Annotated in this window: 53 protein-coding genes (1 of these 53 running past the window's edge); 12 read left to right on the top strand and 41 right to left on the bottom strand. The window is 53.5% G+C overall.

Going from position 1 to position 57,671, the window contains the following annotated elements:
* Positions 1 to 95: 95 nt before the first annotated feature.
* The 8 genes from rimO to C8N40_RS02275 form a co-directional block, all read right to left on the bottom strand.
* Positions 96 to 1,409 (bottom strand): 30S ribosomal protein S12 methylthiotransferase RimO, encoded by a 1,314-nt coding sequence (rimO, locus tag C8N40_RS02310; protein WP_108210165.1) that lies wholly within the window; start codon positions 1,407 to 1,409, stop codon positions 96 to 98.
* Between the two features lie 166 nt (positions 1,410 to 1,575).
* Complete coding sequence (locus C8N40_RS02305; protein ID WP_108210164.1) at positions 1,576 to 3,705, bottom strand: Ig-like domain-containing protein; 2,130 nt, start codon at positions 3,703 to 3,705, stop codon at positions 1,576 to 1,578.
* A gap of 276 nt (positions 3,706 to 3,981) precedes the next feature.
* Positions 3,982 to 4,488, bottom strand: a complete 507-nt coding sequence (locus tag C8N40_RS02300) for a carboxypeptidase-like regulatory domain-containing protein (RefSeq protein WP_108210428.1) — start codon at positions 4,486 to 4,488, stop codon at positions 3,982 to 3,984.
* A gap of 8 nt (positions 4,489 to 4,496) precedes the next feature.
* Positions 4,497 to 5,456 (bottom strand): signal recognition particle-docking protein FtsY, encoded by a 960-nt coding sequence (gene ftsY, locus C8N40_RS02295; protein WP_108210163.1) that lies wholly within the window; start codon positions 5,454 to 5,456, stop codon positions 4,497 to 4,499.
* Positions 5,457 to 5,568: 112 nt separating this feature from the next.
* Positions 5,569 to 5,724, bottom strand: coding sequence for a DUF4295 domain-containing protein (locus tag C8N40_RS02290; protein WP_073851610.1), 156 nt, complete (start codon positions 5,722 to 5,724; stop codon positions 5,569 to 5,571).
* A 2-nt stretch (positions 5,725 to 5,726) separates the two neighbouring features.
* A complete protein-coding gene (gene rpmG, locus C8N40_RS02285) occupies positions 5,727 to 5,915 on the bottom strand; it encodes a 50S ribosomal protein L33 (protein WP_073851609.1) in 189 nt (62 codons plus the stop codon).
* 304 nt (positions 5,916 to 6,219) lie between these two features.
* Entirely contained in the window at positions 6,220 to 6,459 is a 240-nt protein-coding gene (gene rpmB / locus C8N40_RS02280; RefSeq protein WP_092101225.1) for a 50S ribosomal protein L28, read from the bottom strand.
* A gap of 133 nt (positions 6,460 to 6,592) precedes the next feature.
* A complete protein-coding gene (locus C8N40_RS02275; protein WP_175491047.1) occupies positions 6,593 to 6,760 on the bottom strand; it encodes a C1orf53 family protein in 168 nt (55 codons plus the stop codon).
* A 206-nt stretch (positions 6,761 to 6,966) separates the two neighbouring features.
* On the opposite strand from C8N40_RS02275, the gene rocD reads away from it, so the two are divergent.
* Entirely contained in the window at positions 6,967 to 8,208 is a 1,242-nt protein-coding gene (rocD, locus tag C8N40_RS02270; RefSeq protein ID WP_108210161.1) for an ornithine--oxo-acid transaminase, read from the top strand.
* Between the two features lie 281 nt (positions 8,209 to 8,489).
* Entirely contained in the window at positions 8,490 to 9,227 is a 738-nt protein-coding gene (locus tag C8N40_RS02265) for a hypothetical protein (RefSeq protein WP_108210160.1), read from the top strand.
* 909 nt (positions 9,228 to 10,136) lie between these two features.
* Here C8N40_RS02265 and C8N40_RS02260 read toward each other — a convergent pair.
* On the bottom strand, positions 10,137 to 11,093 hold the full coding sequence (locus C8N40_RS02260) for an asparagine synthetase A (RefSeq protein ID WP_108210159.1): 957 nt from the start codon (positions 11,091 to 11,093) through the stop codon (positions 10,137 to 10,139).
* Positions 11,094 to 11,256: 163 nt separating this feature from the next.
* Here C8N40_RS02260 and C8N40_RS02255 point away from each other — a divergent pair, with 163 nt between their 5' ends.
* Positions 11,257 to 11,715, top strand: a complete 459-nt coding sequence (locus C8N40_RS02255; protein WP_092101217.1) for an Lrp/AsnC ligand binding domain-containing protein — start codon at positions 11,257 to 11,259, stop codon at positions 11,713 to 11,715.
* A 167-nt stretch (positions 11,716 to 11,882) separates the two neighbouring features.
* Here C8N40_RS02255 and C8N40_RS02250 read toward each other — a convergent pair whose 3' ends face one another.
* The 3 genes from C8N40_RS02250 to C8N40_RS02240 form a co-directional block, all read right to left on the bottom strand.
* Complete coding sequence (locus tag C8N40_RS02250) at positions 11,883 to 13,139, bottom strand: pyridoxal phosphate-dependent aminotransferase (protein WP_170114001.1); 1,257 nt, start codon at positions 13,137 to 13,139, stop codon at positions 11,883 to 11,885.
* Between the two features lie 191 nt (positions 13,140 to 13,330).
* Positions 13,331 to 15,751, bottom strand: a complete 2,421-nt coding sequence (locus C8N40_RS02245) for a DUF5686 and carboxypeptidase-like regulatory domain-containing protein (RefSeq protein ID WP_108210157.1) — start codon at positions 15,749 to 15,751, stop codon at positions 13,331 to 13,333.
* 65 nt (positions 15,752 to 15,816) lie between these two features.
* Positions 15,817 to 16,713 carry a phosphatase PAP2 family protein gene (locus C8N40_RS02240; RefSeq protein WP_245904960.1) on the bottom strand — a complete coding sequence of 299 codons (897 nt, stop codon included), beginning with the start codon at positions 16,711 to 16,713 and terminating at the stop codon, positions 15,817 to 15,819.
* Between the two features lie 184 nt (positions 16,714 to 16,897).
* Here C8N40_RS02240 and C8N40_RS02235 point away from each other — a divergent pair, with 184 nt between their 5' ends.
* Entirely contained in the window at positions 16,898 to 18,415 is a 1,518-nt protein-coding gene (locus tag C8N40_RS02235; protein WP_108210156.1) for an NAD(P)H-hydrate dehydratase, read from the top strand.
* Here the strand turns inward: C8N40_RS02235 and C8N40_RS02230 are convergent.
* From C8N40_RS02230 to C8N40_RS02180, 11 genes are all read right to left on the bottom strand, one after another.
* Positions 18,396 to 19,298, bottom strand: a complete 903-nt coding sequence (locus tag C8N40_RS02230; RefSeq protein WP_108210155.1) for a UbiA family prenyltransferase — start codon at positions 19,296 to 19,298, stop codon at positions 18,396 to 18,398. The genes C8N40_RS02235 and C8N40_RS02230 overlap by 20 nt on opposite strands.
* Positions 19,299 to 19,451: 153 nt before the next feature.
* Entirely contained in the window at positions 19,452 to 20,033 is a 582-nt protein-coding gene (locus C8N40_RS02225) for an inorganic diphosphatase (RefSeq protein ID WP_092101208.1), read from the bottom strand.
* Positions 20,034 to 20,082: 49 nt separating this feature from the next.
* Positions 20,083 to 21,777 carry an alkaline phosphatase PafA gene (gene pafA, locus C8N40_RS02220; RefSeq protein WP_245904958.1) on the bottom strand — a complete coding sequence of 565 codons (1,695 nt, stop codon included), beginning with the start codon at positions 21,775 to 21,777 and terminating at the stop codon, positions 20,083 to 20,085.
* Positions 21,778 to 21,982: 205 nt separating this feature from the next.
* Positions 21,983 to 22,873 carry an ATP synthase F1 subunit gamma gene (atpG, locus tag C8N40_RS02215; protein WP_108210153.1) on the bottom strand — a complete coding sequence of 297 codons (891 nt, stop codon included), beginning with the start codon at positions 22,871 to 22,873 and terminating at the stop codon, positions 21,983 to 21,985.
* 71 nt (positions 22,874 to 22,944) lie between these two features.
* Positions 22,945 to 24,525 carry a F0F1 ATP synthase subunit alpha gene (gene atpA / locus C8N40_RS02210; protein ID WP_108210152.1) on the bottom strand — a complete coding sequence of 527 codons (1,581 nt, stop codon included), beginning with the start codon at positions 24,523 to 24,525 and terminating at the stop codon, positions 22,945 to 22,947.
* Between the two features lie 2 nt (positions 24,526 to 24,527).
* Positions 24,528 to 25,085 (bottom strand): ATP synthase F1 subunit delta, encoded by a 558-nt coding sequence (atpH, locus tag C8N40_RS02205; protein WP_108210151.1) that lies wholly within the window; start codon positions 25,083 to 25,085, stop codon positions 24,528 to 24,530.
* Positions 25,086 to 25,140: 55 nt separating this feature from the next.
* Positions 25,141 to 25,635 (bottom strand): F0F1 ATP synthase subunit B, encoded by a 495-nt coding sequence (locus tag C8N40_RS02200; RefSeq protein WP_108210150.1) that lies wholly within the window; start codon positions 25,633 to 25,635, stop codon positions 25,141 to 25,143.
* Positions 25,636 to 25,789: 154 nt separating this feature from the next.
* On the bottom strand, positions 25,790 to 26,047 hold the full coding sequence (gene atpE / locus C8N40_RS02195; RefSeq protein ID WP_092101198.1) for an ATP synthase F0 subunit C: 258 nt from the start codon (positions 26,045 to 26,047) through the stop codon (positions 25,790 to 25,792).
* A 37-nt stretch (positions 26,048 to 26,084) separates the two neighbouring features.
* On the bottom strand, positions 26,085 to 27,101 hold the full coding sequence (atpB, locus tag C8N40_RS02190; RefSeq protein WP_108210149.1) for a F0F1 ATP synthase subunit A: 1,017 nt from the start codon (positions 27,099 to 27,101) through the stop codon (positions 26,085 to 26,087).
* Positions 27,102 to 27,144: 43 nt separating this feature from the next.
* Entirely contained in the window at positions 27,145 to 27,528 is a 384-nt protein-coding gene (locus tag C8N40_RS02185) for a hypothetical protein (protein WP_092101194.1), read from the bottom strand.
* A 5-nt stretch (positions 27,529 to 27,533) separates the two neighbouring features.
* Positions 27,534 to 27,776, bottom strand: coding sequence for an AtpZ/AtpI family protein (locus C8N40_RS02180; protein ID WP_108210148.1), 243 nt, complete (start codon positions 27,774 to 27,776; stop codon positions 27,534 to 27,536).
* A gap of 301 nt (positions 27,777 to 28,077) precedes the next feature.
* On the opposite strand from C8N40_RS02180, the gene porW reads away from it, so the two are divergent.
* Genes porW through uvrC form a run of 3 tightly spaced genes read left to right on the top strand, consistent with a single transcriptional unit; the run spans position 28,078 to position 35,059 of the window.
* Positions 28,078 to 30,909: a type IX secretion system periplasmic lipoprotein PorW/SprE gene (porW, locus tag C8N40_RS02175; protein ID WP_108210426.1), complete on the top strand. Its 2,832-nt coding sequence runs from the start codon at positions 28,078 to 28,080 to the stop codon at positions 30,907 to 30,909.
* A 4-nt stretch (positions 30,910 to 30,913) separates the two neighbouring features.
* Positions 30,914 to 33,223, top strand: a complete 2,310-nt coding sequence (locus C8N40_RS02170; RefSeq protein ID WP_108210147.1) for a penicillin-binding protein 1A — start codon at positions 30,914 to 30,916, stop codon at positions 33,221 to 33,223.
* 12 nt (positions 33,224 to 33,235) lie between these two features.
* Positions 33,236 to 35,059 (top strand): excinuclease ABC subunit UvrC, encoded by a 1,824-nt coding sequence (gene uvrC / locus C8N40_RS02165; RefSeq protein ID WP_108210146.1) that lies wholly within the window; start codon positions 33,236 to 33,238, stop codon positions 35,057 to 35,059.
* Between the two features lie 347 nt (positions 35,060 to 35,406).
* Here uvrC and porN read toward each other — a convergent pair whose 3' ends face one another.
* The 10 genes from porN to C8N40_RS02115 all read right to left on the bottom strand — a co-directional run bounded on the left by porN (position 35,407) and on the right by C8N40_RS02115 (position 45,413).
* Positions 35,407 to 36,267: a type IX secretion system ring subunit PorN/GldN gene (gene porN, locus C8N40_RS02160; protein WP_108210145.1), complete on the bottom strand. Its 861-nt coding sequence runs from the start codon at positions 36,265 to 36,267 to the stop codon at positions 35,407 to 35,409.
* Positions 36,268 to 36,289: 22 nt separating this feature from the next.
* Positions 36,290 to 37,888, bottom strand: coding sequence for a type IX secretion system motor protein PorM/GldM (porM, locus tag C8N40_RS02155; RefSeq protein WP_108210144.1), 1,599 nt, complete (start codon positions 37,886 to 37,888; stop codon positions 36,290 to 36,292).
* A 52-nt stretch (positions 37,889 to 37,940) separates the two neighbouring features.
* Positions 37,941 to 38,741, bottom strand: a complete 801-nt coding sequence (gene porL / locus C8N40_RS02150) for a type IX secretion system motor protein PorL/GldL (protein ID WP_092101181.1) — start codon at positions 38,739 to 38,741, stop codon at positions 37,941 to 37,943.
* An 80-nt stretch (positions 38,742 to 38,821) separates the two neighbouring features.
* Complete coding sequence (porK, locus tag C8N40_RS02145; protein ID WP_092101179.1) at positions 38,822 to 39,838, bottom strand: T9SS ring complex lipoprotein PorK/GldK; 1,017 nt, start codon at positions 39,836 to 39,838, stop codon at positions 38,822 to 38,824.
* A gap of 226 nt (positions 39,839 to 40,064) precedes the next feature.
* Complete coding sequence (locus C8N40_RS02140) at positions 40,065 to 41,027, bottom strand: PorP/SprF family type IX secretion system membrane protein (protein ID WP_108210143.1); 963 nt, start codon at positions 41,025 to 41,027, stop codon at positions 40,065 to 40,067.
* A gap of 159 nt (positions 41,028 to 41,186) precedes the next feature.
* Positions 41,187 to 41,990 (bottom strand): uroporphyrinogen-III synthase, encoded by an 804-nt coding sequence (locus tag C8N40_RS02135; RefSeq protein WP_108210142.1) that lies wholly within the window; start codon positions 41,988 to 41,990, stop codon positions 41,187 to 41,189.
* Between the two features lie 51 nt (positions 41,991 to 42,041).
* On the bottom strand, positions 42,042 to 43,220 hold the full coding sequence (locus C8N40_RS02130) for a DUF4271 domain-containing protein (RefSeq protein ID WP_245904956.1): 1,179 nt from the start codon (positions 43,218 to 43,220) through the stop codon (positions 42,042 to 42,044).
* A gap of 70 nt (positions 43,221 to 43,290) precedes the next feature.
* Entirely contained in the window at positions 43,291 to 43,698 is a 408-nt protein-coding gene (locus C8N40_RS22555; RefSeq protein ID WP_170114000.1) for a hypothetical protein, read from the bottom strand.
* Positions 43,682 to 44,416 (bottom strand): lipoyl(octanoyl) transferase LipB, encoded by a 735-nt coding sequence (lipB, locus tag C8N40_RS02120; RefSeq protein WP_108210140.1) that lies wholly within the window; start codon positions 44,414 to 44,416, stop codon positions 43,682 to 43,684. The genes C8N40_RS22555 and lipB overlap by 17 nt, the downstream gene beginning before the upstream one ends.
* Position 44,417: 1 nt before the next feature.
* Positions 44,418 to 45,413 carry a bifunctional phosphoglucose/phosphomannose isomerase gene (locus tag C8N40_RS02115; RefSeq protein WP_108210139.1) on the bottom strand — a complete coding sequence of 332 codons (996 nt, stop codon included), beginning with the start codon at positions 45,411 to 45,413 and terminating at the stop codon, positions 44,418 to 44,420.
* 54 nt (positions 45,414 to 45,467) lie between these two features.
* Between C8N40_RS02115 and C8N40_RS02110 the strand changes: the two genes are divergently transcribed.
* The gene (locus tag C8N40_RS02110; RefSeq protein WP_108210138.1) at positions 45,468 to 45,830 is read left to right on the top strand and encodes a YraN family protein; all 363 of its coding nucleotides are present in this window, start codon (positions 45,468 to 45,470) and stop codon (positions 45,828 to 45,830) included.
* 776 nt (positions 45,831 to 46,606) lie between these two features.
* Here the strand turns inward: C8N40_RS02110 and C8N40_RS02105 are convergent.
* Positions 46,607 to 47,503 (bottom strand): toxin-antitoxin system YwqK family antitoxin, encoded by an 897-nt coding sequence (locus C8N40_RS02105; protein ID WP_245904955.1) that lies wholly within the window; start codon positions 47,501 to 47,503, stop codon positions 46,607 to 46,609.
* A gap of 282 nt (positions 47,504 to 47,785) precedes the next feature.
* Positions 47,786 to 49,606 (bottom strand): molecular chaperone HtpG, encoded by a 1,821-nt coding sequence (gene htpG, locus C8N40_RS02100; protein WP_108210136.1) that lies wholly within the window; start codon positions 49,604 to 49,606, stop codon positions 47,786 to 47,788.
* 456 nt (positions 49,607 to 50,062) lie between these two features.
* On the opposite strand from htpG, the gene C8N40_RS02095 reads away from it, so the two are divergent.
* From C8N40_RS02095 to C8N40_RS02085, 3 genes are all read left to right on the top strand, one after another.
* Complete coding sequence (locus C8N40_RS02095; RefSeq protein ID WP_108210135.1) at positions 50,063 to 50,386, top strand: hypothetical protein; 324 nt, start codon at positions 50,063 to 50,065, stop codon at positions 50,384 to 50,386.
* A gap of 177 nt (positions 50,387 to 50,563) precedes the next feature.
* Positions 50,564 to 52,957: a TonB-dependent receptor gene (locus C8N40_RS02090; protein ID WP_170113999.1), complete on the top strand. Its 2,394-nt coding sequence runs from the start codon at positions 50,564 to 50,566 to the stop codon at positions 52,955 to 52,957.
* Between the two features lie 56 nt (positions 52,958 to 53,013).
* Positions 53,014 to 53,547, top strand: a complete 534-nt coding sequence (locus tag C8N40_RS02085) for a hypothetical protein (protein ID WP_108210133.1) — start codon at positions 53,014 to 53,016, stop codon at positions 53,545 to 53,547.
* 80 nt (positions 53,548 to 53,627) lie between these two features.
* Here the strand turns inward: C8N40_RS02085 and C8N40_RS02080 are convergent, their stop codons facing one another.
* Positions 53,628 to 54,257 (bottom strand): YdeI/OmpD-associated family protein, encoded by a 630-nt coding sequence (locus C8N40_RS02080; RefSeq protein ID WP_108210132.1) that lies wholly within the window; start codon positions 54,255 to 54,257, stop codon positions 53,628 to 53,630.
* A 146-nt stretch (positions 54,258 to 54,403) separates the two neighbouring features.
* Here C8N40_RS02080 and C8N40_RS02075 point away from each other — a divergent pair, with 146 nt between their 5' ends.
* Positions 54,404 to 54,739, top strand: coding sequence for a DUF4286 family protein (locus C8N40_RS02075; protein WP_108210131.1), 336 nt, complete (start codon positions 54,404 to 54,406; stop codon positions 54,737 to 54,739).
* A 270-nt stretch (positions 54,740 to 55,009) separates the two neighbouring features.
* Here C8N40_RS02075 and C8N40_RS02070 read toward each other — a convergent pair whose 3' ends face one another.
* The 5 genes from C8N40_RS02070 to C8N40_RS02050 all read right to left on the bottom strand — a co-directional run.
* Positions 55,010 to 55,330 (bottom strand): antibiotic biosynthesis monooxygenase family protein, encoded by a 321-nt coding sequence (locus C8N40_RS02070; RefSeq protein ID WP_108210130.1) that lies wholly within the window; start codon positions 55,328 to 55,330, stop codon positions 55,010 to 55,012.
* A gap of 47 nt (positions 55,331 to 55,377) precedes the next feature.
* Positions 55,378 to 55,848, bottom strand: coding sequence for a GNAT family N-acetyltransferase (locus C8N40_RS02065; protein WP_108210129.1), 471 nt, complete (start codon positions 55,846 to 55,848; stop codon positions 55,378 to 55,380).
* 99 nt (positions 55,849 to 55,947) lie between these two features.
* Entirely contained in the window at positions 55,948 to 56,703 is a 756-nt protein-coding gene (locus tag C8N40_RS02060) for an acyl-[acyl-carrier-protein] thioesterase (protein ID WP_108210425.1), read from the bottom strand.
* A 123-nt stretch (positions 56,704 to 56,826) separates the two neighbouring features.
* Positions 56,827 to 57,249, bottom strand: coding sequence for a hypothetical protein (locus tag C8N40_RS02055; protein WP_108210128.1), 423 nt, complete (start codon positions 57,247 to 57,249; stop codon positions 56,827 to 56,829).
* A 125-nt stretch (positions 57,250 to 57,374) separates the two neighbouring features.
* Positions 57,375 to 57,671, bottom strand: partial view of a hypothetical protein gene (locus C8N40_RS02050; protein ID WP_108210127.1) — the 3' portion only. It continues 162 nt past the right edge of the window; only the last 297 of its 459 coding nucleotides appear in the window; its start codon lies off the right edge, out of view — the gene reads right to left on this strand; it ends in the stop codon at positions 57,375 to 57,377.

The following is a 57,671-nucleotide window of genomic DNA, read 5'->3' as shown; positions in this document are numbered from 1 at the left end:
CATTTATGCTAGAAACAAACGGCCCAGCAAGTATACCTGCTGGGCCGTTTGTTTCTCAGGTATTCGTGTTATTTGATGCGAGCTATGCGTGTCGCTTACCCTACCACCTCTCCATACAAATCAAAATCCGAGGCATCGGTGATCTTCACGTTGGCGAAGTCGCCTAGGCGTACGTAGTTGCTGTCGGCTGGCACCAGCACTTCGTTGTCTACCTCCGGGGAGTCGTACTGGGTACGGCCCACGAAGTAGCCGCTCTCTTTGCGGTCGAAGAGCACTTTGTAAGTGTTGCCGATTTTCTCCTCGTTTAGCTCCACCGAAATGCCCTGCTGCAATTCCATGATGGCGTCGGCGCGCTCCTGCTTCACCTCGTCCGGCACGTTGTCCTCCAACGTATAGGAGTGCGTGTTGTCCTCGTGTGAGTAAGTAAAGATGCCTAGTCTGTCGAAGCGTGTCTCTTCCACCCAGTCATACAGCTCCTGGAAGTCCTGCTCCGTTTCGCCCGGGTGTCCGGCAATCAGGGTAGTTCTTAAAGCAATATCTGGCACGCGCTGACGAATCTGGTCTACGAGCTCGATGGTGCGGCGCTTGCTGATGCCACGGCGCATGGTCTTGAGCATGTTGTCGGAGATGTGCTGCAGCGGCATATCCAGGTACTTGCAGATGTTCTCACGCTCGTTCATCACGTCAAACACCTCCATCGGGAACTGCGACGGGTAAGCATACTGCATCCTGATCCACTCGATGCCCTCTACATCCGAGAGGTTTCTTAGCAAATCGGCCAGCTTGCGCTCGCCATAGTGCTGCAGGCCGTAATAGGTCAGGTCCTGGGCGATAAGCACAAGTTCTTTCGTTCCCATACCTGCCAGGCGCTTTGCCTCGCGCACCAGGTCCTCTATCGGACGGTCTACGTGCTTACCGCGCATCAGCGGGATGGCGCAGAAAGAGCAAGGGCGGTTACAGCCTTCGGCAATCTTGAAGTAAGCAAAATGAGAAGGTGTGGTCAGCAGGCGCTCCCCGATAAGCTCGTGCTTGTAGTCAGCCTCCAGCGTCTTAAGCAGGCGCGGCAGTTCCAGCGTACCGAAGTAGGCATCCACCTGCGGAATCTCCTCCTCCAGCGAATCCTTGTAGCGCTGCGAGAGGCAGCCGGTCACGTATAGCTTATCAATCTGTCCGGCCTCTTTGGCCTCGGCGTAGCGCAGAATGGTATCGATAGACTCCTGCTTGGCATTGTCGATAAAGCCGCAGGTGTTCACGATGATGATGTTCGAATCGTCCTTGTCAGACTCGTGCGCCACCTCAAATTCGTTGGCACGCAGCTGCCCCATCAGTACTTCGGAGTCCACCAGGTTTTTAGAGCAACCCAGGGTAACTACGTTAACCTTATCCTTCTTTAAACTTCTTACTTTCACGTGTGTATGTATTAGCGCAATAATCCTCAGTAACTGAGAACCACCGCAAACCGGTATTAGTTCGATTAGTAAAATGTGCTACAAAAGTACAATATGTTTGGTTAATAAAAGAACAGCCTGCTCTACAGCAGGCTGTTCTTTTCTAAAAAGCCGTATGGGTTGGCTGTTAATCCTTTACCACCCGTCTGGTTATCACGCCATCATTCAGGACCAACTGTAGCAGGTAGATACCTTTAGGTCTTGCGCTTAGGTCTATCATGTGTTTAAAATCGCCTTGCATTTTGCCAAAATGCCGCTCGTACACTTGCTGCCCCTTTGTGTCGAAGAGGCGCAGCGTCAAAGACGTTGCTTTTGGCAATGGCAGCGCTACCCGTATCTCTGCCTGGGTAGGGTTAGGATACAGTATGAGTTGAGAAGCCAGCTTGCTCTCCGGAAGCCCCGTACAGGTGGTAACGGTTATCGTCTGCGTTGTCGACACCTTGCAGCCTCCATCAAAGTTATAAGTATACGTAATGGTGTGTGTGCCGACTCCCGCCACTGTTGCATCAAATCTGGTGCTGTCTACTCCGATGCCACTGTACGTCCCACCCACTGGTTGGCCTTTTGACAAATCAAAATCGTGTATGATACTGCATACATCCTCAAAAGGCAGTAAGGTTAGCACAGGCTCCGGTGTGACTGTGATAGTTTTGGTTGCGGAGGCAAAGCAGCTATTAGGGGGCATGCTGTACGTCAGCGTATGAACTCCTGCACCAGCCATGGAAGGGTTAAACTCTCCGCTTGCCGTCACTCCCGCCCCAGCCCACACGCCACCTGCAGGGGCATACCCTGCCAGCGTAAAAGCAGGGGCGCCAGCGCAAACAGTTTCATCTGGTCCTGCCTCCGCCAATTGTTCCGGGGTGATAGTGGCTGTAACGGCAGTTCTTGGGCTTTCGCAGCCGCCTTTTGCTACAAGAGAAACGTAGTAAGTGGTGGTGGCTTTAAGCGGGGGCGTGGTGAAGGAGGCGCCTTTAGCAATGTAATCACCGCCAGTGGCAGAAGTATACCAGTAGTAAGCATATTCTGTCCAGGCACCGGAGGCTTGCAGGGTGACGCTACTGCCTACACAGCCCGTAGCTGCCACTACTGTAGGCGCAGCAGGCGGGCCCGCTGATACATTTAAGGTTTGCGCCGCACTGACACCGCACTGGTTAAAAGCAGCCACTGACACCATTCCTGCATTTACTCCTACTATTGCTGTAATACTACTCGTTCCCTGTCCTGAGGTTATAGACCAGTCGTGTGGCACTGTCCACGTATAGCCTGTTGCACTGGCCTCCGGAGCTATACTGTACGTTACCTCCATGCCAGGGCATACTTCTGTTTTGGAGGCAACAATAGCCGCTGGCTGGCTGGGCACCGTGTTATCAACGCTTACATATAAGGTTGTAACTGCACTTGTGCCGCACGCAGTCGTAACGGTAACAGCAATGTTGCCAGACTGCGCGCCTGCTTTTACTTTTATACTTGGTGATCCCGGCCCCTCCAGGAAGGACCACCCTACGGGCAGCTTCCAGTCGTAAGCGATAGCTCCTGGTTGAGCCGGGATAGCGTATGTTAGCCCGGTCTCACCTACACATGGCGCAGTATTACCAACCATCGCCCCGGGTATAGGCACTGTTATCAGTTCGATGCTCTTGGCACTTGCTTCACTTGCTGTGTAAGGGGACGTAGCAATAACCATTATTTTGTACCCGGCCCCAGCTTCAACACCGCTTGGAATCGTGGTTTTAATAGGGCTTGCCGCTCCCTGTCCTATTAAAGTAGGCGCTACGAAAGAGCCATTTTTGTCTGAAAGCAGCGCCTGGAAGGTGTTGCCTGTCTGGAATGTGCCTGTAGTTGTAAAGGGAATGTCTAACGTAGTGCCAGAGCATGTGCTGTAGCTGGCGGGAAGCGTACCAACCGTTATAGTAGGAGTAGCAGCCATGGAAACGGAGCGTAACTGGGCACTAAAGAGATTACTTCCCCTTTCATTGTCACCTGCACGGGACATATTACCGCCAAAGTCTGCTACGTTGGATCTTCCTACTGATGTAGCGGCTATACTTTTTGCGTAATTCGCACCTAATGCGCTGACGCTGGCTGCTCCTACCACATGCCCCTTTGCACCAGTGTAGCTACTGCCTTGGGCATCAACCGCAAGCTGGCTGCTCTCTGTATAATTGCCACCGGCCTGTGTTACCCACTGCCATTCCTGGCTGCGGGCGGAGATAGATAGAAGAAGAAGTAGAAGAAAAACGAGTAGATGTTTTGCCATAAGTTTGTTTTAGGGTACACACGGAGTAGCCAAGCACATGCTGCGCTCTGATGGGGTGCGCCATACTTCAGGCGCGTCTTTTAATAGATAATTTGAAGAAGGTAGGGATAGGTATTCCTTTTATTGCGGTACAAATTAGCACGGATCTCGTTATGAGCCAAATGTATGTATCAGAAAGGCTACTATGGCTTAAAAGGCACTATGCTGGCAGAGCAACGCTGTTGATGGTAGTAAACAGCAGTAGCAAGTAAAGGAGGGATAACGTTGCAGCGAAGCTTAATAACTTGCTTGATAATTTATCAGAAACTCTACCTGTGTTACCTGCCCCTGCTGCACCTCCACCGGGTTGATGTTCATTTCCCCGTCGTAGATACTGGCAAACAGGCCTTTTTCCTCCTTCGAGAAAAGGCTGTACCTGCCGGGCTTCAGGCTAACAGCAAAGTTACCGTTAGCATCTGTAACAACCTGAGTCACTAAATTAGTTTGAATGTTGGTGTGAAAAACACCTTCTGTGGTGTTGGCCTGGCTGGCGTTGGTGAGCTCGTAGATGTACAAGGTTCGCTGCACACCGCGGCCTTTGCTGGGTGGGGCGTCCGGAGAGGGCATCTGGTTGCCTGACACCCACAGCACCTGTCCACTGATTCCCTGCTGTATAGGGGCTTGCTGGCCCTGAGCGTCTTTTGCCTGTTCCTGGTTTTCCATCGGCTCTTGTGTGTTTTGATGGTGTTGGTTGGCGCCATTGCACTGCGAGAGCAGCAGCGCCAGCAACAGGAACTTAGCCATGGCCATACTTATTTGCGGGAGAAGAACGACTCTACGAATTGCTGCTTGTCGAACAGCTGCAGATCCTCAATTTTCTCGCCCACCCCGATATATTTTACCGGAATCTTAAACTCATCCGAGATGCCAATCACCACGCCGCCTTTGGCTGTACCGTCTAGTTTCGTAATGGCAAGCGCCGTTACGTCAGTAGCCTTGGTGAACTCACGGGCCTGCAGCAGGGCGTTTTGCCCTGTGCTTCCGTCCAGCACCAGCAGCACCTCATGCGGCGTGTCCGGTGTTATCTTCTGCATCACGCGCTTGATCTTGGAGAGCTCGTTCATCAGGCCCACCTTGTTGTGCAGTCGGCCGGCTGTGTCGATGATGACCACATCGGCGTTCAGCTCCACGCCTTTTTTCACGGCGTCGTAGGCCACGGAGGCAGGGTCGGTGTTCATGCCGTGCGAGATAACCGGCACACCCACGCGCTCGCCCCATACTATGAGTTGGTCCACGGCGGCGGCACGGAAAGTATCGGCAGCGCCCAGCACTACCTTTTTCCCGGCTTTATGGAACTGAGAAGCCAGCTTGCCGATGGTGGTGGTTTTGCCCACGCCGTTCACGCCCACGACCATGATCACGTAGGGTTTGATGTCTTTCGGCAGGTCGAAGTTGGCACCGTCGCCGGCGCGGTTCTCCTCCAGCAGGGCCGCAATCTCCTCGCGCAGGATTATGTCCAGCTCATCGGTGCTCACGTACTTGTCGCGGGCTACGCGCTTCTCGATGCGGTCGATGATCTTCACTGTCGTGTCCACTCCTACGTCGGCATGCACCAGGATTTCCTCCAGCTCGTCGAGCACTTCCACGTCTACCGTGGACTTGCCCATGACAGCTTTGCTCAGCTGCCCAAAAAAGCTGCTTTTGGTTTTTTCAAGGCCTTTATCCAGCGATTCTTTTTTCTTCTCTTTGCTGAAAAAGTCAAAAATTCCCATGCCGGTTTATATGTAGGGTGAATGCTATCTCAGTGATACGGTAATATACTAAAAAAGTCCCAACAGTGGGACTTCTTCATGTAATCTATCTATCGATGTAGAGTAGGCTGTATTATTTCTTCGAAAGGAACTCCTGAACTTTGTCAACAGGCACCATCTCTTCTTTAAAGCCGTAAGCACCAGTTTTTGGAGACTTCACAGCTTTGATCACTTTTGCCCAGTCTTTACCTGTAGCGGTCTTTAGGGTTGCAACTACCTTCTTAGCCATGGTTATTTAATTTCTTTATGTACAGTTACTTTTTTCAACACAGGGTTGTACTTCTTCAGCTCAAGACGCTCAGGAGTATTCTTTCTGTTTTTGGTAGTGATGTACCTTGAAGTTCCAGGCATGCCAGTAGCCTTGTGCTCTGTACACTCCATAATCACCTGGATTCTATTACCTTTTGCTTTTTTAGCCATCTCGACAGTAATTTTTTATTTAGGACTGCAAATATAAAAGCTTAAATCTCTAATTACAAACAATGTATAAATTTTCTTGTGAAACCACCGCCGGGCGTTCACACTATTTACACTTGCCACATGCTGCGCCTCTTGCTATTACAGGAAACGGCAAAGGTTAAAAAAACAGCAACGGAGCGAATGCATCACTGCTTCTCTCCGTTGCCGATGTTTATCGTAAAGTACCAGATGGCTTTCTCCGGAAATGCCTGCTACTGCGGTTCAGCTAAGCTGCCAGCGGCTTGCAGCCGGAAGTGGGCCACTACTAGTACAGGATGTAACCTTGCTCAGCAGCTTTTTTCAGCACTGCAGAGATACCGTTCTTGTTGATGGTTCTCAGTGCAGAAGTAGAAACTTTAAGCGTCACCCATGCATCCTCCTCCGGGATGTAGAAACGCTTCTTCTGTAGGTTTGGATAAAACTTACGCTTCGTCTTGTTGTTAGCGTGCGAAACCTTATTACCTACCTGTGGTCTTTTACCTGTTAAGTCGCAAACTCGTGCCATCTTGTATTCTTTTCTGGTTTATTCAATAGGGGTGCAAATATCTATAAAAAGATACAGAATATCAAACCTGTAGCCAAAATTTTACTTTGCCTGTATAAAATCTGCATCGCAGGCGCCGCTCCGGTAACAGGATTTATACTTTCTTCTGCTTGGCGGCCACCTCTTTCCGGAAGCCGTAGGGGCAGTGCCTGCAGGCGTTTCTGCAACAGTAGCCGCGCTTCTGCAGGTACTTTGCCGTGAGCACCATCAGCCCCTGCTCGTTAAAGTAAAAGTCCTCTCCTTCTGTTAATTTCTGCGCCAAAGCCCTTCCTCGTTTCCCGCAAAGCTCGGAAATAAAGTACATGCCTCCAAAAACTGTCCGTTTCCTTTCCTATGGCTGGGCAGCGGCGGGCCTAGTTTTGAAGTGGGCCGTAATTGTGTAAATTTGACAACAACTACACCCATTTCTTTGTAATATAGAGGAGCGGCTACACTGCCTTTACCCAAGAGATCTGATAATTGAAAACTATGAACACGCAAACCTTTACCTCCAGCCAGCAGGCCATCGACACCGAAGAAAAGTATGGCGCCCATAACTATCACCCGCTGCCCGTGGTGCTGAACCGCGGCGAGGGGGTGCACCTGTGGGATGTGGAAGGAAAACGCTACTATGATTTCCTGTCGGCCTACAGCGCCGTGAACCAGGGGCACTGCCACCCCAAAATTGTGGGGGCGCTTTCCGAGCAGGCGCAGCAGCTTACGCTTACCTCCCGCGCTTTTTACAACGACAAGCTGGGCCTGGCCGAGCAGTACGTATGCGAACTATTCGGCTACGACAAGTCGCTGTTCATGAACTCCGGGGCCGAGGCTGTAGAGACTGCCATCAAGCTGGCCCGCAAGTGGGGCTACCTTAAAAAAGGCATTGCCCCGCACAACGCCGAGATCATCGTGGTAGAGCGCAACTTCCATGGCCGCACCACCGGCATCATCTCCTTCTCCACCGACCCCGACTCCACTAAGGGTTTCGGGCCTTACATGCCGGGCTACAAGGTGATCCCGTACAACGACATGGAGGCGCTGGAGCGGGCCCTGAAAGAGAACCCGAATGTGTGTGCCTTCCTGGTTGAGCCGATTCAGGGAGAGGCTGGCGTGGTAGTGCCCGATGAGGGTTATTTATCCAAGGCCCATGCGCTGTGTCAGGAGTATAACGCACTGCTGATGACCGATGAGATACAGACAGGTATCGGGCGCACAGGCAAGCTGCTGGCCAGCTACTACGACGATGTGAAAGCCGATGTGCTTATACTTGGCAAGGCCCTCTCGGGTGGTGTGCTGCCGGTTTCCTGCGTACTGGCCAACGACGATATCATGCTGTGCATCCAGCCGGGCGAGCACGGCTCAACCTTCGGGGGCAACCCGCTGGCCGCCATGGTCGCCATCGCCGCCCTGGAGGTAATCAAAGATGAAAGCCTGACGGAGAACGCCTACAAGCTGGGGGAGCTGTTCCGGGAGCGCATGCAGCGCCTGATAGAGAAGCGCCCTGAGCTGGTGACACTGGTACGCGGCCGCGGCCTGCTCAACGCCATCATCATCAACCCGACACCAGATGGCCGCACCGCCTGGGACGTATGCGTGGAGCTGAAGGAGAAAGGCCTGCTAGCCAAGCCGACGCACGGCGATATCATCCGCTTTGCGCCACCGCTGGTGATGACGGAGGAGCAACTGCACGAGTGCTGCGACATCATCGAGGACGTTATCCTGAATTTCTAACGTATACATCTGCGAAAAGCAGGAAAGGCAGGAGCTACGGCTTCTGCCTTTTTTATTGGTCCCTGTCTCATTTCAAGACATAAAAGTGTCCGCGCGCGAGCACCTGGAGGGTCTTATGAGTTTGGCTTATCAGCCTATACTTGCCCGATTTATACTTTCGCCTGCCCCATAATTCCGGTAGCCATACTTTTAGCTTCATTCTCAGCTTCTTTGGCAGCAGCTGGCACTATATATGCTATGGCTATACTTATCATTTCTACCACCTCTTTACCTATAAAACTATGAAAAAAGGATTACGAACCGCTGTACTGGCCGGCTTGCTGGCACTACAGGCCTGCTCCATGCCGCACATGGCTGTGGAGCCCACCTTTAAAGAGCAGGCGCAGGAACTGCCTGTAGAAGGCCGCAAAACCTTTAAGCCGAACGGTAGCTTCGCCATCGGCAATTACACGGTAGGCAACGTGCACCGCGGGTGGCGGAACAGCGGCGGCTTCAACCTCTTCGGCTACGAAAATGTTAAATCTAAGCAGCAACACGAGTTTAGCCTGAGGAGCGCCCAGGGCACGGAGTGGTATGTGTTTGGAGCCAGCCGCCTGCACGAGAAGAACTTGAAGTCTAACAACGGCATCAGCATTCGGCTTTCGCCCAACCTGGAGTACTACGCCAGCTACTTCACCTCCCCGGAGAGCGGACAGTGGCACCTGCTCACTGCCGATCCGGGCCATTACCAGGACCGCCAGCGCTTTGAGGGGGAGCTTTCCAACGGCAGCACTATTTACGCGGTAGTGCCCGTGTATAAGTTTGAGGGTAAAAGTATGCCGCTGCCCGATATGGTGGGGTACGAGTTCAAGGCCGGCGACCAGGTGCTGGGGGCGGTGCAAGTGCTAAACAATGGCAAAGTATGGCTGCAGCCTGACCTCTCAGACGATACGCGCATGGTGCTGGCCAGCGCCATGGCCTCGCTGCTGCTCTACGAGAAGCTCCACGACGCCAGCACCTCGCTTGAACCAAACCTTTAGCAAGCTACCGCTTCACGCAACTTAAGGCAAGCTATACTTCCAAACCACCGTTCATCCTCTAGCTCCCACAAACGACTCGTTTCATCTCTGGCTTTGGTGCCCTCCCAGGCCGGGAGGCCTCGCCTTGGGGCTAGGTGCCCTCGATAAGGGCATCGCGCTGCTTTCGCTTCCTTTGCTCCTAACGTCGCAATGCCTCGCTTGCGCTCGTCACCGGAACCTCTCGAGGCGCTCTTTATACGAGGGCCCCTACCCCCACCCAAAGGCTGGGAACAGAATCGATAGCCCACATTTGCTGTCATCTCGACCTCTGGGAGAGATCTGGTTAGAGTCCCCGCTAGATCTCTTACAGCTTACGCTGGCTCTCTTCGGCTCCCGCCTCAAGAGTGTTCGAGATGACAAGAGTGTAGCAAGTATAAACTGTCCCCTTGAGGACAAGTGAGAACGAGAGTTCGAAACTTGCGAGCAAAGCTCAATAGGGGTGTAATCATTTGCTGAGTCCCATACTTTGTAGGGACAGGTCGCGACCTGTCCGCAGGAGAACTGTCGCTATAAAACTTATACTTTGCAAGCAGTAAAAGTAAGCTCCCCTCCTTGGCTAAGGAAGGGTAGGGGTGGTTGGGCCCGGTGCTGCAGAAACGCGGACAAGGATGTCCGCGGCAGAAGAAGTCCGGACAAAGAAGTCCGGAACAGCAGTGGTTGTACCCGGCACTCCACCAGCATACTTCATTATAACCCTTTCTCACTTGCTTTTCTCCCTCACCAGCTCCAAAGCAAAAAGGCCTGCAGCATTTCAGCAGCAGGCCTTCACATCAGCTTAAACCAATCTGTTATCTTATAATTCGCAGGATTATCTGCATTATCGCTATTGTCATCCATATCCTATTCATTTAAGCATGCGATTAGCGGGTGCTAGAAAATGGCTTTGGTAAAAGGTTTGCGCGAGAAAACAGTTACCTCGTTCACATCTTTCAGACGGCAGATAAAACGGGTCATGCGCTCCACGCCAAAACCTCCACCAGCCGTTCTCGGGATAGCACCTTCTTTAGCTACCTCCAGGTAGTGCGCAAAGGCTTCCTCATCGGTGCCTACTTCGGCCATACGCTTGCGGATTTGGTGGTACTCATACTCGCGCTCTGCCCCTGAGAGTCCTTCTCCGAAGCCTTCTGGCCAGATTACGTCGTAGTTCAGGTATGTGCCCGGCTTCTTCGGATCCTCTTTGTCGTAGAACTCACGCTTGTGGTTCAGCAGCCAGAACGGCTCGGTTGCCTCCTCGGATTTGATGCGCTCGTAATCTGGGCCTAGCTCTGCCTCCAGCTTCTCGGTACGGTGCACCTGCCACTTCTCGTACTGCGGCAGCAGCTCACCACGCAGCTCCAGTATCGTCTCCGGTAGCTCCTCGTTCAGGCGGCGGAACACGAAGTTTACCAGCTCCTCCATAAACTCCATCACGAAAAAGCGGTCCTTGCCCTTAAACTCGAAGTCGATCTGCGTAAACTCAAACAGGTGGCGCCCGGTGGCGGCGCGGTCAGAGAACTCCAGGCGCACGTTCGGCGACACGATGTAGAGGCTGCTCAGTTCGGGGTTCATCAGGGCCAGCTGCTTGTGGAAAATCATCGACTTGGTGAGGCTCCAGCGCTGGTCGGCATAGCCGATGGTGGCGTCTACCACGCCATGGTTCAGCGGGTCGGTGATGGGGGAGAGCATGAGCGGCATGAGCTGCGTCAGCCCCTTTTTGTACATGAAGTCGTGGGTGGCCCGCACGATGCCCTGCTGCACCTTCAGGATTTTGGGAAGTTGCACGCGGCTCAGGTGCCGCACGGTAGCATCGAGCACCTCTGGTTCTGTTAATGTTAATGTTTCTGACATTTTTTTGATTTTTTGTTAATGAAATCAGCATTTATACATCACAAATGTAAAAACAGTTGTTCTTATTTAAAAATTTAACAAATATAATTTTATTTATTTATCAAATTTTCAATAATAACCTTTATCTTTGAAAATATGTTAAAAGAGGTAGGTAAAAGAGCGTATGCATTACGAAATTGATAAACTGGATAAACAGATTTTGCGCCTGCTGATGCAGGACGTGACCCGTCCCTACACTGATATCGCCAAGGAACTGAACGTTTCGGGGGGCACCATCCACGTGCGCATGAAGAAGCTGACGGAGATGGGTGTGGTGAAAGGGGCACAGTTGCTGATAAACCCAGCGGCCGTGGGCTTTGATATCTGCGCCTTTATCGGGGTTTTCCTGGAGAAGGGTTCGGAGTACAAGGAGACAGTAAAGAAGTTGAAGGAGATACCCGAAGTGGTGGAGCTGCACTACACCACGGGCGCCTACAGCATGTTTGCCAAAATCGTCTGCCGCGACACCAACCACCTGCGTGAGGTACTGAACGAGAAGCTACAGCCCATAGAAGGCGTGCAGCGCACCGAAACCCTGATATCGCTGGAAGAAAGTATAAACCGCCAGATTCAGATTGAGTAACGCCTAAAAAAAGAGACGCAGTCGTTGCTGCGTCTCTTCAAGTATACATTCGGTTTTATTTGTCCCAGAGGGCCAAGCCATACCTCCCACTCGCCAGAGGCAAGCGAGGGCAAACAAGCTACTTTTTCAGAATCAGGATAATCTTCTAAGTCCTGTGAATCACTGGTCTACTTCAGCTGCTGCAGGGCTTCACGCAGCCTGCCAACCGAGGCTTTGATATCCTCCAGCGAGGCGCCTCCCACTGACAGCCTGAACCAGTTCAGGTCTTTGCCGGAACCGAAGGCCGAGAACGGCACCACGGCCAGCTTGGCCTCGTGCAGCACATAGAACGTGATGTCCTGGCTTGTCTCCAGCACTTTGCCGTCCGGGGTGGTTTTACCTGCCAGGTCTATCTTGGCTGAAAGGTAAATCGCCCCCATCGGCTCGATAGCATCCACCGCAAAGCCCTCTGCTTTCAGCTCCTGGAACCCGTTATACAAGGTGTCCAGGCTCTCCCGTACTTTCGGCTTAAACTCGTTCATGAAGCTGTCTACCGCCTCCGGGTTCTGCAGGAACTCGGCCGTAGCCATCTGCTCTGCCTTAGGCGCCCAGGCACCCACGTGACCCAGGATGGATTTCATCTTGTCCATCACCACCGTCGGGCCGAAAGCATAGCCTACACGCACGCCAGTGGCCGCAAAGCACTTGGAGGTACCGTCGATGTAAACGGTGTAGTCGCGCATCTCCGGGCGCAGGCTCACCGGGTCGTAGTGCTCGGCGTTGCCAAAGGTCAGCATCCAGTAAATCTGGTCGTAGAGCAGGTAGAGCGGCTTCTCGCCTTCCCTGCGGCTGCGGTTCTCCTCCAGCACCAGGTCGCAAATCTCCTCCAGGTCTTTTTTGGAGAACATCGTGCCGGTCGGGTTCAGCGGCGAGCACACGGCCAGCATGGTAGCGCCTTTCAGGTGCGGCCTTACGTCCTCAGCGGTCGGCATAAAGTTGTTCTCCGGCCGTGTTTTCACCTCTACCGGCGTCGCGCCAGACAAATGGCAGTAGTGGTTGTTGTTCCAGGAGGGAGTAGGGTATACCACCTTATCCCCTGGGTCTACCAGAGCCAGGTAGGTGGCGTAAATGAGCGGACGTGAGCCGCCGGCTACCAGGATGTCGTTCTCAGGGTACGTTAGCCCCAGGCGCTCCTGCGTGAAATTGACCACCGCCTTACGCAGCACCGCCACGCCGTTAGCAGGCGGATAATTGGTGTGCCCTTGCTCATAAGCTTTGGTGATGCCCTTGCGCAGCTCCTCCGGAATCGGGTAGATGCTGGGGTTAAAGTCGCCGATGGTGAGGTTACAGATAGGCTCGCCTTTGGCTATCATTGCGTTCACCTCGCCGGCTACTCGAATAATCTCGGAGCCGATTAGGTTTTGCGCCATTTTAGAAACTGTCATGCTGTTGAATTCTGAGTGGGAAAAAGGTGCGACAAAGTTATGGATTTATAGGTTAGCATGCGTTATACTTTATGATTTTGTTTACCATCACTATACTTTACAAACACAATCATACTTTTACATGCCTATTATTAAGTAATTGGCAATCACCGCTCCGATTTATACTTTATACTTCCGTAGGTCAACATCGCCTAAAACAGCAGGCTCACGGTAAGCTTTATACGGAGGTTGTCGCGCGAGTTTGGCAGGGCGTATGGGCCGTAGCGGTAAAAGGCACCCAAGCCCACCCCGCTGATGGGCGAGCTGATGATATTGTCCAGCATCAGCCCCGATTCAAAGTACCCTTTGCGCATACTTCTGAAAGCAACCTCCGGCAGCTCTTGCAGCGGCTCCTCCATACCTCCAAAACCAACGTTTGTGACAGCCACCAGGTCCGGGGCGAAGAAGCGGGTGTTGAGCAGGCGCTTGCCAAAGTTCTGGGAGAAGAAAAGGGCCGCATACCGGTCGGTGAAGAACTCGTAAGGGTACATCGTCTCAAAGCCCTCGCTGGTGTAGAGCTTGTAGTCGCGGTTGTTGCTGCCGTAGCCGTTGTAGCGCGTTACCAGCGGGGCATTGCCCTCCACCCAGCCGCCCGAAAGTATAATCCGGCTCTCGCCGAAGGTGCGGTGGCGCAGCAGCGTTTTCAGCCGCAGGTCATACTTGTTGTAGCTGTAGTCTCCGTCCAGAAAACCATCCAGGCCACGGGTGTACTGCAGCCACAGCACCGGCTTGCCCTCTCCCGCCATAGGCACCAGGCGGTTAAACTGCTCCATGTATTTCTCGCCGGGGGCAAAGCGTAGGCCCACCACTGCCTCAGTGAGGTTAAATACCGGCACAGGCTGCCCCTCCGGCTGCAGCAAGGTTGGCCGCCGCTCCTCCTGCCTAAGCTGGGCACTGGCCTGCAGGTAACGCTGCACGCGGCCCTGCAAACCTATACTTTGGTGGGTGGTGTAATCCATGTCGGTGAGGAGGGCCCGCCGCAGGTTGCCCAGCAGCCCGTAGCCTTCCTCAAAAGCAAGCCGCCGCCCGCCGGTTTCCAGCACATCCTTAAAGTAGGCGCCGCTTAGCTGCAACTCCAGCGGCTGGTAAAGTATAACCGAGGCATCGGCGCCATACTTGGCCTTGCGGTCTTTGAAGGCATAACCCCAGTAGCCGCCCACTTTAAACCGCTCCGACAGCCGGTCGTTGGTATAGGCCCCCATCCCCAGGCGCATTCCCTCAAAAGCGCTTACCCGTAGCAGGCGCCGCAGGTCCAGGCTGATGATACCGATGGGAATCTGCCGGGCCATGAGGTACTCCATCGTCCGGATGGTGCGGTCCAGCTTGCGCTCGCGGCCCACACTGTCGAGGCGCTCGTAGGTGCGCTGCTCCAGTTGCGTGAGCGAGTCGGGGCGGTAGGTTTGGAAAAAGCTGTCGGGTTGGCGGTCGGCATCCGGCTGCTGTTGCAGGGCCACCACGCCAAACTCAGAGCGGCGCAGGTTAGGGTTCAGGTGGATGTTGGTGATGTAGGTGCGCATGTGCGCGTAAGGCTGGTGCCCGTTCAGGTTGAGTTGCGGAATAGTCAGTTCCACATCCAGCTCCGTGGGAAACCACTGTTGCTGCGGCCCCACCCGCTCGAAGCGCTGCTGCAATTGGATGTTGCGTTTCTCGTCATCCCCCGCCGAACCGGCCAGCACGTTTTGCACGGCCCAGCCATTGCCGTTGATGTAAAGCAGCCCTTCCAGCCCTTCGAAGTTTTTGCCCTGCTGCGGTTCAAAAGAGATGATAAAGATGCTGTCCTGTCCCTGCACCACCGTCTCCTGCAGCACAAAGTTATACTTGCGGGTGCTGCCCGGGCTTAGGGGGCTCAGGTAGCGCTTGCCAAAGAACACCGGCAGGTCGTCGTACACGGAAAACTCACGGGCCTCGGCGGCCACCAGGCCAAAGCTCGGCTGCTGCAGCCCCGACACCCGCGTGGCCAGGATGGTTTCCTTGGTGAGGTCGGGCTGCAGAAAGGCGTAATCGGTGACGCTCTCCAGCAGGAAGAGGTGCTGTTTGCCCAGTAGGTTGCGCATTTTCAGGTAAGCCGAGTCGCGTTTGGAGAGTTGCAGGGTGTCGCGCAGCTCCCGCTCCTCTACGGCGCTGGCGGAAAGTATAAATTTGTTGTAAGAGCGGTACGTATAGCCCTCCAGGTTTTGCAGGCGGTGCCGCGCCCGGTTTTGCGTGGCCAGCCGGATGATGCGGTGCGCCGGGTTTTCGCCGGTGCCCAGCACCACCACTTCCTGCAGCCGTGCCGAGGTAGGCTGCAGCTGCACATTTATACTTTCCACAGAGTCTGGGTAGATGGTACTGGGCAGGTAACCCACATAGCTGAAGCGCAGGCTGCGGATGGGTTGCTGGTGGCGCAGGCTATACTCTCCCTCCAGGTTGGTGGTGGTGCCGGTCTCGCCCCCGTTGGCCACAATGCTGACAAAAGGCAGTCGCTCGCCGGTGGCGGCATCGCGCACCACGCCCTGCACCTGCCGCACCTGGGCGATGGCGACGCCGGAGAGCAGACAGAAGTATGATAGGATAAGGCAGCGGACGTATGGCATCGGGTAAAGTTAAAAAGAAAAGGCGCTCCTTTCTGCAGCGCCTTTCTCTCTTCGTAAAGTATAGGTTAAAAGGTTACACTCAGCCCCACACCCGGGCTTCCGTTGGGCAGCACCGTGGGCACTACCATCGTGTTCAATCCTTTGTCTTTGGCGAATTTGTCGTGCAGCCAGTACACCGTGTTCACTGAAAGTATACCGACGCCGGCACCGGCCAGCACATCCGCCATCCAATGCTCGTTGTTGAGCATGCGCATCACGCCTGTGCCGGTGGCAATGGCATAGCTGCCCACGCTCACCCAAGGGCTCTTGTGCCGGAACTCTTTGTCTACCACCGTGGCAATGGTAAAGGCGTAGGCCGTGTGCCCCGACGGGAAGGCGTGGTTGTCGTTGTTGGGCCGGTCGATGTTGGTGAGTTTCTTCGTGGGCCACACCAGGGCGGAGGTCAGCGCGCCGGAGGCAATCAGTAGTTTTGTCTGCCGCCCTACCTCGTGGCGGTTCTGGGAGGAGAAGGCATTGAAGCCGTACAGGTAGGCCAGCGGCACGAAGAAAACATAGTCGTCCACCTTCGTGGCAAAATCCGGGGCGTGCCTATTACGCGCATCGCGGGCATCAAAGCTGCTGAAGAGCCCCCGGTCCTGTATGGTATAGATTCCTAATCCGATAAGGGCGGCAGCCGGAATCACGGCGCGCTTCAGGTAGCGTTTGTTCTCCCCCTCCCGCAGCTGCGACTCCGTGAAGGGATTTTTCTGGCCCGGGTAAATGGTGTCGCCCTCAGCCGTGATGATAGCCTTGTTGCGCAGGTCGAAGCCTGGCTGTCGTATTGTATCTGCCGTTACGGAAAGGCCCGTATCCGAAAATGCCTTGCTACTATCCTGGTTTATACCTGGCTGCTGCGCCAGTACAGGGTTCGCCAGCACCATCAAACTCAGCAGAGAAGAGATTAGTTTGTACTTCAGTCTCAATTTTATACTTTGGTTTAGGGTTGAGCAGTAGCTTATAAACTGGTTTTTACTCTTTTTTGTGCCCTGACGGTTGCATTTTTATCGCGCTTGTTTCTGCGGATGCATTGCCCGTCCTCACCTGCTGCACCCGCAACCGTACCATCACAATAAAGTATATTTAGGCATACTAACCCTGCTGTTCCACATGAAAATCCTCACCGCTGCCCAAACCCGCGAAGCCGACGCTTATACTATCCGTGAAGAAGGGATCTCCTCCACCGACCTGATGGAACGGGCAGCGAAAGCCTTTACCGGCTGGTTTGAAAATAAGTTTCAGCCGGGTGCGGAGGTACACATTTTCTGCGGCCCCGGCAACAACGGCGGCGACGGGCTGGCCGTGGCGCGCCTGCTCCACGAGCGAATGTATAAAGTACAACCCTATGTGGTGGGGGATACATCTAAGGCTTCGGATGATTTTAAGGTAAACCTGAAGCGCCTGCCTGAGGAATTGCAGCCCATCCACGTGGAACAGGAGAGCATGATACCTGAACTTCGTGAAGATGTATTGGTGGTAGATGCCCTCTTCGGCACTGGCCTGAACCGTCCCGTTACCGGCTTATATGGTAAGGTGATTGACCAACTGAACAACAGCCGCGCCACCATCACCGCCATCGATATCCCCTCCGGCCTCTTCTCCGACAGCCAGACACCTGAGGAGGGGGCCATCATCCGGGCAACGTATACCGTTAGCTTTGAGCTCCCCAAACTGGCGTTTCTGCTGCCCCAGCACGAACCCTTTGTAGGCGCGTGGCAAGTGGTGCCCATCGGGTTGAGCCAGCCGTTTATCGCTGAGGTAAAATCAAACTTATACTGCACCCGGCAGGAAGATGTGCAGCGAATGCTAAAACCCCGGAAGAAATTCTCCCATAAGGGCACCTATGGCCATGCGCTGCTGCTTTGCGGTAGCTTCGGCAAAATGGGCGCCGCCGTGCTGGCGGCCCGTGCCTGCCTCCGCAGCGGCACCGGCCTGCTCACGGTGCAGGTGCCACAGGCGGGCTATCCTATCCTGCAAACGGCCGTCGCCGAGGCCATGACGCTCACCGACAAAAACCGCAGGCACCTTTCGGAATTGCCGCCGGAACTGGATAAGTATAGCGTTATTGGGATTGGCCCGGGCATTGGTACCGAACGCGTTACCAAAACCGCTATCGGGCAACTGCTGGCGACTTCTTCCCTTCCTCTGGTTATCGATGCGGATGCCATTAACCTGGTTGCCGGCAGTGAGAAGTTGAAAGGACAGCTCTACAAGAAAAAGCTTGTTTTCACACCGCACCCCAAGGAGTTTGAGCGGCTGGTGGGCAAGGTGAAGAACGACTACGACCGGTTGCAGCACCTGCGCGAGTTCTGCCTGGAGTATGGCTGCTATGTGGTGCTGAAAGGGGGCCATACGGCCATCGGGACGCCGGAGGGGAAAATATACTTTAACACCACCGGCAACCCCGGCCTGGCCACTGGCGGCACCGGCGATGTGCTGACGGGCATTATTACGGCTTTGGTGGGGCAGCAGTATACGTTGGAGGAGGCGTGCCGGCTGGGGGTGTTTATACATGGCCTGGCCGCCGACCTGGCGCTGCAAACGGTGGGTGAGATAGGCATGACCGCCTCGGACGTGATAGACCACCTGCCCAAGGCTTTCTTGCACCTTAGCCAGCCACTGCCATAGCCAGCACCACCAGCCCCGCATGCAGCAGCATGGCCCCATCGGCCATTATGGCAAAGTAGGCGCGCGGCCTGTTCTCCGCAGAGCGCCATACGATTACGGCCGCTCCCAGGGCACTTGCCAGCAGGGCCCAAAGTATAAACCCGTGCTCCCCACTTGCCAGCACCACCAGCATATACAGCCCCAGCAGCCCCAGCGAGAGTAGCTTGGTGTTTCGAACACCTATCCAGCCCGGGAAAGTGAGCGTGTTCATGTTGCGGTCATAAGAAAAATCGCGGATATCGAAGAGGAGGGCGAGGGCAAGTATAAACAAGAAGCGGCGCAGGAAAAGCCACAGGGTTTCCGGTTGCCATACGTCCATGCCAGCGTCCAGTAGCGGGAACATGGCCGTCACCACTGCCCATACATAGGCTATCAGGAACACTTTGAGCAGCGGCACACTGCGCAGCGGCCTCACGCGCTTTCGTTTATAAAGTACCGGCACCGAGTATCCCACCGAAATTACGGCCAGGTGCAGCAGAAACCACCAATTTATCCGCAGACCAAACCAAAAGTATACTCCTGCTGCCATGGCTATACTTAACAGCCCCAGCACCGCCAGTTCCCGCTTGTGCCGTTGCCCCCACACCGGGTCGTGCCTGTTTATAAGTTGGGTTGGCCTTCGGACGATACTCTGCACACTGCTGAGGTTGTAGGTAAACAGCGTAGCCAGAAACACAAACACTACCATCGCCCAGGACACCGGCAGCCCGGCCAGCAGGTACGTCTCTGCGGTCAGCGCCAGGCCACAGCAAGAGATGAAGACACTGCTGTACAGCAGCCCCTCCAGCCACCAGCGCGGGTGGCGCTCCGCCTCTCTTATACTAATGTCTCTGTTCAGGCTCATTTACTCTGCAAGTACGCAACAAAACCTCCGCCAATCAAACGCGGCTGCCTGCAGTTCTGGGTGTGGGCACCATACTTAGAGCTGCCACTGCCAAAAAATAAAAGCCCGGCTCGGGTTACCCCGGGCCAGGCTTAAACAGGAAAAGTAAAGTTTTTAAAGCGTTTGCTCTTTCTTCGAAGGCTCGCCAAATGTAGTGTTGTAAAGGTCGATGCTCTCCTGGATAATTCTGTAAGCATGCTCGCGGCCCAGGAACTGTTCCACGATTACCTCCTTGTTCTCCAGCTTCTTGTAGTCTTCGAAGAAACGGCGCATCTCCAGCAGCGTATGTGGCGGCAGTTCAGAAATATCGTTGATGTGGCGCACCGACATGTCGTTGTAGGCCACGGCAATGATTTTATCGTCCTCCTCGTTGTTGTCTATCATCTGCATCACGCCAATCACTTTAGCGTCTATCAGGCACATCGGCTGCACGTCAATAGAGCAGATCACCAGTATATCCAGCGGGTCTTTGTCGTCGCAGTAGGTTTGTGGGATAAAGCCATAATTGGCAGGGTAGTTTACCGATGAGAAAAGCACACGGTCCAGCTTCAGCATACCGCTATCCTTATCCAACTCATACTTGGCCTTCGACCCTTTCGGGATCTCAATGATAGCCGTTACCACTTCTGGCGACATTTCGCCGTAACTCACACTATGCCATGGATTGTTCTTGTCCTCTGTATTCTCCATATTCATCGTTAATGTTAAAGACGCCGTCAATCTGTTCTTCTTCAGGCGCTATGGTTTATTTCATGTATACTTGTAAAGGCCTGCCTACGCTTCCGTTCGGCTCCTGAATGTATAGCCAGGCCGCTATTGTTGGTGCAATATCCGCAACAGCCGCTTCGGCTTCGCTCTCGCCTGGCTGCACTTTCCAGCCATACCAGAGAAGCGGCACGTGGGTATCGTAGTTGGAGTATGAGCCGTGCGTGGTTCCCTTCGGGTCTTTCCCGTAGCCTTCGAACCAGCCTGGCTCCAGCAGCAGGATAACATCGCCAGAGCGCTTGGCGTTATAACCGCTCTCCACGCGGGCCATCATGCCGGTACCCCAGTTACTGTTTTGCAGGGCCGAGGATGTTACCGCGCGCATCACGCCTTTAAAACGTAGCACATAAGCAGCCACACGCTGCTCTACATCCGCTTTGTTCAGCTTCTTGCCTTCTATTGTTGTACGGTTCAGGTAGATCTGCTGGTTGGTGTAACGCTCTACCCAATCAGCATTTCCGTATACTTTGTCCAGGTACCCATCCACCGAATCACGAATCACGGCGGAAGTAGCCACACCGGCAGGTACTTTCAGGCTCTGCAGGTAACCGGGCACGTGCGCCGCCCCATGGTCTGCCGTCAGGAAGAACAGCACCTCGCCCTGGCCTACTTCTTTCTCAATTTCGCTGATCAGCTCGGCCATTTCGCGGTCCAGGCGCAGGAAAACATCCTGGGCCTCTATGGAGTTCGGCCCAAAAGTATGGCCTACATAGTCTGGCGTCGAAAAGCTCACGGCCAGGAAGTCTGTTACGTCATCCTTGCCCAGCCCCTCGCCTCTTAGTGCCGCCAGCGCAAAGTCTTTTGTGATGGTGTTGCCAGCCGGCACAGAGCGGATAAGCTCATAGTCCTTACCTCTTAATGCAGGCACATTGTGCGGGAATACCGGTTTCTGCTCTCCGGCAAGGGTACCTTCCCAGGGCATGTCATCGGCTGTACTCTCCGTGTATTGCTCAATCGGAAGCAAGGTCTCCCACGGCTTGCTCAGGTATTGGTCTGCCAGCTTTTTGGCGTTAAACTCCTTCACCCACTGCGGCAAATCCTGCGCATAGTAGGTACTTGTAATCCAATTGCCACTCTCCGAGTCGAACCAGTAGGCGCCATTGCCCAGGTGGCCCGCCGGAAGTATAGAACCGCGGTCTTTCAAGGCTACGCCCACTACTTTTGCCTTCATGTTAGTGGCAAGGCGCAGCTCGTCGGTAATGGTAGTCGTTTTCAGGTTAGCAGGCGACATTAGTCCCGCTTTCGAGCTGCTGCCCACAGTCTGCACGGTCTTGTCCTCCACGCAGTAAACAGTCGCTTTCTTCTCCCGCTCGTACCAGCTGTTCCCCACGATGCCGTTTAGGGCGGGCACACTGCCGGTATATACTGACGCATGTCCGGGGCCGGTATAGGTCGGCACGTAGCTGTACTGGGTATTTTTGAAGTTATACCCCTGGGTCAGCATTTTCTTGAAGCCGTCGTTGCCATACTTATCCCAGTAGCGGTACAGGTAATCGTAGCGCATCTGGTCTACCACGATGCCCACTATCAGCTTCGGGCGTTGCTGGATGGGGTGCTCAGCGGCGGCAAGGGTGTTCGTGTTGTTGTTCGCGGGGGCTGTCGGAGCACTCGGGGTTGTGCCGGCACAGGCGCTTAGCAGTAGTGCAAAGGCCGCCGTGGCCTTAACCTTTCCCAAGGACTTGAGTAACTCTTTGTATCTCATTTATCTATAGGTTCTCTCCTTACAAATATAGGAAGTACAAGTTAGTAATGCGCCTTATTCCGCGTTTCAACATTATTATTTTATTATACCTTAATCATTCTTAAGGTACAGGCACCGCCACAAAGAAGCAGCGCCCACTTTTGTCGGTGGGCGCTGCTTCTGGTTCCTTTTATTTCGCTTATTTGGAAGCTAAGGCCTCGGCACCACCAACAATCTCGAGGATCTCCTTCGTGATGGCTGCCTGGCGCGTCCTGTTGTAGGTGAGCTTCAGCTCCTTCAGCAGCTCACCGGCATTTTCCGTGGCTTTGTCCATCGCCGTCATACGGGCACCGTGCTCAGAGGCGTTAGACTCCAGCACTGCCTTGTATACTTGTATCTTCAGCGATTTTGGAATCAGCTCCTCCACAATCTGCTCCTTGGAAGGCTCAAACGTGTAGTCGATCAGCGTCATCTCTGCGTCTGCCTCCTCTGCCGCCTTCTCCTCTATCGGCAGGAACTGCTCATGGCGCACAATCTGCGTCGCTACGTTCTTGAATTCATTGTAGACAAGATCAACCTTATCAAACTCGCCTGCCACAAAACCTGCCATGGCATGCTCCGCAGCAAGGCGAACGGTATCAAAAGACAGGTTGGTGAACGTGTTGCTGTAATCGCCGATCACGTTGTAGCCTCTCTTGCGGAAAGCATCGAAGCCCTTGCGGCCAATCGTCAGGATGGTCACGTTGCCGGCTTCAAACTGGCTTCTGTATTGCCCGTTCACCAGCGTGTTAACCGCCTTAATGATGTTGGAGTTGAAGGCACCAGCCAGGCCACGATCAGAGGTTACTGCGATGATCAGCACCTTATTCGCCTCGCGCTTCTCTGCGTAAGGATTTGTGACTGCCCCCTCTGCCATAGAGGAAAGGTTTGTCAGGATGCCACTCAGGCGCTGCGCGTAAGGGCGCATACGCATAATGCTATCCTGTGCACGTCTCAGCTTGGCAGCCGCCACCATTTTCATGGCCTTGGTAATCTGCTGCGTAGACGATACCGATGTGATGCGGCCTCTAACCTCTTTTAAACTTGCCATATATTATCGCTATGAGCAAAGGCCGGAGGTTAAAGGCGCTTGCCCCAACCTCCAGCCTCTTTACTTAAAGACTATTTATTATACTTTGCAGCTGTCTCCTTCGCCACCTGCTTGATAGCAGCCGTGGTTTCGTCATCCAGCTTACCAGCGCGCAGGGCGTTCAGGGCATTCGCATGCTGTGCACGCATGTTGCGCAGGAAGTCCTTCTCGAAGTTTCTCACCTCGTTCACCGGAACAGTGTCCAGCAGACCGTTCGTAGCAGCATAGATAGTGGCTACCTGCTCCTCTACCGGAACTGGCGAGAACTGCGCCTGCTTCAGGATCTCCAGGTTACGGCGACCACGCTCGATTGTCAGCTTAGTAGCAGCATCCAGGTCAGAACCGAACTTGGCAAAAGCCTCCAGCTCGCGGAACTGCGCCTGGTCCAGCTTCAGGGTACCGGCCACTTTCTTCATCGACTTGATCTGCGCAGAACCACCCACACGAGATACCGAGATACCCACGTTAATGGCCGGACGAACACCCGCGTTGAACAGGTTGGTCTCCAGGAAGATCTGGCCGTCCGTAATTGAAATTACGTTTGTTGGGATATAGGCAGAAACGTCACCAGCCTGTGTCTCGATGATTGGAAGGGCTGTCAGGGAGCCGCCGCCTTTCACCAGGTGCTTGATAGACTCTGGCAGGTCGTTCATGTTCTGAGCGATTTCGTCAGATGCGTTAATCTTCGCCGCACGCTCCAGCAGACGGGAGTGCAGGTAGAATACGTCACCTGGGTAAGCCTCACGCCCTGGCGGACGACGCAGCAGCAGAGACACCTCACGGTAAGCCACAGCTTGCTTGGAAAGGTCGTCGTATACTACCAGTGCAGGGCGGCCTGTATCACGGAAGAACTCTCCGATGGCAGCACCTGTAAACGGAGCGAAGAACTGCATTGGAGCAGGGTCAGCGGCAGAAGCTGCTACCACCACGGTATACTCCATGGCACCACCCTCCTGCAGGGCTTTTACCACCTGCGCTACGGTAGAGGCTTTCTGGCCAACGGCTACGTAGATACAGAATACCGGCTCTCCTCTGTCATAGAACTCACGCTGGTTCAGGATAGTATCGATAGCAACTGCCGTCTTACCAGTCTGGCGGTCACCGATGATAAGCTCACGCTGGCCACGGCCGATCGGAATCATGGAGTCGATCGCCTTGATACCAGTCTGCATTGGCTCGTTTACGGGCTGACGGAAGATTACGCCTGGGGCTTTACGCTCCAGTGGCATTTCATACATCTCGCCGGCGATAGGGCCTTTGCCGTCGATTGGCTGGCCCAGTGTGTTCACCACACGGCCAACAATACCGTCACCTACCTTAATGGAGGCAATGCGGTTAGTTCTTCTTACAGTGGCACCCTCTTTTATCTCGCTGTAGTCACCGAGCAATACGGCACCTACGTTGTCCTCTTCCAGGTTCAGCACCAGCGCTTGCAGTCCGTTTTCAAACTCTAAGAGCTCACCAGACTGAGCCTTGGAAAGGCCATAGATACGAGCGACACCGTCACCCACTTGCAGTACAGTGCCTACTTCTTCCAGTTCCGCCTCGGTACGGAAGTTAGACAGCTGTTCTCTTAATATGGCTGATACTTCGTCAGGTCTTACTTCTGCCATGATTATAGTTTATTAATATATGGGTTGTCTTTAAATTGATTTCTCAGCTTGCGAAGGCTGTTCTTCACGGAGCTGTCGATTTGTTTATCGCCTACACGCAGCACGAATCCACCGATCAGGGATGGGTCGATGCGCTCCACCAGCTCGATACGCTTACCTGTCTGGGCCACCAGTTTCTTACCCAGTTCGTCGCGCAGGGCAGGTGAAAGCGGCGTGGCAGAGATAACCTCTGCGCTCTGTATGCCTTGTATCACCCGGTACTGATCCTGGAAAGAAGTAGCAACACCCTCCAACACTGCTTCACGGCTCTTGCGCGCGATCAGGTTGAAGAAGGCCAGCGTCAGCTCGTTCACTTTTCCCTGAAACACTTTATTGATGATGACCAGCTTTTTATCCGATTTTACTATTGGATTAAGAAGCAGCAGCTTAAAATCGCGGTTCTGGGAAACAACCTGCTGGAACAGCTGCATGTCTGCATTTACCTGCTCCAGCACATTCTTCTCCTCAGCCAGCTCAATCAGCGACTTCGCGTACCTGGAAGCAACTCTAATATCTGACATAGTGCTTTTTTATAATGAGGCGGAAACTGCCGTGGCAGTCCGCGTCTATACTTTGTTAGTTAAGCGTTACTTCACGGATATACTCCTGAGCCAGCGCCTGCTGCGCGTTCTTGTCGCTCAGTTCTTTTCGCAGGATTTGCTCTGCGATCTGCAGCGACAGAGAGGCAGCCATGTTTTTCACCTCTGTGATGGCAGCGCGCTTCTCATTCTCAATAGACTCACGAGCCTGCTCAATCATGCGTGCACCCTCTTCGTTCGCTTTCTGCTTGGCAGTCTCTACAATGCTGTTGGCGGCATCAGTAGCCTCTTTCAGGATTTTGTCACGCTCCAAACGGGCTTCTGCCAGCAGTTTCTCGTTGTCTGCCTTCAGTGCCTGCATCTCCAGCTTCGCCTTCTCGGCCGCGCTCAGGGCATTCTCGATAGAAGACTCCCGCTCCTGGAGCGCATTCATAATCGGCTTCCACGCAAACTTACCAAGCAGGAACAGTACGAGCAGGAACACTACCGTCTGCCAGAAAATCAGACCAATACCAGGGGTTACTAATTCCATTGTTTATGTTGGTTGAGTATTAAATTCTTTTTATTGCGGCTGCGCCAGCGGCAACCTTTTAACTATACCTGAACTATGTTTTTGATCTCATCGTCTGGGCCATGCGCCCAGACGTGAGATCAGGTAATGTTAGCTTGTTACTTTAGAAAAGTAATTAAGCAATAGCGATCAGAAGACACACTACCACACCGAAAAGGCTTACACCCTCGATAAGAGCGGCAGAGATAATCATGGCAGTTTGGATTTTGCCACCAGCCTCTGGCTGACGGGCAATAGATTCCATAGCTGAGCCACCGATACGACCGATACCAAGACCGGCGCCAAGAGCAACCAGACCTGCACCGATACCGGCACCCAGAATACCAAGACCAGCGCCTTCAGAAACAGCTTGAAGCAGAAGTGCTAACAACATAGTTATAGTTATATATAGTTAAAAAATAAAATTCTGATTAATGATGCTCATCCGCATGGTCGTGCTCCTCTACCGCGCCGCCAAAGTACATGGCAGACAGCAGGGTGAAGATGTATGCCTGCAGCAAGGCTACGAACAACTCCAGGAACATCATGAAGATAGAGAAGGCCACGCTCAGCGGCGCCACTGATAAGCTCTCGAAAATAAAGATCAAGCTAAACAATGACAGGATGATGATGTGACCTGCCGTGATGTTGGCAAAAAGTCGGACCATCAGGGAGAATGGCTTTGTCAGGATGCCGATAAGTTCCACCGGAATCATGATAGGGGCCAGCCAGGCAGGAACGCCAGGGGTAGCTACAATGTGCTTCCAGTAGTTTTTATTGCCGCTAAACAGCGTAATAAGCAGGGTAAGACCAGCCAGCACCAGGGTCACTGCGATGTTACCGGTCAGGTTCGCGCCGCCGGGCATCAGGCCCAGCAGGTTGTTGAACCAGATAAAGAAGAACACGGTAAGCAGGTAAGGCATGTAGCGCTCATACTTCGGACCGATGTTCGCCTTGGCAATCTCGTCGCGGATAAAGATAATGATGGGCTCGAAGAAAGACTGAATTCCGCGAGGAGCGACTTTTGCGTTGTTTTTGTAGCGGCCTGCTATCACAAAGAAGATAACCAGCATCAAAGCCACACTAACAAACAGGGACGCTACGTTCTTAGTGATAGAGAAGTCGTACAACCCTGCCTGATCTGCCAACGGCTCTCCGGAAGCATCCACCTTCACGATGTGGCCATGGTCCAGCGCATAGCCGTTGTAAGGCACCAACTCGTGAGCTTCGTTGTAGAAATTGCTTGAGGAAAACACCTGGAACTCGCCGTTATCCACAAGTATAACAGGCAGGTACGCCACCACACCATCAGCAAAATGCCAGGTATAATCATCCGCAATGTGATGCGTGATCATAGCCCCCGGCTCAAACTTCCCATCTTCCGAGGCCGCCTCAGCAAAAGCAGTTAGCGTCAGGAAGGAAAACAATAGAACGAATAACCTCTTCATTAAGAATGATTTAGAAGCAAGATTTTACAGACAGAACCTACCGTTAATTCTGGCTTTTCAAATGCGGGCGCAAGTTAGCCAACAAACTGTAAATTTCAAACCCGGTGAAGAGGAAATATAACGCGAAGAAGTTGAAGACGAACTGCAAACGCCCTTCCTGGTAGAACCAGATATACAGCCCCACTACCCCCAGGCTGAGCACCATCCTGAAACCCATAGACGCAAAATAGTACACCTGGAAGTTGTCAGGGTCGTTTTTGTAGCCCAGTTGCGTCAGATAATAGGTAAAACCGGTGATGAATACAAAAAAAACGAGCATGTGCCAGATGTAGCTGTGCAGCAGGGTATAACCGGTAAATTGTAGCAGGACGCCAATGATGGCACAAAGAATGGCCGTTAGGATAAGCAGGTTTCTGACAAACTTCACGTAAGTTATTTTTTATTGATGGAGACTATGGTCAGGATCATGGTGGCCAGCACGGCTACCAGCAGCAGGCCGATGGTAAACCAGGGCTTGTTGTTGCCCACCTGGGCATCCAGCCAGCGGCCGCCAAAGGCAGCCAGCACCAGCGCCCCGATCATCTGAAACGCCATGCCGGAGTATTTGACATAAGGCTTTATACTTTCCTGCCTGCGCTGCTCAGGCTGCTGTTCTTTTTCCGGTTGATGTTCCATGGCTTCAGAAGTTTGCAAAGATACTCCTTTTTACGTGCCAACGCGCCAAAACAGTGCAACCAGGGCAAAGTATACCTGGCCTGAAACCATTTGGAATATTGTATAGTTCAATAGCAGGCTCAATTGCGCTATATGCTTAACTATCCGATGATTATTGTATTTTTGTAGATAAGATGCGAATCGGCCCGGCAGGCGTTGCCGTGTGGGCTGTTGTGGCGCAGATGGCTATACTTTTAGCCTCGCCCAAAGCGTTTATACTTTATATATTAGAAGCACCGAAAACCTGCTGCACGCCGCTACTTTGAACAAGAACCCGCTGTACATACTTTTTATACTTGCCGGACTGCTGTTGTCGGCTTGCTCTGCCGAGCGCAACAACCCCATGAGCAAGGCCTACCACAACACCACCGCCCGCTACAACGGTTACTTTCTGGCTAAGGAGAAGCTGCGCCTGCTGGAAGAGCAGCTGCAGGAGCAAACAGTATACGACTACAGCCAGGTGCTGCCCATCTTCCCGCCCCTCGACACCGCCAAAGCCACCGCTATGGCCGCTGACCTGGAGGACATCAAGAAAAAAGCCTCTTTCCCGATACAGTACCACCCCAACAGCAAGTGGGTTGACAACAGCTATGTGCTGATTGGCAAGGCGAACTTCTACGAGCTGAACTTTGAGGAAGCGGTACGCACCTTCAAGTATGTCAATGCCAACGGCAAGGGCAAAGACGAGCGGCACGAGGCGCTGGTGTGGCTCATGCGCTCCTTTATAGTATTAGGTGAGATGGAGAATGCCCAGCAGGTATCGGAGTACCTGCGCAAGGAGCGCCTTAACAAGGCCAATGCCCGCGAGCTATACTTAACCCGGGCACACTACTACCGCCTGCAAAGCGATACGACCCAACTCATCGAAAACCTGGTCCTTTCCCTTCCTAACTTTGACGAGAAAGACGCCGCCTCCCGGGTACGCTATACCTTAGGGCAGCTTTACCAGCTGACGGGGCAGAACAAGGAGGCCGACCGGCAGTACAGCAAGGTGCTTCGCAGCAACCCTCCTTACGACCTGGGCTTCTTCAGCCGCCTGAACCTGGGGCAGGTAACCGAACTGGCCGACAACAACGAGGTGGAGCGCATTGAGGGGTATTACCAGCGCATGCTCCGCGATGAGAAGAATAAGGAGTACCGCGACAAGATATACTATGAGATGGCGCGCTTCGAGCTGCGCCAACAGCATTATGACAAGGCCCTGGAGCACCTGCAACAGTCGCTGCGCACGCCGGGCGCGCTGCCCAACCAGAAGGCTTATAGCTATGTACTGGCCGGCGAAATCTATTTTGAGAACCTGAACAAGTATGAACTGGCGGCCGCCTACTACGACAGCGCCGTGCAGGTATACCCGCAGCAGGCAGCCCAGTACGAGGCTGTGGCCGAGCGCCGCGATATCCTGGCCGACTTTGCCCAGCAGTACACCACCATCCACACGCAGGACAGCCTGCAGCACATCGCCAACATGCCGGAGGCAGAACGCATGGCGTTTTTGCAGACCCTGGCGCAGCGCGAGGAGGAAGAGCGCCTTGCCTTAGCAGCCAAGCAGCAGGAGCAGGCTCAGCGCCAGGAGCAGGAGAGCCGCCGCAACCAGACCCGCACGAACAATAATAACGCGACCTTCGGCACCAGCAACACCGGGGGCGTGTGGTACTTTGATAACCCCTCGGCCATGGCCTCGGCCCGCGCCGAGTTCACCCGCCGCTGGGGCGACCGGCCGAACCAGGACTTCTGGCGCATCCGCACACGGGGCGAGACCGGAACCCAGCCCGTACAGATTGTACAGACCCCGGAAAGTATAGCTGAACCGGAAACGGAGGTTAGCCCGGAGGAACGCCTGAAAGCCCAGGTAGATGCTTACCTGCAGAACCTGCCGCTCAGCACCGCCGCCATGCAGCAGTCGGAGAGGATGGTGGAGGAGGCGCTTTTCCGCCTGGCCGGCATCTATGCCCAAAGCCTTCAGGAGCCGAAAGAGGCTATCTCTACCTACGAGCAGCTGTTGCAGCGCTTTCCGCATACGTCTCATGCAGCCGCATCCTACTATAGTTTATACTTACTGTATGGCCGCACCGGCAACCAGGAACAGCAGCAGGTATACTACCAGAAGATAAAGCAGCAGTTCCCCAACACCACCTATGCCCGTTTGCTGGATGATGAGGGCTTCCTGGCCAAAACCGCTGCCGACAACCTGAAGGCACACGCCCTGTATGACTCAGCGTACGCTCACTACGAGGCGCAGGAGTATCAGCAGGCCGTGGAGCTACTGAAGACGGTGTCCGCCCAATACCCTTTCAACGACATCCAGGACAAGATCATGTTTCTGGATGCCATGGTTGCGGCCCGAACCGAGAAGCCGGAGGTGCTGCGCGAAAAGCTAAACTGGTTTAAGAAAGAGCACAAGAACAGCCCTCTGGTGAAGCAGGCGGACAAACTGCTGGCCACTTACCAGGACCTGGAACAGAAAAACCAGCTCAGAACAGAGGCGCCTGCGCCACCGGCCCCGAAGCAAGAAGCCGCTGCCCTCAGCCCGGAGCAGAAAGTTAGCACAGAAATTGCACAGGCTACTGCATCAGTGGGCAAGGCATCGCCGGTACTGCCCCCTGCTCCTAAACCGCAGCCAGGAGACACAGCACTGCCGGAGCCGCCGGCAACACCAGAGGCAGACACTGCTGTAGCGCAGGAGGCCACGGCCATCGACACCCTCCTGGCTGACCCGGCAGCAGACCCGCTAGCCTATACTACGGAGGCAGACTCGGCTTATTATTTTGTGCTGATCTTCCCTGCAGGTGAAAAGGCTTTTGCTGACATTGGGCAGAAGTATGAGAAGTATAACAACATGTACTATAGAAATGAAAAGCTTACGCTGGAGTCCCAGGATTTTGGAGACGGCAGAACCATGCTGGTGGCTCGTTCTTTCCAGGATCTGAAGCTTGCCTCCTCTTATAACATCAAACAAAAGGCGCCGCAGGCTCCGGTGGGTAGAATAAGAGGCGTAGAATTCCTTACCTTTGTTATCTCTTCTGCCAACTTCGAGAAATTTATACAGAAGAAAGATCCTGAAGTATACCTGACCTTCTTCAAAGACAATTATTAATTACATGACTACGCGTCAAAAGACCATTACTCCTAAAAAATCCTTTTACCCAAAGGTGGTGTCGGTGCTGTGGCTGCTGTTTATCGGCGGCTTTGCGGCTTTTGTACTTTATATCTTCGCGGTAAGTATAAATTTCCTGAACCTGTTCGGGGAGATGCCGGACCTGCGCACCCTCGAGAACCCAAAAAGCGAGGTAGCCTCCGAGCTATACTCTGCCGACAACGAACTCCTGGGAAAATACTTCCGCGAGAACCGCTCCCCAGTGGAGTACGATGAGCTTCCGGAGAACCTGATTAACGCCCTGATGGCCACCGAGGACATCCGTTTTGAAGAGCACGCCGGCATTGACCCGCAGGCAATGGTACGCGTGGCGGCTGGTATCATCACCGGTAACCAGAAAGGCGGCGGCAGTACGCTGACGCAGCAGGTGGCCAAAAATCTCTTTAACACGCGTAGCGAGGAGCTCAACAACGGCGTGCTGAACGATGTGCCCGGCCTCGGGATGCTCATCCTGAAAACCAAGGAATGGATCATGGCTGTGAAGTTGGAGCGCTCCTACACCAAGCGGGAGATCATGACAATGTATTTGAACACCGTGGATTTTGGCTCTAACGCCTACGGTATCAAGGTTGCCGCCAAGACTTTCTTCAACAAAAAGCCTGAGGAACTGAATGTGCAGGAATCGGCAGTCCTGGTGGGCTTACTAAAAGCTCCTACTAATTTCAGCCCTAAGTTCAATCCCGAGAACTCCAAGCGCCGCCGCAATGTGGTACTGGCCCAGATGGTTAAGTATGGCTTTATGACCGACGCCGAGTTTAATAAGTTAAAAGACGAGGAGATAACGCTCGATTACCGCGTGGAAAGCCATAACATTGGCTTGGCACCATACTTCCGCACCGAAGCCAGCAAGTTCCTGCTGCAGTGGTGCCGCGAAAACGGCTACGACCTGTATGCCGACGGCCTGCGCATCTTCACCACTATCGATGCGCGCATGCAGAAGTATGCTGAGGAGGCTGTGGTAGAGCACATGAAAGACCGCCAGAAGGTTTTCTTCGAGCACTGGAAAGGCCGCAACCCGTGGGTGGATGAGAACATGAAGGAACTCAAGGGCTTCCCGGAGATGGCCATCAAGCGTACCGACCGCTACCGCCGCCTGAAGGCGCGTTTCGGCGATGACAACGACTCGATTAACTACTACCTCAACAAGAAAGTCCCGATGAGGATTTTCACCTGGGAGGGGGAGAAAGATGTAGTCATGAGCCCAATGGACTCGCTCAAGCATTACAAGCACTTCCTGCAGACCGGCTTCATGGCCATGGAGCCGCAGACGGGCCACATCAAGGCTTGGGTGGGCGGTATCAACTACAAGCACTTCAAGTATGACCACGTGAAACAGAGCTCCCGCCAGCCTGGTTCTACGTTTAAACCGTTCCTGTATACCACCGCCATCGAGAATGGCTACCCACCTTGCTACGAGGTGCTGGACACGGAAAACTGCATCCCGCTGCCGGATGGAAAGATGTGGTGCCCTAAAAATGCCAACAACAAGTATAGCGGCGAGCGTTATACGTTACGCAAGGCACTGGCTGAGTCTGTTAACTCTATCTCTGCTTTCCTGGTGAACAAGCTGGGCGCGCCGGCTGTGGCACAAACCGCACGCCGTATGGGTATCACCACACCGCTTGACGAAACGCCGGCCTTGGTACTCGGTACGAGTGATGTTTCCCTGTTCGACATGGTGGGCGCTTACGGCACTTTCGTGAACGGCGGCACCTGGGTGCAGCCAAACTTTATCACCCGCATCGAGGACAAGCATGGCAACGTGCTGGTGGAGTTTATGCCTAAAACTGTAGAGGCTCTGAGCGAGGAAACGGCCTATACGATGGTGCACATGCTGAAGGCGGCTGCCGAGCCAGGTGGTACCGCTTACTATGGCCTGCGCTTCCGCAATGGCCTTAAAAACGAGATGGGCGCTAAAACCGGTACATCCCAGAACTATTCCGACGCCTGGTTTATGGGCATCACACCAGACTTGGTGGCCGGTGTTTGGGTGGGCGGTGAGGATCGCTCTATCCACTTCCGCACCCTTGCCCTTGGCCAGGGTGGTCGACTGGCTATGCCTATCTACGGCGCTTTCATGCAGAAAGTGTATAATGATAAGTCCATAGGCCTGACACAGGAGCCGTTCCCTAAACCTTCTATGCCTTTATCGGTAGAATTAGATTGTGACAAGTATAACCGCGGTGTGCCGATTGACTCTACCCAGCAGGATGAGTTCCTTAATCTGCCCACCGAGCTTAACCTGGAAATCTAATTCCCTTACTTTATGCCAGCAAACGAGAAGCTGAAGGAGAAAATACCGCACCTGCCGCACAAACCCGGCATCTACAAGTTCTTCGACGAGCATGGCATCATCTATGTTGGCAAAGCGATTGATATCAGGAAGCGTGTTAGCTCCTACTTCAATCGCTCTGCCCAGCATAATAAAAAAACGCTGAAGCTTGTCTCGCAGATAAAGGACATCGAGTTTACGATTGTAGACACGGAGGCCGATGCTTTCCTGCTCGAGAACAACCTTATCAAGCAGTATCAGCCTAAGTATAACATCCTGCTAAAGGATGGCAAAACATACCCCTACATCTGCATTGTAAACGAGCGGTTTCCGCGCGTTATCAGCACACGCAACAAGAAGAACGATGGCTCGCGTTACTTTGGGCCTTACCCCAGCGTCACCACCATGAACGTGCTGCTGGACCTGATCCGCACCCTGTACCCCATCCGCACGTGTACCTATAACCTCTCGCCGGAGAATATTGCGGCCGGCAAATTCAAGGTATGCCTGGAGTACCACATCGGCAACTGCAAGGGCCCCTGTGAGGCGCTGATGGACGAGACGGAGTATAACGCCAACATTTCCCAGATCCGGAACATACTTTCCGGCAACCTCTCCGTGGCCAAAGTATACTTTAAGGAACAGATGGCCGCTGCCGCCGCTGACTTCCAGTTTGAGGTGGCGCACAAGTATAAACAGAAGCTTGACTTGCTGGAGGATTTCCAGGCCAAGTCTACCGTGGTAAGTAATACGCTCACCAACATCGATGTTTTTACCATCACCAGCAACGAGGAGTGCGCCTTTATCAACTACCTGAAGGTGATGAACGGCTCCATTATACTTACCCAGTCGCTGGAGCTGGAGAAGAAACTGGACGAGGAGGATGCGGAGATACTCGCCTCTGTAATAGTTCAGCTACGGCAGGAATTTGAAAGCACCTCCCGTGAGATAATCACGAACATTGAGCTGCAGCTACCGCTTGACAACGTGATGGTTACTTACCCACAGATTGGTGATAAGAGAAAGCTGCTTAATTTATCGCTCAAGAACGCTTTATACTTGCGCAAAGAGCGTGAGGGACGGCAGGAGAAGTATAAAGAGAAGAATGAGCAGCGCGAGCTGCGTGTACTGGAAACGCTGAAAAAGGACCTGCGCCTGACAGAACTTCCGCGGCAGATCGAATGCTTCGACAACTCCAACTTCCAGGGCGATAACCCGGTGGCCTCCATGGTTTGCTTCAAAAACGGAAAGCCCAGTAAGAAGGATTACCGTCATTTCAACATTAAAACGGTTGTGGGGCCCAACGATTTCGAATCAATGTATGAGATTGTTACCCGCCGCTACCGCCGCCTGCTCGACGAAAACCAGCCCCTCCCGCAACTCATCATCATCGATGGGGGCAAGGGTCAGCTGAGTATGGCCGTCAAAGCGCTCCGGGACTTGGACTTGTATGGTAAGATAGCCGTGGTGGGTATCGCCAAGCGACTGGAAGAAATCTTCTACCCCGGCGATTCTCTGCCGCTCTACATTGACAAGAAATCTGAGTCGTTGAAGCTCATACAGCGGCTTCGGAACGAGGCGCACCGTTTTGCTATTACGTTCCACCGCAGCAAGCGGGATGCCGGTACCTTAAAAACAGAGCTGACCGACATCAAAGGCATTGGCCCCTCTACTGCAGATGCCCTTTTGCAGAAGTATAGATCCGTTAAGAAGTTGCGCGAGCTTTCCCTGGATCAGCTAACGGTTGAGGTGGGCAAGGCAAAGGCTACTATACTTTTCGAACACCTCCATTCGACTCAAAGTGGCGCAGGTGCATGATTTATACTTTGCCTGTAAGTTATACTTGCGCTTCCAAGTATAGATTTTATACTTTCTAGTTCACAGTGAATACCAACATTGAACAAGTTGTGCGCCTTAGCTTGTGCCCTCGCTCGCCTCTGGCGAGTGTGCGTCATTTGGTGGCGTCTCGCCGCCATGCCTGGAGGCACAAAGTTAAAGCGGCCAGAGTGCCCCGATAGCTCACACTCGCCAGAGGCGAGCCAGGGCACTGATGTACGCCGTATTGACTTATTAATGGTATAAAGTATAATCTGCTACAGGTGTAGGCACAAAAAGAAAAGGAGACTCAAATGAGTCTCCTTTTTATGTCTAAGCTGCTGCGGATATTAGTAGCTCCACAGGCTATACTCATACTCAATCAGTGCCTCCAAGGCATTCTGAGCAGCTAGCAGACCGTTCTTACCGCCACCGTAGATGGATGCAAGGTTCTGGTCGCCAGGGTTAGAGATTTTGGTGATGTAAGAGCTGAACAGCCACAGGTCGAAAGCGTCAGCCAGGTTCTTGTGCTGTGCATCGTTCTGCGCGTTGTACCAGATTGCTGTTTCCGGGTTGTTACGGAACACGCGTACCAGATCGCTCATCTTAAAGCTAGCCACATTTTGCTCAAAGCCCAGTGGGTTCAGCGTGGCAGGCACTTTAATACTGATTGTCTGGATATCGTGGTACATGCGTGAGCGCTTCTTATCGAACACCACGTTCTCCTTCAATTCCAGCAGGTATAGCTGCTTTGGAAAGTACTCGTTGCTTACAGGAGCAGCTTCAGTAGTTCCGCCGCTAGAGCCAAGGGCAGCACCCCAGGCATCATCCTCTTCCTCTACCTGACCGAAGCCAGCTGCAATTTCTTCCTCACTCAGGCCTCCTTCAGATTCCTTAGGAGTCAGATTTTGCATGAACTCTTCGCGCGTGATAGGTGTGCTTACAGAATCGCTTCTGTAGGCGGTGAGCTCTCCACTTTTAACGGCCTCTATGATGATCTTCGTGATCTCTCTGTTTTCAGAGAACAGGGGCTTGTTCTGCTTCTCGCGAAGGTCGATTTTGCGCCACACTGTTTTCTTGAACAGGATATCAGACTCAGGAATAGGCCTTGCTGATGGGTTGCTTTCAGTAGTGTTTGATACCTGCTGGGCCATGGCTCCTACAGACAACATTAAACCGGCTGCTACACCTATTGCTTTAACTAATTTCATACTCCTTGTAAGCTTCTATTTGTTAATTTAAAGGAACCTGGAAGTTAGGTGTACCTACCTGAACATCTACTGCCGTGCCTTTGTAGTTGAGGCGCTTTACATCAAGCACTTCAATCACCACTCTGTCGCCTTTGCTGGCTTTAGAGGCAAAGCTGGTCAGGTTAGCTGTAGGTCCGTTAAACTCGCCCTGATCAATTGGCTGGTTGCCACGTACCAGGTAAGCTCTCCACTTCGTTACTCTATAACGTGCCTCGTTAGGTAATAATTGCTTAAACCCTTCGTCAGCTACTGCCTGAATTTCAACCGCTCTGAAAGACTGTGCTGGAATTCCGCGCTTCACGTCGATAGGCTTGCCGTTTACCAAAGCCACAATCTCCGGCTTTGGAATCGGGCGAACCTTAAACTTCTCTGATCCGATAGAGTTGCCACCGCTGCTTACGTTGATTGTTACTTCCGTAGCATTCGGGATAATGGTTACTTCGCCTTTCTTTGCACCTTTAATTGCTTGTCCTCCGCTCGCGCTGAAGCTTGGGTCATACACAGCACCCAAAGCAGGCACCTGAATGTTAAGCTCATTTGCACACTGGAAATACAGGGCCTGAACAGAAGCGGACTGCACCTGAATTACTGGCTTGGCAACAATATACTCCTCTGTTACAGTGAAGGTCGTGTCGCGGCCATTCTGGTTGATAGTCACCTGACCTGTCCATTTTTGCTTAGAGTTACCGTCGGCATCGTAGTTAGAGGCAGAAGCCACAAACTCTACTCTCCCCATTCCGTTCTCTACTTTAACAGGCTTGCCACCGTAAGACATTCTTGGCGTGATATTGTCGGAAGATGCTGCGATGAACATATCAGCAGCGTATTTTGTACCGGCAGCAACCGTCTTAGACTCGGCGCGCGCCATGGCAAAAATCTTCTCGAACTTGATAATATCGGCACCTACCTGCTGGGCAAGCTTCTGCAGCACGTCAGCCTCATACTTCAGCACTTCCGCCTCTTTCTGAGAAAGTACTGCCAGAGCAGCCACCATTGGTGTCTCCTCAAAGTTCAATTGGGCAAAATCCTTACGTTTCTGAGCTGGGTCCTTCGCAGCCACAGGGTCTTCTGAACCACTTAAGGCAATTTTAGCTGGTACTTGTTCATGATGCTGTCTCAGAAACTTTGCATACTCATTCAGCTTCTGCTCCAGTTCGTAAGCTTTGCCATTGTTCTTGCTCGCGGCTCCGATCATGGTCATTGCCACGATATCATTTCCACTTGGGTTGGCATATCCGGTTCCTTCCTCATTCTGCCCGCCTGTCTCTTTAATCAACATGTCGCGCAGTCCCTGGATATAGGAAACCATCTCTGATGTTCTGTTGCGTACCTCTTCTGCTGTTTTCAGCACACGCTGGTCATTGGCAGAGGGATTTCTGTTCTCCGCAATGGCAGCTTTTATATTCGATACGACCCCGGCGTTATCCGTTACCGTCTTCTTGTTCACCGTCTGTAAAGACTCGTCCAAGAACTGGAACTTTAACAGGATAGCCGAGCTCACGTTCAAGGCAAGCATTGCAGTCAGTACGAGGTACATCATACCGATCATCTTCTGCCTTGGTGTCTCTTTTCCTCCAGCCATTTTATACTATATTAACTGTTGTTTTCTTAAGATATAGAACTACTAAACAAGATTAACCTTTCATCGCAGACAGCATGTTGCCGTACACTGTGTTCAGAGAGTGTAGGTTCTGCGTCAGGCGTGAAACTTCCTGCTTAAACTGTTCTGTATCTTTGCTGGCATCAGTGAGGTTCTCCATGGCCATGCTCAGGTTGCCATAGAACTTGTTCATGGCTTTCAGGTGGTTGTTGGCATCCTGAAGCTCCATTTCGTACACTGCATTAAGAGCTCCCAGGTTGCGGGTCATTCCCTGAATCTGAGTGTGGTATTCTTTCGCATCCGTAGCGGAAACAGCCATCTGCGCGATAGCGTCCGCAGTCGTAGCGTAGGCGTCGTTGATTTTATCCAACTGGCCGGCAGCAGCTCTAACGCGCACAGTGTATTCCTCTGTAGCGGCGGCAGCGTTGCTCATGTCAGCCATCGTAGCAGCTGTTTCGCTCAGGCGGTTAAGGCCCAGGCCAAGCTGGTGGATTGATTCTGGCGTAATGTCAGCATTACGCATCATTTCGTCTAATTTTCCTGTTACAGACGGGCCGGCAACAGCAGCAGTAGCTGGTACGATACCCTGGCCATTATAGTCATCGGCAAGTTGTGGATATACTCTGGCCCAATCCGGCTCCGCATGCTGTGGCTGGAACGCACTCAGGAAGAAGATAATAGCCTCTGTGCTCAGACCAAGGATCAGCATTAAGTCGGCCATTGGCCAGTGCTGGATCTTGAACAACGCACCAATAATCACAACAGCAGCACCGATACCATATACTTTTGGCATCAACACGTCGAACAAGAAACTGCGACCTTTAGCTTTGCTCATTTTGTTTTCTAATTAAAGTAGTGAACGATTGATTAAAGGATTAAATGGGGGATTGGTATTTAATTACTATTAAATGCTTCTTAAAACTCTCTGCCGGATGAACGTCCAAGGTAGATCATGGCGTTACGGAAGCCAATGTAGGACCTGGCGGAATCCTGGAACTCGAAGTTGCGTGTGCCTGTCTCCAGGAAGTAGGCGATGTCTTTCCATGAACCACCTCTTACCACTTTACGTGGCTCATTGTCATCATTATACACCGGGTTCAAGTCCCAGGTAACCGGAACAGTGGCATCAGAATAGGCGTCCTCGCACCACTCGGCTACGTTACCGGCCATGTCATACAGGCCAAAGTCGTTCGGGAAGAACTGGGCAACAGGGGCAGTGTAGGTAAAGCCATCGCTGTAGTAGTCACCACGACCTGGCTTGAAGTTAGCCAGCAAACAGCCTTTGGCATTGCGCAGGTAGGGTCCACCCCAAGGGTAAACGGCCATATCACGGCCACCACGGGCGGCATACTCCCACTCAGCCTCTGAAGGAAGGCGGAACTGCGGCATTGGAGCGCGGCCGCTTTCGGCGTTTGCCTGGTTCTTGTGCTTGGTGCGCCACTCGCTGAAGTACTTGGCTGCAAACCAATCCACTCCCACAACCGGGTAGTCATCAAACGCCGGGTGAGAGAAGTAGTACTCCATCAACGGGTCGCCCATGTGGTACGTGTAGTCTTTTACCCATACGGTGGTATCCGGGTAAAGCGCCGTCATCACATATTCCTCACCCAGTACATCGAGCGAATCCTCCATCATCACGTTGATGAACTGACGGTACTCGTTGTTGGTAATCTCGGTTTCGTCCATATAGAAGCCACCAATGGTTACCTGCTTGTTTAAGTTTGCCATAGATGCTGCTATATCCTGGTCAGCCTGCCCCATGTGGAAGGTACCGCCCGGGCATGCAACCATACCGTAGGGCACTTCCTGAGGGTTGTATGCCGGTCTGTCTTCAGCGCCTACAAGGTCTCCTTGCGGCCCGCGTCTCATACCACAACTTGCAAGCAGCACCACCGCCAATACGAAGGAAGACAGCTTTAGTAGTTTATTCATGATGACTGTTAAAAGTAAATTTTCTGTAATAAATTTTAGCACACTTCTACGAGTGTAGCAAATATATGAGAAATAGGAATAAATAAAAAACAATTCACTGCAACGCCTTTTTTAATTTTTTAAACGGTCTAAAGGGTTGATTATTATTGGAATGTACAATTATTTTTTTATGCACTTTTTGAAGAAGCGCCCATAAAAGTAACAATGCTGTTACAATTACCAAACGTTACCTTGTAAAAAAGTAGCGGGGCGTTCTTACAGGTGGCTTAAATCTTACCACTGGCTCTGGCAGGCGGTAGTTTACCATTACCTCGTGCGAGGTAGGAGCCTTGGCCGACTTGTTAAAAGTAGTTAAATCAAGCGCGTAGCCCACCCGCAGGGCATTGTCCTGGAGCAAAGAAACTCCCACCAGGGCACTAACAGCTTCTTCATGACGATAATTCAATCCGGCCCAATATTTTTCCTGGTAGGTCAAGCGGCCGCCCACGTCAAATGACAAAGTCTCGGTGTCGTGCTTCAAAAGGGCAGTTGGGGTGAGGGTAAGGTCGGCAGTTAGCGGCATGTGGAAGCCGGCTGTCAGGTAGAGGTGGTTCTCCCCGAGTAGCACGCCCCTGCCGGTATTGGTGGAGTCGGCAAACTCGTACTCTGACTTTAGCAGGTTGGTGATGCCCCCGCCAGCATAAAACGTCTCCGACTCATACCAAACGCCTGCGCCCAGGTCATACTTGGTGTCCTCGCTGTTGAAGGGCACGTTGGGGTCGCCCTCATCTATGGCGCGATAGCGGCCCTTTTTATAGTTGTTCACATTTCCCTGTATGCCCAGGCCCAGTTTACCGGTCTCACCTATATTAATATGGAAGGAGTAGGAGAGTGCCGCGGTGAGAACGGTGGTGTTGGCCACTTTATCGCGCATCAGGTTCAGGCCCACGCCGCCGTGGAGCAGCCGCACCGGCGCATGCGCCGACAAAAAAAGCGTTTGCGGTGCACCACCGTCATCAAAGGTGGCATCGTAGCCGAGCCACTGGTAGCGGTAGATGGACATAAACTCCGGCCGCTTGGTTATACCTGCGTAAGCCGGGCTTATCTGCATGCCATTAAACCCGTAATGGGTAAACTGCGGCTGTTGCTGCGCCTGCGCCAATGGCACTGCCAGAAGCACCAGCAACAAGACAGGTAGAAGCTTTTTCATAGGCTGCGGCAAGAAGGCAAGGTTAAGGAACTAGTAATGCACCTAGCGTATTCAAATATAGCTATTAAACACTAAAACGCAAATGCCCGTCCCTTTGTATCGGAATGGCTTTTGCGTTTTAGTACGTATGCAAACCAGGCTTAAAAGTTGCGTTATCGCTTATTTTTTTGCCTCCTGCATCTGGTTCTGTATGTATACCTCTATGGCTCCGGTCATGGATGGCGCATTAGGGTGCGGCGCCTCTATATCCAGCTCCAGGCCTGCGTCGCGCACCGCTTTGGCAGTGGTGGGGCCAAAGGCAGCAATGCGGGTGTTATTCTGCTTAAAGTCCGGGAAGTTGGCAAACAGCGACGTGATACCTGACGGGCTGAAGAAGGCCAGGCAGTCGTAGGTCACATCGTCCAGATCCGACAGATCGGCGGCCACAGTCTTGTAAATAATGGCCTCGGTGTGCTTGATCTTGTTCTGCTTCAGGAAGTCCGGGATATCGTCTTTGCGGATGTTGGAGCAAGGGTAAAGGTACTTCTCGTTCTTGTGCTTCTTGATCACCTCAAACAGGTCCTTGGCCGTTTTCTCACCCACAAACAACTTACGCTTGCGCAGGGTAATATATTTCTGCAGGTAGTAAGCCGTTTGGTCAGAGATGCAGAAATATTTCATGTCGGCAGGCATCTCTATTTTACTCTCCTGGCAAATGCGGAAAAAGTGGTCCACGGCGTTGCGGCTTGTAAAGATAACGGCCGTGTGCGACAGGATATCCACTTTGTCCTTACGGAACTCCTTGTAGGAAACAGGCTCCACCTCAATAAATGCCCTGAAGTCTACCTTAATGCCATACTTCTCTGCAATAGAAAGGTACGGAGAGTTGTCGGTAGTAGGCTGTGGTTGGGTAACCAGGATACTTTTGATAGGAATCTTGTGTCTTTCAGGGTTCGCAGAGCCCTTTGCTTTGCTTTCAGCCATATTAAAATAATGCTTTTAAGTTCGCCTGCTGTAATGCCCGCCCGCTGCTGTCTAAAAGTTAAAAACGATCAGTTCCAGCATAATTGCCAGCGGAATCACTTCCGTGGCGCAAAGGTACGAAAATAAATGCAAATTTATCACCGAGACTTTCTTATTTACGCCATAAAACACCCGCAAGATACTGATGACCAGCAACAAAGCCACCGACAGGTTTGAAATAAGCAATATCGCCTCCGGCATTAGCATGTTCAGGGAAAGGTAAAGCAGCATGATGAAGGGCAGGAAAAGTCCCATAAACAGCAGCGAGCGCAGAAACTCACGGTACTGCAGCTTTACCAACTCCTCCAGGCCAAATACAAACGACATCACCTTCAGGTAAACATACTTCAGCAGCACCACCCCGAAAATAAGCAAAGTATAAAAGAGGACTTTGGTAGTGATATCGGCCTCCGACACCGGGAAAAGGCGGTTGAACAGCCGCACGTGCTGCACGTTGGTGTGTATGGCCGCAATAAGCAACGCCATGGAAAGCGAGAAGGCAAGTATGAACAGCAGGTTGGAGGCCGTGCCCAACGGTTTGCCCGAGTACAGCATCTCCTGTGTGTCGTGGCGCAGGAAGTTGTGGGGGCTGAACCGGTTTTTGAAGTCGGCGGGAAAGCTGACGCGCAGCAGGCCATACAACAGCCCGATCAGCAGCATGAATATAATAAAGGTATTTTGGTTCACGTACTCGCGCACCTGCACCGAGAAAGGGCGCTGTCCCTCGTCCTGCTGCTCGTCGGCTACGAGCGGCACATTCCGGAAGGTGCTCACGTTTGGCTGCTGGCCGGGGTGCCATACCGTAAGCAGGTACTTGCCCTCCACAGGCGCAGCCCCTTTGCTGAACTCTGCCAAATCCAGGGTATAGTAGGCAGAGGAGTCGGCCTTAAAGACAAGCCGGTTGTTCAGAAACAGGCACAGATCCTTAGGGGCGGTAAAGGCTATTTGGAAGGGCTGCGCCTGGGTAATGGACAGCCACTGGTGCAGGGCCTTATACTTTGCATGCTGGCCCGAAACGTAGGGCACCAGCTGCACCTGTCCCTCGGGCTGCACCAGCCAATTGCCCGTGATGGTGTTTTTCTGCTCCAGCGGCAACACCTGCCCCTGCACAGGCGCCTGCCACACGCCCAGCCACAACACGACTAAGAGCATCCGGAAAATAAGGCTATACTTTGGAAGCAAGCTGTGCACAGTATAAAAGGTGAATGGGAGCAGCGGCGGCAGCCGGGATATACTTTATTTATACTTTGGTAAGGCCGGATCAGGAGTGCAGCACACCCTGCGTCTGCAGCATGCCTATCTCAATCAGGTTTTCCTCCACAATAGAGTCGGGCACAAACACAAAGCGCTTGTCGTAAATCTGGCGGCCGATGTAATAGCTTACCCAGTACTCATTGTTGATGTGGAAGATGGCCGGGTCGATGGGCTCTACCTGTACAAAGCTCTTTGCCTCCACCCGCTCAAACATGTGGCGCAGCACGGAGGTTTTTACTTCCTCCCCGTCCATAATGCCGTAGCCCTTAGAGGCCACCAGCACGTTCTCTACCGGAAAGTTGTTGTAATTGAGCAGGTATACATTCCAGGCCGGTTGGTCGGCAACTGCTTCTGTGGCTTTGGCAACAGCCACCGCAATCCCCTCTACCGTCCCAAAATCAATGTCTTTCTTCATGCGCAGCGGTTGTAATGTTGGCGCCGAAAAGGGCGGCCAGGTGTTTCAACAGTTTTTCCTCTACCTCGGCCAGCGGCACCTCGTGCCCCAGCTCTTTGGCCAGCGAAGTTACGGCTTTATCAGAAATACCGCACGGCACAATGTTATTAAAGTAATCCAGATCGGTGTTGATGTTGAAGGCGAAGCCATGCATGGTTACCCAGCGGCTGCATTTTACGCCCATAGCGCAGATCTTGCGCGGGTTACGCTGCGCTTCGTGGTCGAGCCACACGCCCGTAAGGCCTGCTATGCGCCCGGCTACCACGCCGTAGTCTGCCAGGGTAAGTATAATTGCCTCCTCCAGAAAACGAAGGTACTTGTGAATGTCGGTAAAGTAGTTCTCCAGATCCAGGATGGGGTAGCCCACAATCTGCCCTGGCCCGTGGTAGGTGATGTCGCCACCACGGTTTATTTTGTAATAGGTGGCGCCTTTGGCCTGCAGCCCTTCCTGGTTCAGCAGCAGGTGCTCTTCGTGGCCGCTCTTACCCAGGGTGTACACATGCGGGTGCTGGCAGAAGAGAAGGTAGTTTGGCGTAGGCGTCTGCTCGTCCGGGCCAGCGGCACGGTTCTTCACCTTAATGTCCAGTGTGGCGGTAAAGAGCTTGTCCTGGTAATCCCAGGCCTCTTTGTAGTCAATCAGCCCCAGGTGCCTGAACTGTATGTCGGTATTTTTTTGCACGTTATACTTTAGATAATTCCCTTTTCAGGTGATTTATAGTTTCTGTGTCGCCAGGGTCCACCTTATTCAGCCCGGCCAGGTACAGCGACACCCAGTCGAAGAGGTGGACAAGATAAAACATCTGCTCCAGCATGGTAGCGCCAATGGCCTCTACCTCCAGCACCTGCTGTCCCTTTCGCTCCAGCGCCTCCCGTACCAGCTCCATGCGGAGCCTGCTGCGCGGGTGGTCGTAGCCTGTTTTAATGTACAAAACAGCCAGCCGCTCGTTTAGTTCCGACGGGTTTTGCCAGGTCTCTACCTCGTTATGGCATAGCTCGGGCAACGCGTTCACGTGGGCCAGCTGCTTGGCGTTTGTGTTCAGCTGCTGCTGAAAGCGCATCGCCACGGGCATAAAAGTCTCATCGGCGTAAAGTATGGGCAACCGTGCGTGCAGCGAACTGGCCAAGGCACTGGCCTGTACTTTTATACTTCCGGCCTGCTCTTCCAGCAGGTCTATACTTTGGCGCAGCTCTGTTTTAAAGGCGTCGTCCAGCAGGCCGGCATAGTGCAGCAAGTATAACTGCTGCACCAGCATAAAGCCCATGCAAGCCCGGGGCGGACCGGCATCTGCTGGCAGCGTGAGGTGCGGCACGTTGTTAGCCTGGGCTATGCGAAGCATCTCTCCGCCAGAGCTTACAAAGCTAACAGTCGCTTCTGCCTCCATTGCCTGCCGCACCATAGACAGCGTCTCTTCCGTATTGCCTGAGAAGGAGGTGGCGATTACCAATGATTTGGAGCCAACAAAGGCGGGCAGGCTATGGCACTTCTGCACCAGCACAGGCACCGTTAACTTGTTAGCTACATAGGTTTTGGCCAGGTTGCCGCAGATGCCTGAGCCGCCCATACCCGCCATCACCACATTACTATACCTGGGGCCGGCGAGGTTTACGGTTTCGCTTTCCCCGGCCTGCATCGCCTGGCGCAACTGCTGGGCAAAGTTTTCAATAAGTTCTTTCATCCGATGCTAAAGTTGGCGAAGCAGCCTTAGCTGCCCGCAAAGTACAATTTTTATATGGCTTCTCAAATAAGCAAGCACCTCCACACCGGCCGCATGGGCGAGGACCACGCTGTTGCCTACCTGCTAGGCAAGGGCTACATCATCCTGCGGCAGAACTACCGGCACCGGCGCGCCGAGGTGGACATTATCGCGCAGCAAGGCGACCTGTTGGTGTTCGTGGAGGTGAAAACAAGGTCTACAGATAGGTACGGGTTTCCAGAGGAGGCTGTTGGCGTGAAGAAGGAGGCCATGCTGTTAAACGCTGCGGAGGAGTTTATACTTCAGGAGGGGTGGGGGCATGAGGTGCGGTTTGATATTATCTCGGTCACGCTGTCGTCTCCGCCGGTTATTCATCATATTGAGGATGCGTTTCATTGAAGGAGTATGCCGCTTGGATTTCTGAAGGCGAGTTATACTCTCTGGGGCAAGCGTCCGCTTGTACCTTCATTCACCGCTGCCGCGAGTTTGCAACTCGTGCTATTAATGATGTTGGATTTGTCGTCCAACTGGCTTGAAAAGCTATACTTGTACTTGGGCTATACTTCTTATACTTCTCCATTTATTCTTCCCGTTCTATACTTGCATTGCCACCGCTTCCTTCCACTTGAACCGAGCTATCCTTACTAGCTGCCGTTCATCCTCCAGCCTTACATAAGCTACTGTTGCATTTCTGGCTTTGGTGCCCTCCCAGGCCGGGAGGCCTCGTTTTCCCGCTCGGCGCTGGGAGCTTTTCCTTTGCTCCTAACGTCGCAATGCCTCGCTCACGCTCGGCACCGGAAAAACTCGCATAGGCGCCTCACAGAAAAACTGGGAAGCAGTTCGATAGCCGTTGCTATTACTACTGTCCCCTTGAGGACAAGTAAGAACGGGAGTTCGAAGCTTCCGATCAAAGCTCTACAGGGGTGTAATCGTCTGCTGAGTTTATAAGTTGTAGGGACAGGTCGCGACCTGTCCGCGCAAAGGCTTAAGCTACCAAGCTTATACTTTAGAGAAAGTAATCACAGACTCCCCTCCTTAGACAAGGAGGGGCCAGGGGTGGTTGGACCCGGCACTGCAGAAACGCGGACAAGGATGTCCGCAGAAGTAGTCCGGAACAGCAGCATAACTCTCTCCTCCGCTCTGGGAGCAGAGCTATACTTTGCAATGGCTAAACCTTACTTACTACTCGCCTGCGAGCGTTTGTCGAATTTGCCGCGCTCGTAGATAGGGGTGGCGTGGCGGTCGTAGGCGCGGAGCAGGTACGGCTCGTGCGGAGCGTCGTAGGCAGTTTTAGGATATTGGTACTCGTACCGGCGGCGGTTCCGGAAGTCGTAGTAGTTGATCCAGACACCTACTTTGCGGCCTTTCTCATACTGCCCGCTCCACTCCAGCTGCCCATTCTCGTAGAACCGGTAATAAGGCCCCTGCACCTGTCCGTACTCGTAGGGAATTACCTCTTTTATCTTTTTGGTGTCGCCGTAATAAGTTACCACCGCGTCGCGCAGGAAGCCTTTTTCATAGTGCTCCTTGCCCACTAGGGTGTGGTCTTCGTTGTTGCGGTACTTCTCCCAGCGCAGGTGCTTGGTACCCACGTAAAAATAACCTTCCTCCACTACCTCGCCGTCCAGGGTTTTCTTGTAAGGGCCGTGCAGCACCTTGTAGCGGTCGGTGTCCTCCTGAACAGCGGCAGAACGGGCCAGTTTGCGGTTCTTGGTATCGTAGTAATACTTGTAGGGGGCGTAGCGATCCGGTGCCTCGTACACAGGCAGGTAGCCGAAGGTTTCGATGGTCTCGCGGTAGCTGCCGCCGCTTTTCGTGAACCCGCGCTTTATCTTGTAGCCCAGAAACTCGCGCTTGCTGTGCTTGGCCTTGCGCTTCTTTTTTTTCTCCTCTATCTCCTCCTCCAGCGGGTTTTTCGTCTCGATGGTGGGCTTGGTGGTGTCGGCGGCGGCCAGGGCGTCGGTTTTTGCCTTGTCGCCGTCCTTCAGGCGGGCCATGTTCAGGTTATAGTCACTGTTCCACTTGGGCTGGCCGCAGCTGCCCAGGCTCAACAGTAAAATCCCTATCCACAAAGTATAAACCGCGCTTTTCAAATTTTGAATGAGTGACTTTTGAATGAGTGAATGCACAGCCGAATTAGCTGCACCTGATTATCTACCGAAATCAATTAACAATCAACAACTATCCCAACGTAAAGATGCACATTATAAGTATACGCACCAACAGGCAACCAGGCCCCTATAACTGTGCCCGCGCCGGGTAAGTTTCATTTATACTTTAGCAGGAGCAAAAAGCAAAAAAGGCAGCGCCCAAACGGACACTGCCTTAGCTGTTAGGTATTTAAAATAAGGGTATTACGCTTTGGTCATCAGCTCAAAGCTGCGCTTCACGAAGGTGGTAAGGGCCGCACCCGATAGCATGTTCTGCGACAGCAGGGCCAGATCAAACGCCTGACGCGCCAGCTGCCCTTTCTCCTCGGCCTTCAGCACGCGCTGGTTCAGCGGGTGGTTGGCGTTGATGGTCACGTTATACATGTCCGGCATCTCGCCCATAAACATCATGCCGCCGCCACCGGCGCGGTTCATGTCCTTCATGCGGCGCATAAACTCGGGCAGCGTAATCACCACCGGCGCGTCGTCCGGGGCAAGCGGGGCCACGTCCACGGTCATGTTTTTATTGTTGATGGCCTCCTCGTATACTTTCTTCAGCTCCTCTTTCTCGCCCTCGCTCAGCACGCTCTCCTTCGCCTCGTCCTTCTCGATAAGCTTGTCGATTGTCTCGGAGTCTACGCGCTTGAGGGTGGTTTTCTCCAGCTTCTGCTCCAGCAGGCCAATAAAATGGCTGTCGATGATGGAGTCTAACTTGAGCACGTCGTAGCCGCGGTTCTGGGCCGCCTCCACAAAGGCATGCTGCTTGTCGGCGTCGGTCGTGTACAGAAGCACCAGCTGCTCGCTCTTGTTTGTCTGGTTGGCCTGCACCAGGTTTTTATACTCTTCTAACGTATGGTATTTGCCTTCCGTATTCTGCAGCAGCACAAAATCCTTCGCCTTCTCATAGAACTTGTCATCGCTCAGCATGCCATACTTCACAAACACGCTGATGTCGTCCCAGTTCTTCTCAAATGTCTCGCGGTCCTTGCGGAAAATCTCTGCCAGCTTGTCGGCCACCTTCTTGGTAATATAGGTGTTGATCTTTTTCACGCTGGAGTCGGCCTGCAGGAAAGAGCGGCTTACGTTAAGCGGAATGTCCGGCGAGTCGATCACGCCGTGCAGCAGCATCAGGAACTCCGGCACCACGTCCTTCACCTCATCGGTAATAAACACCTGGCGCGAGTAGAGCTGGATTTTGTTGCGCTGGATCTCAAACTCGTTCTTCACCTTCGGGAAGTATAAAATACCGGTCAGGTTGAACGGATAGTCCACGTTGAGGTGAATCCAGAACAGCGGCGGCTCTGAGAAGGGGTACAGCTCCTTGTAAAACTCCTTGTAGTCCTCGTCCTTCAGCTCCGATGGCTGCTTGGTCCAGATCGGGCTCGGGTTGTTGATGGTCTCCCCCTCAAACTCTACCGGCACAGGCAGGAACTTGCAGTATTTGTCCAGGATGGTGCGGATGCGGGCTGTTTCCAGGAACTCCTCCGAGTCCTGCGCGATGTGCAGGATCACGTCCGTACCGCGCTCGGCACGCTCAGCCGTCGTAATCGAAAACTCGGTGCTGCCGTCGCACTCCCAGCGGGCAGGTTCAGCGCCCTCCTGATACGATTTCGTAATGATCTCCACGCGCTCGGCTACCATAAACGCCGAGTAGAAGCCCAGGCCAAACTGACCGATGATCTGATCCTTGTCGGCAGAGGCGTCCTTGTAGCGCTCCACAAACTCGGTGGCACCCGAAAACGCGATCTGGTTGATGTACTTCTTAATCTCCTCGGCTGTCATGCCCAGGCCGTTGTCGGAGATGGTGATGGTTTTGGCGTCCTTGTTCACGGCCACTTTCACCTTCAGCTCGCCCAGCTCGCCTTTATACTCGCCAATGGAGGACAGGCGCTTGATCTTCTGCGTGGCGTCCACGGCATTGCTCACCAGCTCGCGCAGGAAAATCTCGTGGTCGGAGTACAGGAACTTCTTGATGATCGGGAAAATATTCTCGGTGTGGATGGAGATATTACCTCTTTCTTCCATTGTCTATACTTTATATGGTTAAGGTTGATCTTTTGCGGATACTATACTTCAGGCCATACTTTCAAAACCTGTTCCAGAGGGCGCCAGCGTGACAGGATGGCAGGGTGCGGCGGAAAAAACTACCGCTGCGGCAGACTTTTATACTTCCGGGGCTAATTTATAACTCAGTTTGCAGTTCACTACTTTGGTGAAAGTGTAAACCCACCCCCGCCCCTCCATGGAGGGGAATTTCTACAAGTGTACTTTAATTCCCCTCCTCGGAGGGGGTAGGGGTGGATTAATCGCAACTTAAGTTTTATACTTGCCCGACTAAACCTTTTGACCTGAAACCTATCTAACCACCCGCAGCAGCACCCCAATTTATACTTGTGCGTACAGGAAAAGTATAAACATGGAACGATGCTAAATGCAACATTGTAGAAAATAGTATATCTTTGTTTTTGTTTCAACGCCGACGTGCACCGTTATCTCCAACATATCGCCCTCGCGCTGCTCCTGCTCTTCAGCAGGGCCATGGTGCCTGATGAGCTGATTCAGGAGCTGCACCCGCACACGCACACGGTGCACGCCGACCACTGCGACACCCATGAGGCGCAGGTAGGCATGAAACACAAGCACTGCCCGGTGGAGGACGTGTTCAACTCACCGTACCAGGGCGAAACGCTTACCCTTAGCTTTACCACCTTTACCCATACCACTGTTTATGCCGGCTCTTATTCGTGTGCCTGGCAGGGCAGCACCTCCATCCCATACTATCTCCGGGGACCTCCCGTAGCCTGATTTCAGCAACCCGCACGCTCCGTCTATACTTTGCCAGGTATGGCCGCGGCACGTGCTTACCCTCCCAAACATATTTTTACGAGCCCTCACAGGCCCGCTTCTGCCATTGGCGTAGCGGCTGCCGCAGCAGGGCCAATCTGCTATAGGTTATACTTTGGTGTAGCCTCCCATTTATTATTGCTGAAATTAGAAGACGTGCTGAAGACGAAAACCATATTTATTGCGCTGGCTTTGTTGGCGTTGCAGGCGCCGGCATTACGGGCCCAATCGCTGCCCGGACCGGTAGCCGAGGACGCCGAGCAGGACTGCGGCCTGACCATTTCGGGCAAGGTGCTGGACCATGACACGCGCGAGCCGCTTATTGGGGCTACCATTTACTTGCCGGAGCTGGATCGTGCCACCATGTCTGATGCGTACGGCAACTACCATTTCCACCAGATATGCCGTGGCGCCTATACGCTGCAGGTAAAGTATCTGGGCTACGAGGAGGAGCAGTTTGCCGTCAGGCTTACTGCTTCGGCTACCCGCGACCTGCAGCTGCACGCCAGCCCACGCCAGCTGCGCACCGTGGAGGTGACCGGGGAGCACCTGCGCGAGCAGGCCCAGACCCAGCAAAGTATAAGCGGCCGCGAGCTGGAGCAAACGCGCGGCCTGGCGCTGGCCGAGACGCTGAAAGGCATTGCCGGCGTAACCACGCTGCAGACCGGGCCCACCATTTCCAAGCCGGTTATCCATGGCCTGCACAGCAACCGCGTGCTGCTGCTCAACAACGGCGTGCGCCAGGAGGGGCAGCAGTGGGGAGCTGAGCACGCGCCGGAGATAGACCCCTTTATTGCCTCAGAGATGAAGGTGATTAAGGGGGCGGCCGGGGTACGCTACGGGGCCGATGCGATTGGCGGGGTGGTGCTGGTAGAGCCCAAGGCTTTGCCCACCTCACCCGGTGTGCGCGGCGATTTATACTTGCTGGGCAGCACCAACAACCGCCAGATGGCTACTTCGGCCACCGTGGAGGGCAACTTTGAGAAGCTGCCGCCGCTGAGCTGGCGCCTGCAAGGCACGCTGCGCAAGGCCGGTAACGCCAAAACGCCGGACTATTACCTGGAAAACACCGGCCTGCGGGAGCAGAATTTCTCGGCGGCGCTGGGATATAACAAGGAGAAGTATGGCGCAGAGCTGTTCTACAGTCGCTTCAGCACGGAGCTGGGTGTGCTGCGCGAGTCGCACATTGGCAGTGTGCAGGACCTGATGTATGCCATCGAGCGCGGCAGGCCCAGCAACGCCGACAACGCCGGGTTCACGTATGCCATCGACCGCCCGTACCAGGACGTGCAGCACGACCTGTTTAAGGCCAAGGGTTTTTGGCAGCTGGGCGAGGCGGGCAAGCTGGAGTTTGTGTACGGCTGGCAGCGCAACCTGCGCCAGGAGTATGACATGCGCCGGCGCGTAAGCCAGGCCCCAACCCTGGAGCTCACGCTCAACACCCATACTGCCGAGGCTACGTTTGAGCACAAACCGCTGGGCAACCTGACAGGCCTGGTGGGCATCAGCACGATCTACCAGAAAAACACCTACCGCTATAGCGATTTCCTGCCATACTTTACCGGCACCACGGCGGGCATCTTCGCCACTGAAACCTGGCGGAAAAATCGCCTGCAGCTGGAGGCAGGCCTGCGCTACGACTACAAGCACCTGCTGGTGAAAAAGCTGGAGAATAACCGCGAGCTGATTAAGCCCGAGTATGAGTTCAGCAACCTCTCCGGCACGCTGGCCGCGATGTATGACGTGGGCTACCACCTGACCTTCGGGCTGAGTGCCACCTCGGCCTGGCGCGCGCCGGGTGCCAACGAGCTGTTTAGCGAGGGAGTGCACCACAGCGCGGCCGCCTACGAGAGCGGCAACCCGAACCTGAAGTCGGAGCAGGCCTATAACCTGGAGTTTTCGGTGGACTACTTTAGCAACCCGCGCCTGAACGGAACGCTGAGCCTGTACCACAACTACATCCGTGATTATATTTACCTGAGGCCGCTGCCGGAGCCGGTGCTGACTATTCGCGGAGCCTTCCCGGCGTTTGAGTATACGCAGGCCAACGCCACGCTTTCGGGCATAGACCTGAGCTGGGATTACAGGCTGGCGACGGGGCTGTTGCTGGAGTCGAAAACCTCGTTGCTGTATGCACGTAACCTCGATACCGATGACTACCTGATCTACATGCCGGCCAACCGTTTCGACAACAGCCTGCGCTACGAATTTTCCTCTGGCAATGGCGGCAAGTTGACGGATACCTACCTGTCGGTGGGAGGCGTGTATGTGGCGAAGCAGCGGCGCACCCCCGAAAAAACGGAGCAGGATTTTGCTCCGGCCCCGGATGGGTACTTCCTGCTGCAGGCGGAGGCAGGCACCACCATCCACTTTGGCAAGCAGCCGATAGAGGTGGGCATCACCGGCAACAACCTGCTCAACACCGCTTACCGCGACTACCTGAACAAGCAGCGTTACTACGCCGATGAACTGGGCCGGATGCTGCTGTTGCGCGTGCGGATTCCGTTCGATTTCAGCAACATGAATAAATAAGTATCATTTATATAGTGAATCCCGTATTGTTGTACATTCTTTAAAAAACCTTTACCATGAAAAAACTATTTAGACCTTACCTGACTATTTTCTTGCTAGGCGCACTGTTTATATCTACTACCTCCTGCAGCGACGATGACGATCCGGCTCCGCTGGAAGACGAGGAAAACATCACCTCTATGACGCTGACGCTGGAGCCAGTTGCCACCGACAAGGGCATCCAGACGGCTACGGCCACTTTTACAGCCGGCAGCAAGCCAACGCTCAGCCTGGTTCCGAACACGCAGTACACCGCCACCATCACCTTCAACGACAAGATTGAGGATGAAATCAGAGAAGAGGCGGTAGACCACGAGTTTTTCTTTGACGCTCCTGAAGACGTGCTGGTCGTGCAGAAAGTCGTGCCGGAGGATTTTGACAGCAACGGCCGCCCGGTAGGTCTGAAAACCAGAATGCTGACCGGCAACGCCGGCCAAACCGGCACCCTGAAGGTCACACTGAAACACCAGCCAGGCCTTAAGAATGCCGACAGTGACGTAACCGTTGGCGAAACGGACATCGAGGCATCCTTTACAGTGAACATTCAATAGCCATACGAGCTATACCATACGCCAAAAGAGGCGCAGTTCGGTTGAACTGCGCCTCTTCTTTTATACTTTGATTTATACTCTTATACTTTCCTGTTTGCCATCGCCTCCACGGTTTTGGCAATGCGGCGGGCACGGGTCTCGGGCCTTTTGGCCTCCAGCACCGCCACCACGTACTCCTTGCGGTGCGTAAAAGCCATACTTTCAAAAGCCTCCAGCAGCCCTGCCTCCTGCAGCGCCTCCTTCAGGTCGTCGGGTACCGTTACGGTTTTCGTTTTCCGGTCGATGCCGGGCATGTCCACCCCGAATGTGGAGGGCTGTTTGCGCGCTGCCTGCGGCCTGAACCGCAGCGCCGACCATACTTCGTCCACAGCCACCTGCCGCACCGGCTCATACTGCATGCTGCCCATCACCTGCCAGCCATTGTCGCGGGTAAGGTCTGTTTTTATGCCGGACGATTTCTTGGGATAAGCCACCCAGAGCAGCCCTTCAGGTTGCAGTAGCGCCACTGCCTGCGGTGCCAGTTGCTCCAGCTCGCTGGCCTGCTGCACAAACAGCAGCACCGCCCCGTAGCTGCCCACGCTCGGCGCCTCGTCCGCTCTTATAAACGTATAGCCTTCCTGCTGCAGCGCCTGCGCCACATCCTCCGGGGCCATCAGCAAAAGTATAGCGTGCTCTTTTTTGAGCTGTAGTTTCTTACCAAGGTCTGCCATTGTTGCTCTGTTTCTGAAAGTATAACCGGGCCTAAGCTACTACAAAAATCACATTTCTGCGCCGCTGTTTATACTTTTCGCAGGCTGCGCCCGAAGCCCATACTTATACTTTGGCCATGTTAGCCCGGATTTCGTAATTTTGTAGTATGATTTTATATAACGAAACGATAAGTGTGGATAACGCCGTAGCCGACGAGTGGCTGCAGTGGATACAGGAAGAGCACATTCCGGCCGTGATGGGCACCGGTTTTTTCCTGGGCAACCAGGTTAGCCGCCTGCTGCACGAGATAGCCAACGGTGGCACCACCTACGCAGTGCAGTATACCTGCCGCAACATGGAGGATTTGGAAGAGTACCAGCGCGACCATGCCGCAGCCATCGAAACCCGCCACCACCAGCGCTATGAGGGAAAGTATGTGATCTTCCGATCGATGCTGGAAGTTGTGGCCCGTGATGTGGAGCGCAAGCAGGAGAACGAGTAAGCTCTGCAGGAGTTAAAACAAATAAGCCAGCAGCTAATGTATAGCTGCTGGCTTATTTGTTTTATGGCTCTTCTTATACTTATACCATTACTAAGTCAGTATGGCGTACATAAGTACCCCAGCTCGCCTCTGGCCGCTTTAAGTTTTATGGTATAAGTATAAAGGCGGGACGCCACCAAATGACGCACACTCGCCAGAGGCGAGCGAGGGCACAAGCTAAGGCGCACAACTTGCTTAATATTGTTATTCCTTTATACTTGCCCCGGCCGCTTAGCCTTTATAAAAGCCATAGTCCCGCTCTACTTTCGCGATCCGCGTTTTGAACTCCTGGTACCACACCTCCCGGCCTTTGTTGCGGGCTACAGTGTGCTCCGCGTTCTCGCGCCATGCTTTAATCGACTCCAAATCCCGCCAATAGGATACTGTGATGCCTACCTCCTCGCGGGCAGACTCTACTCCCAGAAAACCCTCCTGCTGCCGGGCCAGCTCCACCATTTTGTCTGCCATCTCGGCATACCCTTTGTCCCCGTCGGTGCGTGTGGAAGTAAATATGACGGCATAGTAGGGCGGTTGCGGCGTTTGAGAAATCATAGTATATACGTTTTGGTCCTCTAAAGCGCGGGTGGTCAGGCGGAAGTTTAACCTACGTACCGATGGATCTGCTCCTCGGTCATGTTGCAGTTGATCCACTCGCCATCCAGGTCGGCTCCTATTTTTTTGTAGAAGGCAATGGCCGGCTCGTTCCACTCCAGCACCTGCCACCGGAAGCGCTTGGCGCCGGTGTCTTTTGCTTCCTGCGCCACCGCATCGAAAAGTCTTCTGCCTATCCCTGCGCGGCGCAGCCTCTCCGTCACCACCAGGTCTTCCAGGAACAGCATGCGCCCCTTCCAGGTAGAGTAGGCCGTGTAGTAGAGCGCGATGCCCACCACACCGTCTTCGTTCTCGGCCACAAAAAATTTGTAAATCGGGTTTTCCCCGAAGCCGTCGCGCTCCATTTCCTCCAGCGTGTTGGTTACCTCCTGCGGCGCCCGCTCATACTCGGCCAGCTCCTGTATCAGCGCATACACCTGCGGCAAATCGTCTACCGTTCCTCTTCTTATCTCTATCATAATGTTCGCTATTCGTTGTTAGTTATTCGTTGATAGATGCACTACAACTTTCTAACCTTCTAACTTCCAAACTTTCTAACTCCTAAACTCCCCAACTCTCTAACTTCCAAACTCCTGCCACGCTGTCCTGGCTTGCACCAGTTCCTTACCGCTCTCCTGGCTGGTGAGTTTGTGCAGGAAAGTATGGCCTTGCGCATCAGCAGGCGCCACCGCCGACACCACCGTATCGCCCAGTATACTTTCGGCTTTAAAGATGATGTCTACCTCGCGCAGCTGCTGTTGCTCGAGCACTTCCAATGGCAGTGTATCCAGGGCCCACTGCAGGTAGCGGGTGTTGGTGACGTGGCGGTTCAGGTCGATGTCGTGCCAGCGCACGGGCACTTGCTGCTCGTGCTGCGCCTCCTGCAGTTGCGGCAGCTTTCCTTTGGCAAAAGGCAGCGGCTCCTGGCCCGGTACTATCTCTACGTCCATAATAAAGTCGGGTACCGACACGAGCTGGCGCTTCACCACGTCCATCACCAGCCACACGCTCGTTGCCTGGCCCAGCAGTTCCTGCTCCGAAGTATACATCCTGAAATCGCGGTGCAGGAACACACGCTCCCGCCCGGAAGCCCAGGTTTCCACAGTAATTTTGTCGTTGTGGCCGGGGTAGCGGAACATCTCCACGCACATGCGCTGCAGCACCCACGTCAGGCCGCGCTCCAGCAAGTCGTACATCGAGATGCCCAGGTCGCGGGTGTTCTCCCAGGCTGCCTCCTGCATATAGCCCACCAGAGCCGGCAGCGTCGCGTGCCCCCGGTAGTCTACCTCGCCGGAGCGAACGGTAAATTCACTTGCCCCTGCCTTTGACTTCATCGCCTGGTTATACTTGTTGTGCTGCAAGGTACGCAAGAATCGCGGCCGATGCCACCTGAAAAACGCAAAAGCACACCTGTTGAGGTGTGCTTCCGGTGCAATAATTTTAAGCGTAAGCCCCTGTTACATCATGGCTCCTATGCCCATACCCAGGAACATAAACAGCATGCCCAGCCCGTAAAAGGCCAGCATGATGATGGTGAGTATGCCCAAAAACTTGAACAGCGATTTGAGGTTGGCGAAGGAGGAGGCCAACAGCTCTTCGTCGTGTAAACGAAGGGCATCCTGCATCTTGCCTGAAAAACGGTGCAGGTAGAGCACCGTGAAGAAGCCGCCTCCGGCCATGCCGATAGCCTCCTGCGGCAGGAACATGCTCATGGCGGCCCCCGCGAACAAGCCGGCCAGCACCATGATTCCGATCATGACATAGCCTATGATGGCCAGAAATTTCCCCCACCTGGCTACCTCGCTGAGATAGCCCGCCGAAGAGGGAGTGATACTGAAGGGCTGCGGCGCCCCTGCATTTGCGTAAAGTCCTGAATCCATGTTTGTGGTGGTTAGGTGAACGATGTATTTAAAGTATGAAAAAATTTCTATACTTCATACAAAGTGGTTGTCTCACCTTTCATCTATACCCCACCAGCACCACGGGAGCCGCTTGTATACTTTCTCTAAAAGCTCAGCTCCGACACACCCGTAGCCAGCATCCCCAACGACAGCCCGAAGAACAGGAGGAAGAGCACCAGCATGATGGCCATGAATTTGAAGAGGATCTTGAGTTTGTTTACCGCCTTGTGCACCAGTTGCCGGTTCCGCTGCTCCACTCCCTGCTGCATCCGGCCAGCGAACGTATACAGGTACAGCGACGGGAAAAAGTATACGAGCGCCACGAAGGCATACACCACAATGGCAAACCCCGAGAAGCCCACGTCGGTGGTGCGCTCTTCCATCCCCGGCGCCATGAGGAT

The sequence above is a fragment of the Pontibacter mucosus genome, from assembly GCF_003054055.1.
Classification (GTDB): Bacteria; Bacteroidota; Bacteroidia; order Cytophagales; family Hymenobacteraceae; genus Pontibacter; species Pontibacter mucosus.
The sequence above is the reverse complement of the archived record's forward strand: the minus strand, read 5'-3'. Positions and strand labels throughout refer to the sequence as shown.

Coding starts and splice junctions, on each gene's coding strand:
- uvrC (WP_108210146.1), top strand. CDS start 33,236: ATGCCAGCAAACGAGAAGCTGAAGGAGAAAATACCGCACCTGCCGCAC.
- atpH (WP_108210151.1), bottom strand. CDS start 25,085: ATGTCAGATATTAGAGTTGCTTCCAGGTACGCGAAGTCGCTGATTGAG.
- porK (WP_092101179.1), bottom strand. CDS start 39,838: ATGAATAAACTACTAAAGCTGTCTTCCTTCGTATTGGCGGTGGTGCTG.
- atpG (WP_108210153.1), bottom strand. CDS start 22,873: ATGGCAAGTTTAAAAGAGGTTAGAGGCCGCATCACATCGGTATCGTCT.
- C8N40_RS02305 (WP_108210164.1), bottom strand. CDS start 3,705: ATGGCAAAACATCTACTCGTTTTTCTTCTACTTCTTCTTCTATCTATC.
- C8N40_RS02230 (WP_108210155.1), bottom strand. CDS start 19,298: ATGAGCCTGAACAGAGACATTAGTATAAGAGAGGCGGAGCGCCACCCG.
- htpG (WP_108210136.1), bottom strand. CDS start 49,606: ATGGAAGAAAGAGGTAATATCTCCATCCACACCGAGAATATTTTCCCG.
- C8N40_RS02075 (WP_108210131.1), top strand. CDS start 54,404: ATGATTTTATATAACGAAACGATAAGTGTGGATAACGCCGTAGCCGAC.
- rpmB (WP_092101225.1), bottom strand. CDS start 6,459: ATGGCACGAGTTTGCGACTTAACAGGTAAAAGACCACAGGTAGGTAAT.
- rpmG (WP_073851609.1), bottom strand. CDS start 5,915: ATGGCTAAAAAAGCAAAAGGTAATAGAATCCAGGTGATTATGGAGTGT.
- C8N40_RS02070 (WP_108210130.1), bottom strand. CDS start 55,330: ATGATTTCTCAAACGCCGCAACCGCCCTACTATGCCGTCATATTTACT.
- C8N40_RS02060 (WP_108210425.1), bottom strand. CDS start 56,703: ATGAAGTCAAAGGCAGGGGCAAGTGAATTTACCGTTCGCTCCGGCGAG.
- C8N40_RS02085 (WP_108210133.1), top strand. CDS start 53,014: ATGAAAAAACTATTTAGACCTTACCTGACTATTTTCTTGCTAGGCGCA.
- atpA (WP_108210152.1), bottom strand. CDS start 24,525: ATGGCAGAAGTAAGACCTGACGAAGTATCAGCCATATTAAGAGAACAG.
- C8N40_RS02250 (WP_170114001.1), bottom strand. CDS start 13,139: ATGACAGTTTCTAAAATGGCGCAAAACCTAATCGGCTCCGAGATTATT.
- porN (WP_108210145.1), bottom strand. CDS start 36,267: ATGAAATTAGTTAAAGCAATAGGTGTAGCAGCCGGTTTAATGTTGTCT.
- porL (WP_092101181.1), bottom strand. CDS start 38,741: ATGAGCAAAGCTAAAGGTCGCAGTTTCTTGTTCGACGTGTTGATGCCA.
- atpB (WP_108210149.1), bottom strand. CDS start 27,101: ATGAAGAGGTTATTCGTTCTATTGTTTTCCTTCCTGACGCTAACTGCT.
- C8N40_RS02180 (WP_108210148.1), bottom strand. CDS start 27,776: ATGGAACATCAACCGGAAAAAGAACAGCAGCCTGAGCAGCGCAGGCAG.
- C8N40_RS02080 (WP_108210132.1), bottom strand. CDS start 54,257: ATGGCAGACCTTGGTAAGAAACTACAGCTCAAAAAAGAGCACGCTATA.
- C8N40_RS02135 (WP_108210142.1), bottom strand. CDS start 41,990: ATGGCTGAAAGCAAAGCAAAGGGCTCTGCGAACCCTGAAAGACACAAG.
- C8N40_RS02170 (WP_108210147.1), top strand. CDS start 30,914: ATGACTACGCGTCAAAAGACCATTACTCCTAAAAAATCCTTTTACCCA.
- C8N40_RS02300 (WP_108210428.1), bottom strand. CDS start 4,488: ATGGCTAAGTTCCTGTTGCTGGCGCTGCTGCTCTCGCAGTGCAATGGC.
- rocD (WP_108210161.1), top strand. CDS start 6,967: ATGAACACGCAAACCTTTACCTCCAGCCAGCAGGCCATCGACACCGAA.
- C8N40_RS02200 (WP_108210150.1), bottom strand. CDS start 25,635: ATGGAATTAGTAACCCCTGGTATTGGTCTGATTTTCTGGCAGACGGTA.
- C8N40_RS02065 (WP_108210129.1), bottom strand. CDS start 55,848: ATGATAGAGATAAGAAGAGGAACGGTAGACGATTTGCCGCAGGTGTAT.
- C8N40_RS02140 (WP_108210143.1), bottom strand. CDS start 41,027: ATGAAAAAGCTTCTACCTGTCTTGTTGCTGGTGCTTCTGGCAGTGCCA.
- C8N40_RS02265 (WP_108210160.1), top strand. CDS start 8,490: ATGAAAAAAGGATTACGAACCGCTGTACTGGCCGGCTTGCTGGCACTA.
- ftsY (WP_108210163.1), bottom strand. CDS start 5,456: ATGGGAATTTTTGACTTTTTCAGCAAAGAGAAGAAAAAAGAATCGCTG.
- C8N40_RS02055 (WP_108210128.1), bottom strand. CDS start 57,249: ATGGATTCAGGACTTTACGCAAATGCAGGGGCGCCGCAGCCCTTCAGT.
- C8N40_RS22555 (WP_170114000.1), bottom strand. CDS start 43,698: ATGAAGAAAGACATTGATTTTGGGACGGTAGAGGGGATTGCGGTGGCT.
- C8N40_RS02115 (WP_108210139.1), bottom strand. CDS start 45,413: ATGAAAGAACTTATTGAAAACTTTGCCCAGCAGTTGCGCCAGGCGATG.
- C8N40_RS02245 (WP_108210157.1), bottom strand. CDS start 15,751: ATGCCATACGTCCGCTGCCTTATCCTATCATACTTCTGTCTGCTCTCC.
- C8N40_RS02255 (WP_092101217.1), top strand. CDS start 11,257: ATGCATTACGAAATTGATAAACTGGATAAACAGATTTTGCGCCTGCTG.
- porM (WP_108210144.1), bottom strand. CDS start 37,888: ATGGCTGGAGGAAAAGAGACACCAAGGCAGAAGATGATCGGTATGATG.
- C8N40_RS02225 (WP_092101208.1), bottom strand. CDS start 20,033: ATGAATATGGAGAATACAGAGGACAAGAACAATCCATGGCATAGTGTG.
- C8N40_RS02235 (WP_108210156.1), top strand. CDS start 16,898: ATGAAAATCCTCACCGCTGCCCAAACCCGCGAAGCCGACGCTTATACT.
- C8N40_RS02110 (WP_108210138.1), top strand. CDS start 45,468: ATGGCTTCTCAAATAAGCAAGCACCTCCACACCGGCCGCATGGGCGAG.
- C8N40_RS02290 (WP_073851610.1), bottom strand. CDS start 5,724: ATGGCTAAGAAGGTAGTTGCAACCCTAAAGACCGCTACAGGTAAAGAC.
- C8N40_RS02260 (WP_108210159.1), bottom strand. CDS start 11,093: ATGTCAGAAACATTAACATTAACAGAACCAGAGGTGCTCGATGCTACC.
- atpE (WP_092101198.1), bottom strand. CDS start 26,047: ATGTTGTTAGCACTTCTGCTTCAAGCTGTTTCTGAAGGCGCTGGTCTT.